Raw genomic sequence first — 56774 nt, forward strand, 5'->3', positions numbered from 1 at the left:
TTCCAAAGAATTTAGTGGCTACAAATGTTGATACAAAAGTGGTCCTTCCCCCGGATTCCAGAAGGAAAACGAGGAAAGGACCAACGTAACTTCAGACTAATGGTGATGTGGGAGGTTATCCCCATCCGGCGGACACGCTGGATAGTCCGCATCAGCGCGGGCCGGGTGTCCTGCGTGAGGCTCCCGCGGACGTCAATCCGGACGGCATCCGAGGCGATGTCGAGTTTGACATGGGCTAGCAGTGTCTGGTCCATAGGTACTCCAAAAGAGGGGTGACTATGGCCGGCGGCTCAACCTCGTTGAGTTTAACTGCAGGAATCGGCGGGGCACAAGTCATCCCGCCGCGACCGGATCTGGAGTCGGGATCGGCAATACCTGATCAGCAGCGCGGGATCCGCATTACCGGATCAGCAGCGCGGGATCAGTGTGGCTCCGGGCGACCCGGCTCTTCGAAGTGCGTCCGCGTCGCCGCGCCGCCCACGGACTGGACCAGCGACTTCGCAATATCGCGCAGTTTCAAGTTGCCGTTACTGGACGCATCGGTGAGGATCCTGACGGCGGTTTCCTGGTCACAGCGGTTCTGCGCCATGATAATCCCGACCGCCATGTCGATGACCGTCCGGGATTCGAGCGTGGCCCGGAGGTTCGTGGCGCTGTCCGTGTGCAGGGAGATGCGGACAGCCAGCCTCAGCGCCTGCGAGATTTCGCGGGTGTATCCCCGGGCGCGGGCGGCCACGTCGCCGTCGAACTTGTGCGGCGCCTCCGAGTACAGGTTCAGGGCGGCCTGGGCTTCGCCCTGAAGGTGGAACGGCACTGACAGCACCGAGCGCAGCCCGTGCGAGGCGACGGCTCCGGCGTACTCGGGACCCCAGCGGTTTTCTGCCACAAGGTCCGGAACATAGACTTCGCGTTCTTCCTTGGCCGCGGTCAGGCACGGGCCCTGGGACAGCGAGTACTGGATCTCATCCACTTCGCGGGCGTGGTTGCTGCTCCAGCCGATCGTTGCAGCCTTGCGGTCCCGCAGCAGGGTGATGCCGCACAGCGCGTCGTCGCGTGAGCCTGCCACCTGGTGGGCGGAAAATCGTGCAAGTTCGTTGAGAAACTCCTCGAAATCCGCGCTGTCCAGGATGAGGTTCTGGATCTGATCCACAGTACTCAACGACGGGTCGGCGCCCGCAGGAGCGCCGGCGGTGAGGATTGGATCGGGCGGGAGCATGGCGAGGGTTCTCCAGATGCGGTAGGAGCGGGTTAGCCAAAGGATAGGTCACACTTCGAAACCAGTCCATATGCCGCGGGCCGGCCCGCCCCGAACCGGCCCTGTGGCGGACCGCGGGGTGGCGCCTAGCTGAGGCCGAGTTCGACCTTGCCGAAGACGAAGAGATAGGGAACACCCGCCGCCGCTTCGATCCTTTCCTTGGCACCGGTGTCACGGTCCACGATCACGGCGACGGCGACGACGTTGCCACCGGCCTTGCGGACGCCCTCGACCGCGGTCAGCGCGGAGCCGCCGGTGGTGGAGGTATCCTCCAGGACGAGGACCTTGCGGTCCAGCACGGAGGGGCCTTCGACCTGGCGGCCCATGCCATAGGACTTTTGCGCTTTGCGGACCACGAACGCATCCACGGGCCGGCCGGCATCGACGGCGGCGTGCATCACGGCGGTGCCCACCGGGTCGGCACCCATGGTGAGCCCGCCCGCGCACTCAAAGTCGATCCCGGCGTCGTCCAGCAGTGAAAGCATGACCTGGCCGACCAGCTTGGAAGCCTCGTGGTGCAGCGTGATCCGGCGCAGGTCGATGTAGTAGTCGGCCTCGGCTCCGCTGGAAAGGATGACCTTGCCGCGGACGATTGCCAGTTCTTTGATCAGTTCGAGCAGGCGGGCACGGGCAGCGGCAGTGTTCGACGCGGAGTCAAGGGTGGCAGTCATGGGACCCAGTTTAGTGGCTGGCCCGTACCGGCATCCGGCCGGGGCCGCAGGAGTCCGGCGGCTCGCCGGGGACTCCGGATCGCCGCCCGCCCTATCCGGCGCCGGGCCGCAGCTGCTGAGGAGTGCGCCGGGCGAACCCGGGCGCATGCTCGGGCCGCGGGCCGAAGGCGATGAAGCGGGGAACCACGCGGCCTGCCGCGGGGAGATGCCGTGCGAGGAACAGCAGGGCCGCCGGAGCGCCGGAGCGCTTTCCGGACATGATCGGCTCGAACAGCAGGCGGTGCATAGCGCGCTGGGCGGTCTGCACGACGACGGTGGGCATCCGCCGCCGTCGTTGCACCCTGGCCAGTTCCGCGCGGGACACCCGGCCGCGGAGAAGTGACGGGGCCAGGCAGTCCGCGGCGGCCACTGCGTCCTGGATGGCGAGGTTAATCCCCACCCCGCCGGCGGGCGACATCGCATGGGCCGCGTCCCCAATGCAGAGCAGCCCGTTGATGTGCCATTCGCGCAGCCGGTCCAGCCGGACGTCCAGCCAGTGCAGGTCCTCCAGTGAGGCGATGGCGTCGACACGGTCGGCGAAGTCCGGGCGGAGGGCCGCGATCCGCCGTCGGTATTCCTTGATGCCCTCGGCGCGGAGCCGGGCGTCGGTGCCTTTCGGGGCGAGGTAGCCCATCTGGAAGTAGTCGGTGCGGAACAGGGCCAGCAGCGCCTCACCGCGGCCGAATGCCGGCACGATTCCCGCCACCGCGCCGCGCTCCGAGGCGTAGCGCGGCAGCCGGAACCACCAGGTGTCGAACGGGACGGGATACGCCTTCGGCGCCAGGCCGGCCTCGCGGCGCAGAGTGGAATGCCGTCCGTCCGTGGCGATGACCAGATCCGCGCGGAGTTCACCCCCGGCGCCGTCCGCTGTCCGGTAGCGCACACCGGTGACGCGTCCGCCGTTCCGGACCAGCGCGGTGGCGGTGTGGCTCATCCGCAGGCTGAAGGAAGGCTCCTGGGCGGCGGCACCGGCGAGGAAGTTCAGGAAGTCCCATTGCGGCATCAGGGCGACGTAGTTGTAGGGTGCGGGCAACGAAGCGAAGTTGCCCATCGTCACAGGCGGGCCGCCGGGTACCGGAAAAGCAATGTTGGTCAGCCGGCTCTGCGGCAGCCGGCGGAACTCCTCGCCCAGGCCCAGCTCGTCGATCAGCCTGATTGTCGAAGCGTGGACGGTGTCGCCGCGGAAGTCCCGGAAGAAATCCGCGTGTTTTTCCAGCACCGTTACTTCCACCCCGGCCCGGGCCAGCAACAAGCCCAGCATCATCCCGGCCGGCCCGCCGCCCACCACCACACATCCCGTCGTCTCCATGCCCATACGCTACGCCCGTGCGGGGTGCCGCGGGAGGAGTCCTCCGCTGCGGGAAATTCCCGGCGCTGCGCGAAATTCCCGGCGCTGCGGGTATCCCGCGTAGCGTCGGGTAATTTGCGCAGCGAGGGGCCGAAAGCGCAGCGTCCGGCGCCGCTGGGCGGCCCCGCCTGCCGTGCAACAGTTGAGTCCGATTGACACGGCTGGCTAGGCTTTGAGTCATGCGTGAACTCCAGGCAAAGATCATCGAAGAAATGGGTGTGCAGCCCCGGATCGACCCCGCAGAGGAGGTGCGCAAACGCGTCACGTTCCTGAAGGACTATCTCAAGGCGACCCGCACCAAGGGGTTCGTCCTGGGAATTTCCGGCGGCCTCGATTCGTCCCTGGCCGGGCGGTTGGCCCAGCTGGCGGTCAATGAGCTCGAAGCGGAAGGGGTGGACGCGAACTTTGTGGCCGTCCGGCTCCCCTATGGTGTGCAGCACGACGAGCCCGACGCGCAGGCCGCCCTGGACTTCGTCGGTGCCGAGACGGAGTGGACGTTCAACATCGCCCCGGCCGTGGACGGATTCGAGCAGGAGTTCGAGAAGACCACCGGCAACCAGGTTACCGACTTCACCAAGGGCAACATGAAGGCCCGCTCCCGCATGATCGCGCAGTACGCGCTGGCCGGGGAGCACAACTACCTTGTGATCGGCACGGACCACGGCGCCGAGTCCGTGACCGGGTTCTTCACCAAGTTCGGCGACGGCGGGGCTGATGTGCTGCCGCTGTTCGGGCTCAACAAGCGCCAGAACCGCGCGCTCCTCGCCGAGCTGGGTGCCCCGGCCCGGGTCTGGGACAAGGTGCCCACCGCCGACCTGCTTGACGGCAAACCCGGGCGCACCGACGAGGACGAGCTCGGCCTCACGTACGACGAGATCGACGACTACCTTGAGGGCCGCGAGGTCCCGGATGAGGTTGCCGAGCTGATCGAGCAGAAATACTTCCGGACCCGCCACAAACGCACGGTCCCGGTCACCCTCCTCGACACCTGGTGGAAGTAACCGGCCCAAGGTCGCGCTCCATCCGGGAGTGTTACGCGTCGCAGTGTTCGGCCGTGTGGCATCTTTGGGCGTGACCAGGGCCGCCGGGGCCGGCGCGTCCGGAAGGACCCCGGGACGGCAGCCTGGGGTGAACCACGACGTCGAAACCCGCCGGGACCGCCCTACCGTCCGGCCTGCAGCAGGGTCGAGATCCGGTGCGCCTCGTCCATCAGCACCCGTCCCAGCTGTGCCCGGCGGTCCTCCCTGAAGCGCGACTCAATGCCGGTCAGCGACAGCGCCCAGGCCGGGCGGCCGCGCTGGTCGAAAACCGCGGCGCCCATCCCCCAACTGCCTTCCAGCACCAGCCCCGGGTTCACCGAATAGCCGGCCTGCCGCGTCGCTTCCAGATGGGCGCGGACCAGCGGCCCGGTGTGGGCCGCCGCGAATCTGCCCGCGTGGGTGGCCCAGCCCGCCAGCAGCTCCTCCTGCTCCGCCCCGGGCAAGAACGCCATGATGGCCGTCCCCGCGGACGCGACTCCCAGCGGAAAGCGGACGCCCTCGTGCAGCACGAACGACCGCACCGGAAAGCTGCCTTCCTCCCGGAGCAGGCACACCGTTTCCGCGCCGCGCCGGATGGAGAAGAAGGCGCTTTCGCCGGTCTCCTCGGCGAGCCGGCGCAGGCTTGGCCGCGCAATATCCTCGAGCGGGAAGCGCGCCGAGGCCACGGAACCCATCAGCAGGATTTCAGGCCCCAGCACCCAGTGGCCGCTGCCCGGATCCTGGTCCAGCAGGCCCTCGGCCGCCAGGGATGACAGCAGCCGGTGCACGGTGGGGCGGGTCAGCCCGGATTCCCGGACCAGCTCCACCAGCGGGGAGCCCTCCGGCTTCCGCCCGACGATGCGCAGCAGGGATGCGACGCGGCTGACCACCTGGGCGCCCTGAACCGGCGAATGGACCGTTGCTGAATTCATCGGCTTCTCCCATATATGCTTCATGAAATATCCAAAATATCCACATTGTGGACATCAACCAGCTTACTGTCCACACTGTATTATCTCGATACTAGAGGCCGAAGTCGCCCGTTGACAGCCCCCTTTTAGGCACCGTAGGCTCCAAGCTCAGAAGGACAGTCCACAAAGTGGATTGCTGCGAGCTCAATGAGGAGATCCAATGTCAAAGCTGAAATCCGGGGCGGCCGCCGCGCTGCAGGACGTGCTGTGGGACGGTATGACGCTCGCCGTCGGCGGCTTTGGCCTCAGCGGCATCCCGGCGGACCTGATCGAGGCCGTCCGCGATTCGGGCGTGAAGGACCTCACGGTGGTGTCCAACAACATGGGCGTCGACGGCAAGGGCCTCGGTGTGCTGATTGAAGCCGGCCAGGTCCGCAAGGTCATTGCCTCCTACGTGGGCGAGAACAAGCTCTTCGCCGAGCAGTACCTCGCGGGCAACCTGGAAGTGGAGTTCACCCCGCAGGGCACTCTGGCAGAGCGCCTCCGCGCCGGCGGCGCCGGCATTCCAGCGTTCTACACGAAGACCGGCGTCGGCACCCTCGTCGCCGAAGGCAAGCCGCTCGCGGAGTTCGACGGCGAGACGTATCTCCTGGAACGGGCCATCAGGGCCGACGTCGCCCTGGTCCACGCGCACACCGCCGACACCGACGGGAACCTGATCTACCGCTACACCGCGCAAAACTTCAACCCGGTGGTCGCCACCGCCGGCGCCGTCACCGTCGCGGAGGCCGAGGTCATCGTCGAACCCGGCGCCCTCGACCCCAATCACATCATCACCCCCGGCGTCTTCGTCCAGCGCCTCGTCCAGGCCAGCGCCCGGGTCAAGGACATCGAACAGCGGACCGTCCGTCCCCGCAGCGGGGCAGCCGACCCAACGTCCGCCGTCGTACCGGCAGCGGCGCCCGCCGCAGTACCGGCCTGACCCGCCACCCCCACAAACCTGAGGAGAAACATCATGGCCTGGACCCGGAATGAAATGGCTGCCATCGCGGCCGAAGAACTCAACGACGGCGACTACGTCAACCTTGGCATCGGCATCCCCACGCTGGTCGCCAACAACCTGCCCGACGGCATCCGCGTGGTCCTGCAGAGCGAAAACGGCCTGCTCGGCATGGGCCCGTTCCCCTACGACGGCGAGGAGGACGCGGACCTCATCAACGCCGGCAAGCAGACCGTCACGGTTCTGCCCGGCGGCAGCATCTTCGACTCCGCCGCTTCCTTCGGCATGATCCGCGGCGGGCACGTCAAGGTCGCCATCCTGGGTGCCATGCAGGTCTCCGGCGACGGCGACCTCGCCAACTGGACCATCCCCGGCAAGATGGTCAAGGGCATGGGCGGCGCCATGGACCTCGTCGCCGGCACCCCGCGCGTCGTGGTCCTCACCGAGCACAACGCCAAGGACGGCACCGCCAAGATCGTGAAGGAATGCACGCTCCCGCTCACCGGCCTGAGCTGCGTGGACCGCATCATCAGCGACCTCGCGGTGTTCGACCTCGACAAGACGGACGACGGCGGGCGGAAGCTCACGCTCACCCGCCTTGCCCCCGGCGTCACCGTCGAGGACATCCGCGAAAAGACAGAGGCGGAGTTCGACGTCGCGCTTGAACTCGAAGAAGCCACGGCATGAGTCTGCGCGAACAGTTCGGCAAAGATGTCCTGCTGACCGGCTGGGGCCACAGCCGTTTCGGCAAGCTCACGGACGAGACCCTCGAGTCCCTGATCGTCCAGGTGTCCACGGAGGCGATCGGCAACGCCGGGATCGAACCGGGCCAGATCGACGAAATCTACCTCGGCCAGTTCAACTCCGGCATGATGCCGCTGGCGTTCCCGTCCTCACTGGCCCTGCAGGTCTCGGAGCAGTTGGCCAACGTCCCGTCCACCCGGGTCGAGAACGCCTGTGCCTCCGGATCGGCCGCGTTCCAGCAAGGCGCCAAGTCGCTGCTGGCCTGCACCGCGAAGACCGTCCTGGTGATCGGCGCCGAAAAGATGACGCACGCCGGCGCCGATGTTGTGGGCGCGGCGCTGCTCGGCGCGGACTACGACATGGCCGGCCGGGCCTCCAGTACCGGCTTCACCGGGCTCTTTGCCGAGGTGGCCAAGCACTACGAGAAGCGCTATGGCGCTGGCGCAGGGAATCTCTCGGACGTCCTGGGCACCATCGCCGCGAAGAACCACCGCAACGGCGTGGACAACCCCTACGCCCAGCTCCGCAAGGACCTCGGCGAAGAGTTCTGCCGGACCGTCTCGGACAAGAACCCGATGGTGGCCGACCCGCTGCGCCGCACCGACTGCTCCCCCGTCTCCGACGGCGCCGCCGCGGTCGTGCTGAGCGTCGCCCCGACCGGCGGGGCCACCGCCCCGGTCCGGCTCGTTGGCTTCGGCCAGGCGAATGATTTCTTCCCGGCCGAACGCCGCGATCCCACCGCGTTCGCCGCGACGCGGGTCTCCTGGCAGCGGGCGCTGGGGATGGCCGGCGTCGGGCTTGAGGACCTGGACTTTGCCGAGGTGCATGACTGCTTCACTATCGCCGAGCTGCTGATGTACGAGGCGATGGGGTTGACCGACCCGGGGCAGGGAGCCCGCGCCGTCGAGGAGGGCTGGGTCTTCAAGGACGGCAAGCTGCCCGTCAACGTCTCCGGCGGGCTCAAAGCCAAGGGCCACCCCGTCGGCGCCACGGGTGTCTCGCAGCACGTCATCGCCGCGATGCAGCTCACCGGCACCGCCGGCGGCATGCAGTTGCCCACGGCCCGCCGCGCCGCCGTGCAGAACATGGGCGGCGTGGGCATCGCCAACTACGTCAGCGTCCTCGAAGCCCTCTAAAAACAACGCGGGGTCAGATACGGCCCATGAATGGTGCGTCGATGGGCCGTATCTGACCCCGCGTTGTTGGGTTTTCGGCGGGACTAGCGGCCCCGGATCAGTCCGGCAATCGCGCCGAAGCCCAGGCGCTCCGCATTCTCCAATGCGGTCCTCCCCTGCGGATCCCGGATATCGGGCGCGGCACCGGCGGCCAGGAGCTGCCGGACCACCTCCTGCTGCCGCGGGCCGCCGTCGTTGAGCAGAATGGCCTCCTGCAGGGCGGTCCAGCCCAGCTTGTTGACGTGGTTCACGGGAACGCCGGCGGCAATAAGGATCCGCACGGTGTCGACGTGGCCGTGCTCGGAGGCAGGGATGAGTGCAGTCCCGCCGAAGCGGTTGGTGCTGGCGACGTCCGCCCCGCTGGCCAGGGTCAACTGCAGGATCTCGTTGAATCCTTCGGCCCCGGCATAGAGGAACGCGGAGTCCTCGAGAGCGTCTTTCGCGTTCACATCGCCGCCGGCCCGGATCAGCCGGGCAACCAGGGCCAGATCGTTGCTTTTGGCGGCCCGGGCCAGACTCTGGTCTAGCTCCGCCTGAGCCTGCGCGGACAGCGGGACACGGCTGCTCGGAGCAGGCACCGGTGCTGCGGAGGACGACGACGGCGGGTCCGAGGTCGCGACGGCCGGCGCAGACTCCGGGCGCGTTGGCGGTCCGGCGTCCGTGCTGCAGCCGCTCAGCAGTGCTGCCGAGCCAACCACGAGGCCCAGGACTCCGGCCACAACTCCCGGCCGGCCGCGCCGGATTGATGCCCCGGGACCGATCCCGAACCTCGTCATGGACCGAGCTTACCGGGCCACTCCGGCGATGGCCTCGGCGCCGGCTGTGGCACAGGCTTCGTCCAGCGCACCGTCCGGAGCCCCGCCCACACCAATTCCGGCCACGGACACACCGTTGACCTTCAACGGGACGCCGCCGCCGAGGAAGAGGGTGCCGGGGAGATCCGCGATGCTTGGCCCGTTTCCGTTGATGCGCTTGGCGAGTTCGCTGGTGGGTGCCCCGAATGCCGCGGCCGTGTAGGCCTTCTGCTGCGCGGCTTCGATGGTGTGCTCAGCGGCATTGTCGCCCCGCAGCAAAGCCTGCACGGTGCCGAACCGGTCCACCAGCGCGACGGTAACGAACGGCAGTTTATCTGCCTGGCACTTCTCGAGGGCCGCCCGGACCGCGTCGGCCGACGCCCCCACGGTAATGCGGCTCTGGGCCACGACGACGGCGGGTGCCGGCGGGAGATCGACGGCGGGCACCGCCGCAGGGGCCGCCACCCCTGGCGCCGCCGGGACGCTGCCGGCGTTGGCCGCAGCTGCCAGCCCTCCGGTCAGGAGCAACACTCCGGCGGCTGCGGACACGATCCTGGTGGACTTCTTCATGGCATTCTCCTTGGTTGACGGTGCAGGGGGCTCGCCCCTCGGCGTCCTTCCATCCTTGCGCCTGGCTCCGGCCGCGGCATCCGGCCTTCGGCTTCGACCGGCTCACCCGTCGGGTCGGCCGGATCAGCCAAAGGGATGAGAGACCGCCAATGGCGGGGCCCCTAGCATGGTGGGTAGCACTTCATCCACCGGAACCGGACCCTTATGCCACCGCCAGCCCCAGCCCACTCCCCGGAAACTCCGGCTGCCGGTCCGCCCCCGCCGAAGGGCCGGTTCCGGCGAATTGATGCCGCGGTCCACCTGGGGTTTGCCGTTCTCCTGGTCGTGTCGGCATTGCGCTACCTGATGCGGCACAGCCCGGCGGACAATATCCCCATCCTCGGGCTCGCCGCGGCAGCGTTCGTCCTCTACTCGGTCATCGCTGTGTTGTCCCGGCGCCGGCGCCGGTGGGCGTTCTGGATGTTCATCCTCGTGGCAGTCTGGGCAATCCTCGTCATAGCGGCGCCCAGTTTTGCCTGGTGTTCTTTTGCGTTGTTCTTCCTCTGCCGCACCGCGTTTACCGGCGCCGTGGCCTACATCGCCGCGGGCGCAATTGCCGCCGCCACGGCGGCCGGGCTGTTCAGGCTCGGCAATGGCACCGATCTGGCGATGCTGCTGGGCCCGCTCGCCGTGGCGGCCATGCTGACGCTGATCTACGACCGCATCGAGAACGACGCCGCCGCGCAGCGCCGCCTGCACGCCGAAGTAGCTCTGGCCCAAAGCCGGCTCGCGGCCAGCGAGCGCCGGGCCGGAGCCATCGCCGAACGTGAGCGCGTGTCCCGCGAAATCCACGACACCGTGACGCAGGGGCTGGCAAGCAGCCTGCTGCTCCTTGAAGCGGCCAACCGCGCCTGGCCCCGCCCTTCCGCGAGGCAGGACGTCCGCCAGGCCAGCACCCTGCTCCGCCAGAACCTGTCGGAAACCCGCAGCCTGGTCCACGAACTCGCGTCCCCCGGGCTCGATGCCTCCCCTCTGCCCGAGGCCCTGCTCCAGGCCGCCACAGCGTATGTGGCCGCGGCCCGGCTGCTGGTCACCGGCGATCCGAGGCCCGTGCCACCGGTGGTCCGGCACACACTTTTACGCGTGGTTCAGAGCGCCGCGGCAAACATCAATCTCCATGCCGGGGCCGCGCACACGACGCTGACGCTCGGCTTCCTCCCGGACACCGTCACCTTGGACATTCACGACGACGGCGCCGGCTTTGATCCCGTGGCGGTGTCACCGCCGTCGGACGCCGGAGGCTACGGCCTGCGCGCCATGCGCCAGCGTGTCGAGCAGCTCGGCGGTGTATTCTCGGTCGAAAGCACCCCCGGCGAAGGGACCATCGTGGCCGCTCAACTTCCTGCCGGCGGGGAAGAATGAGCGCCATCACCGTACTTCTCGTGGACGACCACCTCGTGGTCCGGAGCGGGCTCAAGGCGCTCCTGGGAACGCAACCGGACATCGACGTCGTGGCTGAGGCCGCCACCGGCGAAGATGCCATGGTGAAAGCGGAGCAGCACTCCCCCGCCGTGGTGGTGATGGACCTGGCCATGGGCGAGGGCATGGACGGCATCGAGGCAATCAAACAACTCCGGCGGCGCAACGGCAAACAGGCGGTCCTGGTGTTCACCACCTATGACTCCGACGCCGACATCGTCCGGGCCGTGGATGCAGGGGCCATGGGGTACCTGCTCAAGGATGCCGCCCCGGAGGAGATTTTCGCGGCCGTTCGCGGCGCTGTCCAAGGCAAGAGCGTGATGAGCGCGCCGGTGGCCTCCCGGTTGTTTCAGCAGCTGCGCAATCCGGATGAGGTGCTGACGCCGCGCGAGGCCGAGCTGCTGAGCCTCCTCACAGTCGGGCTCAGTAACCGGGAACTCGGCCGGCGGCTGTTCATCTCGGAGGCAACGGTCAAGACCCATCTCGCCCACATCTACGCGAAGCTTGGTGTGGAGACCCGGGCTGCGGCCATCGCCACCGCCATCCGCCGGGAGGGCATGCGCTGAAGCAGCCCGGCTTCCGGGACCATCAATCCGGGCCGGGTCTTCGACGCTGTGATGCCGCTGGAGGACGCTCCGGAGGCTTACCGGGCGATGGACGAACGGCGCGCCATCAAGGTGCTGCTCACCCCCTGACCGGAGGTCCCCGGGGAACCCGCAGAGGCAGCCCGAGAGCATCCCGGCGTCGTTACGGATGGGGATTATCACCCGAACGGCTATCAATCGGCCCTGGCCACAGCTTCCAGCCGTGACGAAATCCCGCCGTCGGCCTCTTGCACCACAGCCCGCAGACCCGTACGTTGGGGGACAGCGGACGAATGTCTCCGCAGCCGTTGGCCCCAGGGCCGCCGGAGATCAGCAGCATTTCAGAAGGATATGGCATGGCTACAGGCACAGTTAAATGGTTCAACGCTGAAAAGGGTTTTGGCTTCATTGCCCCGGATGACGGGTCAGCCGACGTTTTCGCCCACTATTCGGCAATCGCCAGCAGCGGCTACCGCTCGCTGGATGAGAACCAGAAGGTCGAGTTCGACGTCACCCAGGGTCCGAAGGGCCCGCAGGCCGAGAACATCCGCCCGCTCTAAATACACCGGATAGCAGTTCCGGCCAGCCGGCCGGGACCCTGTCCCCCAAGACCACAAACGCCCCGCTCGAGGATTCCTCGGGAGGGGCGTTTGTTGTTGGCGGGCCAGTGCGCCCGGCCGGCGCCGGCGCGGCACATCACGGGCCACCAGGACGTGGTTCCCGTCCGCGGCGCGAGGCACGGCCGCGGCGTCAAGGATCCGTCAAGATCCGGCCCAACGGCGTTAAGGATCCATCAGTGCGGGCTCTTTCGCGGCTCCCGGGGGATTGACTGGACCCAGCCCCGGAATCGGGGCGCAGATGAAAGGAACGTGCAATGGCCGATGTGGCTGTCATCGGGATCCTCATGGTGTCCATGGGATTCGTGATGTGGGTTGGTCACCTCCTGACCGGTGTGGTCAGCGGGACCGGCGAACCATCGGAGACGGGTCAATGAGCGCCGATGCTGTGATGTGGCTGATCCTGCTGCTGGCGGGTCTAAGCCTCTTCGGCTACCTGCTCACTGCCCTGATCCGTCCCGGGAAGTGGTGAGCAGACGATGACATTCAACACCGCATCATTTGTAGTCCAGCTGGCCGCACTCCTCATTGTCCTGGCTGCCCTGCACAAGCCGCTGGGCACCTACCTGGCCCGCGTCTTCGAGGGCCAGAAGTCCAGCCCGCCGGAGCGGCTCATCTACCGGCTCGCCGGGATCGACGCCGGGGCGGACCAGACCTGGCCGGTCTACCTCCGCAGCGTGCTGGCGTTTTCCGTGGTGTCCATTCTGGTGGTCTTCGGCCTCCAGCGGGCCCAGGATCTCCTGCCCGGCGCCGGCTCCCTGACGGGGGTTGACCCCTGGGTGGCCATGAACACGGCCATTTCCTTTGTCACCAACACCAACTGGCAGACGTACGTCCCGGAGACCACCGTCGGCATCTTCGTGCAGATGACACTGCTGGCGGTCCAGAACTTCCTCTCCGCCGCCGTCGGCATCGTCGTCGCCGTCGCCCTCATCCGCGGAATTGCGCGAACGACGACGGACCGGCTCGGCAACTTCTGGGTCGACATGACCCGCACGTCCTTGCGGGTGCTGCTGCCGCTCGCCTTCGCCGGCGCAATTGTGATGGTCCTCGGCGGAGTTGTCCAGAACTTCTGGTCCGCCGACGTCGTGAACCAGGCCTCCGGTGTCTCCCAGGTCATTCCCGGCGGACCGGTAGCCTCGCAGGAGGCAATCAAGGTGCTCGGAACCAACGGCGGCGGCTACTTCAACGCCAACTCGGCCCACCCCTTGGAGAACCCGAATGCGTTCATCAGCCTCTTCCAGGTGTTCCTGATCCTGCTCATCCCCTCGGCCCTGCCGTACGCCTACGGCCGGATGGTGGGGAACCAGAAGCAGGGCTTTACCGTGGCCGCCGTCATGGGTACTCTCTGGCTCGCCTCGACGGCCCTCATGGGCTGGGCCGTATCCGCCGGACAAGGAACTGCGACCGCCGCGGCAGGCGGACTCGGTGAAGGGTTCGAGCAGCGCTTCGGCGCGGTCCCCAGCGCCATCTTCGCCGCCTCCACCACACTCACGTCCACCGGCGCTGTCAACGTCGCCCACGACTCACTGCCTCCGCTGGCCGGCGGCGTGGCGATGGTGAACATGATGTTCGGCGAAGTAGCACCGGGCGGAACCGGCTCAGGTCTTTACGGCATGCTGATCCTGTCCATCATTTCCGTCTTCATCGCCGGCCTGATGGTGGGCCGCACCCCGGAGTACCTGGGCAAAAAAATCGGGCCCACGGAAATGAAAATAGCGGCCCTCTACATCCTGGTGACCCCCACCCTGGTTCTCGTTCTGGCCGGCATCACCGTCCTGCTGCCGGGCAGCATGTCCAACGCGCCAGCCACCGGCCCCCACCAGTTCAGCGAAGTGCTCTACGCCTTCACCTCCGGAGCCAACAACAACGGCTCCGCGTTCGGCGGCATCACCAGCTCCGGTCCCTACCTGTCCGTCATGCTGGGCCTGGCCATGCTGCTGGGCCGGTTCCTGCCGATCGTCCTAGTGCTCGCCCTGGCCGGCTCCCTGGCCAGGCAGCGCAAGATCCCCGCCTCGGCCGGCACCGTCCCGACCCACGGCCCGCTCTTCGGCTCGCTGCTTCTCGGCGTGACCGTGATCCTGACCGCCCTCAGCTATTTTCCGGCCCTTGCCCTGGGGCCACTCGCAGAAGGACTCCTCAAATGACCCGGTCCAGCACGGCATCCGCCACGGACACCGACACCGACACCGCCGCCACCACCTTTGCCGACGGCAACCCGCTGGGCACCCCCGGCGAGCACAAGCACCACACAAAGGCCCCGGCAAAACTGACAGCCGCCAGCGTCGCGGCCGCTCTGCCGCTGGCCCTGCGGAAGCTCTCCCCGCGCCAGATGATCCATTCCCCGGTTATGTTCACCGTCCTGGTGGGCGCAGTGCTTTGCACCGGAATCTGCCTGTTCCGGCCCTCGGTCTTCAGCGTGGCCATCACCGTCTGGCTGTGGCTCACAACCCTGTTCGGCACCCTGTCGGAGTCCATCGCCGAGGGCCGGGGCAAGGCCCAGGCAGACAGCCTGCGCGCCAGCAGGCAGGGTGTGCAGGCCACGCGGCGGCTGCCCGACGGCACCACCGCCGAGGTGCCGGGCACCGAGCTGCGTCGGGGTGACATAGTCATCTGTGAAGCCGGGGACGTGATCCCTTCAGACGGGGAAATCATCGAGGGCCTGGCGAGTGTGGACGAATCGACCATCACCGGTGAATCGGCGCCGGTCATCCGCGAATCCGGCGGGGACCGGTCCTCCGTCACCGGCGGCACCAGGGTCCTCTCGGACCGGATCGTCGTCCGCATCACCGCCGAACCCGGCGAAACGTTCATCGACCGGATGATCAAACTGGTCGAGGGCGCGGTCCGGCAAAAGACGCCCAATGAAATCGCACTGCACGTGCTGTTGGTGTCCCTGACCATCGTGTTCCTGGTGGTCACCATGACCCTGGCACCGTTTGCCTCCCTCGCGGGGGCCACGCCCTCGCCGATCGTGCTGGTGGCTCTCCTTGTCTGCCTGATCCCCACCACCATCGGGGCCCTCGTGCCGGCGATCGGCATCGCGGGTATGGACCGCCTGGTCCAGCACACCGTCCTGGCCACCTCCGGCCGCGCGGTGGAGACCGCGGGCGACATCACCACCCTGCTGCTGGACAAGACCGGAACCATCACCTACGGCAACCGCCGCGCGGTCAACTTCCTGCCGGCCGACGGTGTGGACCACACGACGCTCGCCGAGGCGGCACGGCTTTCCAGCCTGGCCGACGAAACCCCGGAGGGACGCTCCATCGCCGACCTCGCGGCGGTAAAGGGCGTGGGCGGCCGCGATCTTGCCGAGCTCCGGAAGATCACCGGCGAGTTCGCGGTGGTCGAGTTCAGTGCCAGCACCCGCATGAGCGGGCTGGACCTGGACGGAACGCAGATCCGCAAGGGCGCCGCCTCCTCGATATCAGCATTCGTCGCCGACCACGGCGGCACCACGCCCGCAGAGATGCAGCGCATTGTGGAGGAAATCGCCGCCCAGGGCGGCACCCCGCTGCTCGTGGCCCGGAAAGACAACGACGGCGAAGCCAGGATCCTCGGCGCCGTGCACCTCGCCGATGTGGTCAAACCCGGGATGAGTGCCCGGTTCGCCGAACTGCGGAAGATGGGCATCCGGACTGTCATGGTCACCGGAGACAATCCCATTACCGCCCGTGCGATCGCCGCCGAGGCCGGCGTCGATGACTTCCTGGCCGAAGCCACGCCCGAGGACAAACTCGCCGTGATCAAGAAGGAGCAGGCCGAGGGGCGCCTCGTGGCCATGACCGGCGACGGCACCAACGACGCCCCGGCACTGGCGGCGGCCGATGTCGGGGTCGCAATGAACTCCGGGACACCGGCCGCCAAGGAGGCCGCCAACATGGTGGACCTCGACTCCGACCCGACCAAGCTGATCAACATCGTCGGCATCGGCAAGCAACTGCTGATCACCCGCGGCGCGCTGACCACCTTCTCTGTGGCCAATGACGTCGCCAAGTACTTCGCGATCGTTCCGGCCCTCTTCACCGCCACGTTCCCCGGGCTCGGGCTGCTGAACATCATGGGACTGGCTACACCGGCCTCGGCCATCCTGTCCGCGGTCATCTTCAACGCCCTGATCATCGTGGCCCTGGTGCCGCTGGCCCTGCGCGGCGTGAAGTACCGGGCCGTCTCCGCCAACCAGGCGTTGGCGCGGAACCTGCTGGTCTACGGGCTCGGCGGGCTGATCGCGCCCTTCATCGGCATCAAGATCATCGACCTGATGGTCTCCCTCATTCCCGGAATCGGCTAGGAACGTCCCCATGAACATACTCACCGGCTACCTCCGCCAGGCAGGAACCGCCCTGCGTTTCCTCATCGTCGCCACGCTGATCCTCGGCCTGGCCTACCCACTGGCCGTCTTCGGCGTCGGGCAGCTGATCGCCCCCTATCAGGCGAACGGCTCGATCATCAGGGACGGCACCGGGTCTCCCGCCGCGTCCGCCCTGATCGCCCAGGCTTCCGCCGACGAAGCCGGCGTGCAGGACCCGCGGTGGTTCCACGCCCGGCCCTCGGCGGTGTCGTGGGATCCGGCGTCGTCCTCGGCCAGCAACCTAAGCGCCAATGAGCCGAAGCTGCTCGACGCCGTCACCGCCAACCGGGCTGCCGTCGCGGCGGCCGAAGGCGTCGCCGAGGCTGAGGTGCCGGCCGACGCCGTAACCGCCAGCGGTTCCGGGCTGGACCCGCACATCTCCCCGGAGTACGCCAGGTTGCAGCTTGGCCGGGTGGCAGCAGCCAACGGCTTGGGCACCGATGCCGTGGCCACGCTCGTTGCACGGCACACCAGCAGCGGGCTGATCGCCTTCCTGGGCCAGCCCTCGGTCAACGTCACAGCCCTCAACCTCGCGGTGGCCGCCGCCGCACAGCCGGCGCAGGCCACACCGTCCAAGTGAGAGAATGACGGCATGGAACGTGGAACGCTGCGCATCTTCCTGGGAGCAGCGCCGGGGGTCGGCAAGACCTACGAGATGCTCGAGGAGGCACACCGGCTGCTCAGGCGGGGCGAGGACGTTGTGGTCGCATTTGCCCTGCACCACGGGCGCAGCGAGACGCGGGCACTGCTGGCGGGACTCGACGTCATCCCGCCGAGGCTCCTGCCCTACCGGGGCACGGAGTTTGAGGAAATGGACCTCGACGCCGTCCTGGCCCGGGCGCCGGGGATCGCGCTGGTGGACGAATACGCCCACTCCAACATCCCCGGCAGCCGCCATCCGAAGCGCTGGCAGGACGTCGATGCACTGCTCGACGCCGGCATCGACGTCCTTTCCACCGTCAACATCCAGCACCTCGCTTCCCTGGGCGACGTCGTCAGCGCCATCACCGACGTCCACCAGTCGGAGACGGTGCCGGACGACGTCGTCCGCCGGGCGGACCAGATCCATCTGGTGGACATCTCCCCCGAGCTGCTCCGCCAGCGCCTGGGCGACGGCAAGATTTATGCTGCCGAAAAGATTGACGCCGCCCTCTCGAACTACTTCCGGCTGGGCAACCTCACCGCGCTGCGGGAGCTCGCGCTGCTGTGGCTGGCCGACCGTGTGGACGAGGGCCTGTCCAAGTACCGGGCCGAAAACGGCATTGATGTCAGCTGGCCGGCCCGCGAGCGCATCGTGGTGGGGCTGACCGGCGGCCCGGAGGGGGACGTCCTGATCCGCCGCGGCGCCAGGATCCTGAACCGCGTCAACGGCGGAGACCTGCTGGCGGTGCACGTCCGCGCGGCGGACGGTGTTGCCAGTGAATCCCCCCAGGCGCTCGAATCCCAGCGCCACCTGATCAAGGATCTGGGTGGCAGCTACCATATCGTGACCGGCGAGGACCCTGCCGGAGCCCTCCTGAACTTCGCCCGCAGCGTCAACGCCACCCAGATCGTCGTCGGCATCTCCCGCCAGAAGAGGATCGCCGCGCTGCTGGGAAACCTGCTGGGCGGCGGCGTCGGCACCCGGGTGGTCCGCGATTCCGGCGACATCGACGTCCACATGGTCTCGCACCCGCTCGGCGGACGCGGTACCCGCCCGTCCCGGCAACGCGACCTGGGCCGCGTCAGGGTGGCGGTCGGGTTTGTTCTCGCTATTGTGCTCCCCACCCTCCTGCAGTTCCTGCTGCTGGCGCTGAACCCTGAGCAGAACATCGCCACTGCCATGCTCGTCCAGCTCAGCGGGTCAGTCGCGGTGGCGTTGGTCGGCGGGCTGTGGCCGGCCATCCTCGCGGCGCTCTGGAGCAGCCTGTTAGTGAACTACTTTTCCACCCCGCCGGTGGGAAACCTCACCATCAGCGATCCGCAGAACTTCCTCGCGCTGCTGGTGTTTGTCGGCGTCTCGGCGGCCGTCGCCGTCGTGGTCGACCTTTCTGCCCGGCGGTCCAAGGAGGCCGCCCGGGCCCGAGCGGAGGCGACCACCCTTGGCGATCTGACCCGGGGCGCCGCCCGCTCGGAGGACACGGTCCAGGCGCTCCTGGAACAGGCGCTGGGCGTCTTCCAGGTCCGCGGGGCCGCCCTGTTCAGCCTGGCCGGGAGCCATTCAGACGACAGTGGCGCCGGCTCCGGCGGCGACTGTGGCGCCGGCTCCGGCGTCGGGCAGTGGCGGCTTCAGGCCTCGGCGGGTGAGCTTTCCCCGCCGTCACCGGAGGACCGGGGTGACGCCGCCGAGGGGGACAACGTCGAAGAGATCGATGCCGCTACCCGCCTCGTCCTGTCAGGACGGATACTGCCGGCCAGCGACCGGCGCCTCCTCGGGGCCTTCGGCGTCCATCTGGCCGCACAGCTCGAACGCCAGCAACTGGTGGCCAGCCGCCGGGAAATGCTGCGCCTGGCAGAGGGCAACACGATGCGCACGTCCATCCTGCGTGCGGTGTCCCACGACCTCCGCACTCCACTGGCCGGGATCAAGCTCGCCGTCGGCGGCCTGCGCCTTGACGACGTCGAGTACAGCAAAGACGAGGAGCAGGAACTGCTCGCCACCATTGAAGAGTGCTCGGACCGGCTGGACGCACTGGTGGGCAATCTGCTGGACATGTCCCGGATCACCTCGGATGCCGTCAATCCCCTGCTTCGGCCGGTGCGCTGGTACGAAGTGATCCCGGAAGCCGTGCGTGCCGTTCCCGAGGGCAGGGTCCGGGTGGATCTTCCCGCCAACATGCCCGAGATCGACGCCGACCCCGGCATGCTGGAGCGGGTCATTGCCAACATCGCCGAAAACGCCGCAAAATACGCCCCCGAATCGGATATTGTGCTCGTCGGCGCGGCCGGCGGGCTCAGCCCTGCGACCCTGGACGGTCGTCCTGCGGGCGAGCTGCGGATCATCGACCATGGCCGGGGGGTCCCGGCGGAGAAGGTTGTCGAAATGTTCCGGCCATTCCAGCGGCTCGACGATGCCCCGCAGACCACCGGCATCGGGCTCGGGCTGGCGGTGGCAAAGGGGTTCACGGACGCCATGGGGGGAAGCCTGACCGCCGAGGCGACGCCGGGCGGCGGCCTGACCATGGTCATCCGGCTTCCGCTGTCCACCGGTGTGCCGTTCGAATCGCACCGCGGCCAGACTCCGCTGGCCCAGCATGCGTCGCCGGTACAGCAGGCGGCGCTGGGACAGCAGGCGGCGCTGGCCCGACGGCGCCACGCCATGCCACGCACCTCCGGACCGGACGCAGGATGACGGCCGTCCTCGTGGTCGACGACGACCAGCACCTGTTGAGGGCACTCCGGATCACGTTGAAGGCCCACGGCTACGCCGTCACCACCGCGGCGGACGGGAACTCTGCGCTGCTGGCCGCTTCCCAGACTCCGCTGGCACTGATCATCCTGGACCTCGGCCTGCCGGACATGGACGGGACCAGCGTCATCCGGGAACTCCGTGCCTGGAGCCGGGTGCCCGTGCTGGTGCTGTCCGCCAGGCACGGATCCGAGGACAAGGTGGAGGCCCTCGACGCCGGCGCCGACGACTACATCACCAAGCCCTTCGGGCTGGATGAACTCCTGGCACGGCTGCGCGCCCTGCTGCGGCGCAGCGTTGACCCGGAAGAGTCACCGGTTATCACGACGGATGCCTTCACCGTGGACCTCGGCAAACACCGGGTCACGCGGGACGGCCAGGACGTCCGGCTGACCCCCACAGAGTGGAACATTCTGGAGGTGCTGGTCCGGAATCCCGAAAAGCTGGTTACCCAGCAGCAGCTGCTGTCCGAGGTATGGGGGCCCGCCTACGCCAAGGAGACCAATTACCTCCGCGTCTACATGGCCCAGCTCCGGCGGAAACTGGAACCGGAGGCCGCCAACCCGCGCCATCTTCTCACCGAGGCAGGCATCGGCTACCGGTTCCTGCCCTGACAGTTCCTGTGCAGGCGCGGACCGGCGGGAATTTTCCGCCCGGGCCGATGTTAGGTCTGGATATGAAAGCAATCGTGTACCGCGCCACCGGCGATCCGTCCGTCCTCCGGCTCGTTGACCGGGAGGTCCGCGAGCCAGGACCCGGGGAGGTCCGGGTCCGGATCATGGTCTCCGGCGTGAACCCCACGGACTGGAAGTCGCGGCGCGGATCCGCGCCCGGTGAGCCGCTGCCTTTCGCGGAGGTGGTACCGAACCAGGACGGCTCGGGCGTGATCGACGCCGTCGGCGCCGGCGTCGAGCAGCTCCACCCCGGCGACCGGGTCTGGCTGGCCCTTGCCGCTTATGAGCGCGCGGACGGCGGAACCGCCCAGGAACTCGCGGTCCTGCCGGCCGAGCGCGTCTTCGCGCTTCCCCACAATGCCGGGTTCGACGTCGGCGCGAGCCTGGGCGTTCCCGCCATCACCGCCCACCGGGCCCTGACCATCGCCGAGGACGGCCCCCGGCGGCTGCGTCCCGGCGCCTTGACGGGTAAAACGGTGCTCGTCGCCGGCGGTGCCGGCGCCGTGGGCCACGCCGCTATCCAGCTCGCCCGGTGGGCCGGCGCCGTCGTGATCACCACGGTCAGCGGTCCGGTGAAAGCCGCGCTGGTCCAGGCCGCCGGCGCCCATCACGTCATCAACTACCGTCAGACCGATGCGGCAGCGGAGATCCGCCAAATCGCTCCCGCCGGGGTTGATCTGATCGTCGAGGTGGCACCGGCCCAGAATGCGGAACTCGATCTGGCCGTGATCCGCAACCGCGGTTCAGTCGCCGTGTACGCCAACAATGGCGGGGATGAAATGCGCCTGGACGTGCGCAGGCACTTCAGCCTCAACGTCCGGTACCAGTTCGTGCTGCTCTACACCGTTGGGATGGAGGCGGTGCGCGCCGCCGCCGAGGACATCAACCTGGCCATCGCCGACGGCGCCCTTCCGGTCGGAGAGGCCGCCGGACTCCCGCTGCACCGTTTTGATCTGCCCCACACCCCCGACGCCCACGCGGCGGTCGAAGGAGACATTGTGGGCAAGGTCCTGATTGACGTGACCCCGGGCTAGCGGGCATTTTCGTTGGTTCGCCGGGGGTCCGGGGGTCTGAGTCCAGGGCGGGATGGCCCCTGCTCTGGGACATGTCCCGCGCCCGGGCCAGCGGGTGGACATAGTGGCATTATGCCCAGTCCAAGGTGCGAAGAATGGGCATGTCCCCCCGGACTGGATACCGGCCCGAGGGGACATGTCCCGCGCCGGGGCCAGCGGATGGACATAGTGGCATTATGCCCAGTCCCGGGTGCGAAGAATGGGCATGTCCCCCGAAAAAAGGCCCAGGCTCCGTCCAGCTGCCGGCGAACCAGCGAGAATGATCACCAGCCATGTATCTCAGGCGTCAGCAGGCGTCCGCCTCGGCGTTCAGGTCCCGGCCCCGGGTTTCGGGCGCCAAGAACCCGGCCACCCAGCCGATGGCTGCGTAGCTCATCAGGATCACTGCCACCGGGACCCATCCCGGGCCCGTCGCGGCCACCACCGCGGCCGCCAGGATGGGGCCCAGGCCGCCGGAGAGGACGGCGCCCACCTCCTTGACCGTGGTCATGAAGGAGAACCGGCGCTTGGAACCGAACATTTCCACGAGCCAGGTGGACTCCACCCCATACATATTGGGAATCGGGCCACCGATGTAAATGACGAACACCAGAGCCACCAGCACGGGGTTCCGCGTCTCAATCAGGAGCATCGCCGGAATGGTGAAGGCGAACTGGAAGGCGGAGAGCCACAGCCACACTATTCTGCGGCCGTACCTGTCGGTGAGCTTGCCGGTGAACAGGACGGTGGCGATCCCCAGGATGGAGCCCAGCGTCACGCCGGTGGTGACGAGGTTGGCGTCCATCTTGACGACGGACACGGTCCATCCGATGAGGAAGCCCTTGACGAGGTAGACCGAGCCGTTCTCCCCCAGCTTGATTCCCAGCGACACCAGGAACGGCTTCCTGGCATCCGCAGCATCGCGCCACACACTTTGCTGCTTCGCTCCGGCGCCGGCCGCGGCCCGGCGCTGCTTGATGACCTCGAAGACCGGCGACTCGCTGACGCTGCGCCGCAGGTACAACGCTACGAGGGTGGTGCCAATGCTCAGCAGGAACGGGACGCGCCAGCCCCAGCTCAGGAACTGCTCTTTCGGCAGTTGCGACATCAGCAGCCACAGGGCGCTGGCCAGGAGCACCCCCGTCGCGGTGCCCAGGGCCACCACTGCGCCATAGAAGCCGCGGCGTCCGCTGGGCGCCGACTCCACCAGCAGGAGCGAGGCGCCTGACAGTTCGGCGCCGGCGCCGAAGCCCTGGATGAGCCGCAGCAGGACAAGCAGTACCGGCGCGGCGACGCCTATCTGGGCATACGTGGGCAACAGGCCCATCCCGAGGGTGGCGACGCCCATCATGCCCACCGTGATGACGAGGACCAGCTTGCGGCCGTACTTGTCCCCCAGATATCCGAAGTAGACGCCGCCGAGGGGCCTGACGAGGAAACCGGAACCATAGGCGGCGAAACTGGCCAGCAGGGCCATCGCCGGGTCAGCGTTGGGGAAGAACAGCGGCCCGAAGACCAGGGCGGCTGCCAGCGTGTATAGCGTAAAGTCCATGTATTCCAGCGCCGAGCCGAGCCAGGAGGAGATCGAGGTTCGGCGCAGTTCCGCCGGCGACACCTCCGGATCGGCGGCAACGTTCTCCGGCCCTGCCTCGGCGTATTTCACATTCATGTTTTCAGTAACCACGGAGTATCTCCCTAGTGAGGAGCCAGCAAGCCGGCTCAGCCGCAACGTCATTGTTCGGATGGTGTTGGTGCAGGTAGTGCAGGTGTGGAGCGCGGATCCTGCTGCCGTTCCTCAGATCCTCACGAGGGACACGGTCTCGGCGATGCAGGCCGGCTTCTCGGAGCCCTCCAACTCGATCCGGTGCAGGACCCTCAGCTGGCGACCATTGACCGTCCCGGTCACCGAGGTCAGCGTCAGCCGGTCCCGGATGCGGGAACCAACCCTGGCCGGCGCCGGGAACCTGACCTTGTCCAGCCCATAGTTGATGATCACTGCCGCACCCCGGACCCGGTAAACCTGTCCGGCCAGGTACGGCAGCATCGCCAGGCTCAGGTAGCCGTGGGCCACGGTGGTGCCGTAAGGACCGTCGGCGGCCCGCTCCGGATCGGTGTGGATCCACTGCTGGTCCAGGGTGGCGTCAGCGAACGCCTGGATCTGGGATTGCTCCAGCCGGTGCCAGCCGCTCACCCCAATTTCCTGCCCCGTCAGGCACTCTAGCTCGGCAACATTTTCGAACAGCCTCATCAGACCCTCTCCAGCAGCATCGCGACGCCCTGGCCCAGGCCCACACACATCGTGGCCAGGCCGCGGGCGGCGTTTTCGCGTTCCATCCGTCCCAGCAACGTCACAACGATCCGGGATCCGGAGGATCCCAGCGGATGCCCCAGGGCGATCGCACCGCCGTCGTTGTTGACGATTCCCGGGTCCAGCCCCAGCAGCCGCATACAGGCCAGCGACTGCGCGGCGAACGCTTCGTTGAGTTCAACAGCGCCCAGGCCGTCCATGCTCCAGCCGGCCTTCGCCAGCGCCTTGCGCGTCGCCGGCACCGGGCCGATGCCCATAACCTCCGGGGCAACCCCGGCCGCCTGGCTGGTGACGATGCGCGCCCGCGGCGTCAGGCCCCAGCGGGCAACAGCCTCGCCGCTGGCCACCACCACGGCAGAAGCACCGTCGTTGAGGGAACTGGAGTTGCCCGCGGTGATGACGCCGCCGGGACGTACGATCGGCCGCAGGGCCTCAAGCGCCTCCGGGGTGGAGCCGCGCCGGGGCCCCTCGTCGGTGTCCACCAGCGACACTGCGCCGTGACGGCCGGCCACGGGAACGGGGACGATCTCGCCCCGGAACCGGCCCGCGTCGATCGCCGCCAGCGCCCGGCTGTGCGAGCGCAAAGCGAAGCTGTCCGCATCGGCTCGGGAGATGCCCTCGCGCCCGGCCACTTCCTCGGCCGTCTCCGGCATCGAGAACCGGGCGTTGGCATGCATCCGCGAATTAACGAACCGCGCACCGATCGAGGTGTCCGCCGGTTCACCCGGCCGGGCAAACGGCTTCTCCGGCCTGGCCATCACCCAGGGTGCCCGCGACATGGACTCGACGCCGCCGGCCACCACCAGGTCGGCGTCGCCGTTGCGGATGGACTGCGCCGCCATGCTGATGGCGGTCAGGCCGGAGGCGCAGAGCCGGTTGACCGTGACGGCGGGGACGGCGTCGGGCAGTCCGGCCAGCAGCACCGCCATCCGCGCAACATTGCGGTTGTCCTCCCCGGCCTGGTTGACGCAGCCCAGGATGACCTCGTCGATGCCGTCAGGGTCGATGCCCGCCCGGGCCACCACGGCCTGCAGCACCAGCGCGGCCAGGTCGTCGGGCCGGACCGTGGCGAGCGCCCCGCCGTACCGGCCCACGGGCGTGCGGACACCGCCGACGAGGAATGCCTCCGTCATCAGCGCGCCCCGCCGTTGAGGTAGAGCGTCTGGCCGGAAACATAGGAAGCATCGTCGCTGGCGAAGAACGCCACGGCGGCGGCCACTTCCTCGGGCTGGCCAACCCGGCCCAGCGGTGTCCGGGCGGCGACCGCCGACTGGTGTTCGGCGGCGCTGCTGCCGACCCGCTCGGCTGTCGCGGCAGTCATGGCCGTGGCGATGTAGCCGGGGGCCACCGCGTTGACGGTGATGTTGAACGGGCCCAGCTCAATAGCGAGGGTAGCCGTCAGGCCCTGGATGCCGGCCTTCGCAGCGGCGTAGTTCGCCTGGCCGCGGTTGCCGAGGGCGCTGCGGCTGCTGAGCGAGACAATTCTTCCGTACCCGGCCGGGACCATGTACCGCTGCGCCGCCCGGGAACAGAGGTAGGCGCTGGTCAGGTTTGTGGTGAGAACCGATTCCCAGTCCGGGCGCTCCATTTTGAAGAACAGGTTGTCGCGGGTGATGCCGGCGTTGTTGACGAGGATGTCGAGCCGGCCGAACTCCCGGTGGACCTCCGCGAAGACCCTGTCCACGGTGGCTTCGTCGGTGACATCGCAGACGGCCGCGACGGCCCGGCCGCCGGCCGTGAGCACCTGCGGATCAGCGGAGATCTGTTGCGCCGTGTCCTTCGCGCGGTCCTCGTTGAGGTCCAGGACGACGACGGCGGCGCCCCCGGCGGCCAGCTTCAGCGCGGTGGCCGCGCCGATGCCCTGCGCGCCGCCGGTGACTGCTGCCACCCGGTTCGTGAAATTGCTCATGGTGTTTCCTTTGCTTGCGTGGGGTTGCGGATTTAGCTGAAGGCGGAGAGACCGGTGATCTCCCGTCCGACGAGCAGGGACTGGATGGAGTCGGTGCCCTCGTAGGTGGAGACCACCTCCATGTCGGTCATGTGCCGGGCGACGTGATGCTCCAGCAGCACGCCGTTGCCGCCGAGCATGTCCCGCGCCTCGGAACAGATCCACCGGGCTTTCTGGGCTGTATGCATCTTGGCCAGCGAGGCCATGGGCCCGCTCATGCGCCCGTCCTCGGCCAGGACCGCAAGCCGGAAGCAGATCAGCTGCATGGCCGTCAGCTCCGAGAGCATGTTGGCTAGCTTGTTCTGCACGAGCTGGAAACTACCGATCGGTTTGCCGAACTGCTGCCGGGTCTTCGCGTAGTCCACCGCGATCTCATAGGCTGCCATGGCGTGGCCGAGGGATTCCCATGCCGCACCGCTGCGGGTGGCGGTCAGGACGCGGGTGACGTCCTTGAAGGAGTGGCAGCCGGTGAGCCTGTTGTCCGCCGGCACCCGGAGGTCTTCCAGGGTGATGTCCGGCTGGAGGATTGCCCGTTTGCCGATCTTGCCGGTGATGACGTCGGTGGAGTAACCGTCCGGGTAGCTGCCGTCAGCATTGCGCTCCATAACAAAGGCCTTGACTTTGGCGTCCTGTTCGTCGCGGGCGAACATGATGACGACGTCGGCCATGCTGGCGTTGCCGATCCACCGCTTGCGGCCGTTAATGATGTAGCTGTCGCCCTCCCGGCGGGCGCTGGTCTCCAGCGCCACCGAGTCGGAGCCGTGCTCCGGCTCGGTCAGGGCAAAGGCACCGATTTTGTCGAGGGTGGCCATCGAGGGAAGCCAGCGTTCTTTTTGCTCATCGCTGCCCAGCATGTTGATGGTGCCCATGGCCAGGCCGGACTGGACGCCGAGGAAGGTGTTGACGGAGCCGTCGCCGCGGGAAACTTCGGCCGCGACGATCCCGGCAGCGAGCCGGCTCAGCCCGGGGCAGCCGTAGCCTTTGATGGTGCTGCCCACGATGCCGAGGCCCGCGAGCTTGGGGATCAGCTCGAACGGGAACTCTGCCCGTTCCCAATAGCCGTTGATGACCGGAAGCAGGTCCTTGTCCACGAAACTTCGGACCTTCAGCCGCAGGGCGCGGTCCTCGGCGGTGAGGAAATCGTCCATCAGGTAGAAGTCGGTGCCGTGTTCGGCCGGTTCGGTTCTCATCGGGTCGGTTGTCATCGGGTCAGCTCCATGGGGGTGGGGTCGGAAATCTGCGGTTCGGGTGCTTCGGTGCGGTCTTGCCTGGGCTGGAACTGGGCGAGCCAGCGGCGCTCCTGCTCCGCTAGCGGCCTCGCTATGCCGGTCTCCGGCCAGACCGAAACCAGCACGGTCCGGCCGTCCACGGCAACAGCGCCGCCCTGGGTAGCCATGCACTCCAAGGTGTAGGAACTTGTGCCGATCCGGCTGACCGTCAGTTCCACCGTCAGGTCCTGGCCGTGGACCACGGGGCGCCGGTAGTTCAGTTCAAGGGCGGCCACCACGGTTGGAGTCACCGCTGCAGTCCCGCGGCCCGGCATGGTAGCCCGCCATTGGATCCGGGACTCCTCAAGCAGCGTTACGACGGCGGCGTGGTTCACGTGGCCGTTGAGGTCCTGGTCCGACCAGCGCGGGGAGATCCGCGCCCGGTACGGCTCAGGCATGGGCCAGGGTTTTCTGCCGGAGCAGCCAGTCGCGGACCAGCTCCGAGCTTTCGTTCAATTCCGGCGGCGCGAGCCGGTAGTCGACGGGGGTGCGGGAGTACTCCACGGGGTGCCGGACCGTGGGAATCGTCCGCGTCCCGCTGCCAGCCAGCACCACGGGCTGCAGTCCCAGCCGCTCGGCAAAGTCGACACCGCCGCGCACATCCTGGATCGGGGCGCACGGCAGGCCGGCGTCGGAGAGCTGCGAGAACCACTGCGCGGCGGACTGCGTGGCCAGCCTGGCGTGGAGGATCTCCCGTAGTTCGTCCCGATGCGCGTTCCGCTGCAGGGTCTTGGCGAACTTCGGGTCCGCGGCGACTTCGGGGATGGCCAGTGCCACGCAGAGCCGGACAAACTGGGCATCATTGCCCGTCGCGATGATGATCATGCCATCACCCGTCTGCATCGGCGCATAGGGGTACATGCTGGGATGTTCGTTGCCCATCCGGGCAGGCACCACGCCGCCGGTGACATATGCCGCGGACTGGTTGACCATGCCGGAAAGGGCCGAGGTCAGCAGATTGAGTTCCACCAGCTGTCCCTCGCCGGTGCGGGTCTTATGGTGAAGCGCCCCCAGGATGCCGATGGCAGCGTGCAGTCCCGTGATGACGTCGAACAACGCGATGCCGGCCCGGTAGGGTTCCGTGTCCGGGCCCCCGGTCAGGCTCATCATGCCGGAGGCTGCCTGGACCAGCAGGTCATAGCCCGGGATGTGCGCGCCGGCGCCGGTGCCGAACCCGGTGATGGAGGCATAGATGATGTCCGGCTTCAACTCCGCGGCGGCGGCGTAGTCCAAGCCCAGGCGTTCCATGTTTCCCGGCTTGAAATTTTCGATCATGACGTCCGCAGCGCGCACGAGGGACCGGGCCACGTCAAGGCCCTCCGGGTCCTTGAGGTCCAGTGCGATCGAGTGCTTGTTCCGGTTCACTGCCAGGAAGAACGTGGCCTCCCCGTCGCGGACCGGTGGCATGTAGCTGCGGGTGTCGTCTCCGTCGGGGCCCTCGACTTTGATCACTGTGGCCCCCATGTCAGCCAGCAGCATGGTGGCATAGGGGCCGGCGAGCACCCGGCTGAAATCCGCAATCACGACGCCGGCCAGCGGCCCGGACGCTGAGCGGCCGAGGGCCTCGGCGGCCGGTTTGACAGCGTCCGGGGTAGGACCGCGGCCCGCTCCGGCGGCAGTGTCAGAGTTCGGTTGTTTCATGTAGTTCCTCCGGTGTGTGGTCTGCATCACCCACCTTTGCAAGCGGATTGATCCGCGTCCAATACGCATTTGGTGCCGTATTCATACCGCAGGGGCATCAATACGGTGGCGGATTGTTCGGTATCTTGGGCAGATGAACATCGTCGTTTACCTGGGCCGGGACTGAACCCGGCATGGAAATCCAACAGATCCGGGCCTTTCTTGCGGTCGCCGATGAGCTGCATTTCGGCCGGGCAGCAGAAAAACTCCACATGGCCCAGCCGCCGCTGAGCCGGGCCATCCAACGGCTGGAGCACGAGCTCAAGGCACCCCTCTTTGTCCGGAGCACCCGATCGGTCCAGCTGACGGCTGAGGGCGAGGCACTGCTGATACCGGCGCGGGAGATCCTGGCGGCCTGCCGCCGATCGACCCTCGCCGTGGCCTCAGTGGGCAAGGGCGAGACCGGGCGGGTGCGGGTGGCTTTCGCCGGGGTTTCCTCCCACGTCATGGTCGGTAAGCTGGCCAAACGGGTCCGGGAGACACATCCGGGCATCGAGTTCCAGCTCTCCAGCTCGAACTTTGCCCTGCCGGCCATGGACCGGGTCATGCGGGGCGCCATGGAAGTGGGACTGGGCCGCTGGAACTTCATCCCGGCGGCCCTGGACTCCCGAACTGTGGCGAATGAGCGGCTTGTGGTGGCCCTGCACGAGGCCCACCCCCTGAGCGGGCGCGAGTCGCTGATGATGGCCGATCTGGCCGGGCAGCCTTTTGTCACGCTGCCCGAGCATCCGGGCGCCATTCTGCACGACTACCTTCGCCGGCTTTCCAACGCCGCCGGCTACGCCCCGGATATCGTGCAGGTGGCGCCGGATTCCCAGACGCTGATGGCTCTGGTTGCCGCCGACATCGGGGTTGCATTGACGGTGTCTTCGGTGCCGGCGAACTTCAGCCATCCGGGAGTCGTTTTCCTGCCGCTGGATGATCCCGCCGACGCCATCCAGCTGCGCCTGGTCTGGCGCAAGGACAACACCAGCCCGGCGCTGCGCCGGGTTCTGCTCCTCTCCGAAGCCGTCCTCCCGTCGCCGGACTCCCCACCGGATTGATGCGTCGGAGGTATCGACGGGTGCAGCATTTGGTATTGGCTCCGGCTCAATCCGGCTGGCACAGTGGTCAGTACCCGCCGGCCCGTGCCGGATTCACGGGGGATTGCCGCTCATTTACCTGCCTGGAGTTGAACCTGTGACCGTAACCGAAGCCACCCGTGTGAACGATGACGTTCTCAGCCTGGACAGCCTGCTGACCGCAGAGGAACTTGAGTTGCGCGCCAACGTCCGCGCTTTCGTGTCGGAGCGGATCCGGCCCAACATCAGCGCCTGGTACGAGCAGGCACATTTCCCGCTTGAGCTGGTGCCCGAGCTGGGCAGGCTCGGGGTGCTCGGGATGCATCTGGCGGGCTACGGCTGCCCCGGCAGGAGCGCCGTCGAGTACGGCCTCGCCGCCATGGAGCTGGAGGCAGGGGATTCCGGAATCCGGACGTTCGTCAGTGTGCAGGGCTCCCTGGCCATGACCGCGATCCACAGGTGGGGATCCGAGGAGCAGAAAGTCGAGCACCTGCCCGCGATGGCACGGGGTGAAACGATTGGCTGCTTCGGGCTGACCGAGCCCACTGCCGGTTCGGACCCGGCCAGCATGGCGACCTTTGCGGCGCCGGACGGCGGCGGCGGCTGGATAATCAATGGCGCAAAGCGCTGGATCGGTTTGGCGTCCGTGGCCCAGATTGCGATTATCTGGGCCAACACCAGCGACGGTATCCGCGGGTTCATCGTGCCGACGGACGCGCCGGGGTTCACCGCGACGCCCATCGGGTCCAAGCTGTCCATGCGGGCTTCCATCCAGTGCGACATCGCCCTTGAGGACGTCCGCCTGCCGGGCACGGCGCTGCTCCCCGGAGCGCGGGGGCTCAGCGGCCCGTTTTCCTGCCTCAACGAGGCCCGCTACGGGATCATCTGGGGCGCGATGGGCGCCGCCCGGGACTCCTACGAGGCCGCCCTGGCGTACGCCAAAGAGCGCCTGCAGTTCGGCAACCCCCTGGCCGGTTACCAGCTGACCCAGGAGAAGCTGGTCAACATGCTCCTGGAGATCCAGAAAGGAACCCTGCTGGCCATCCATACCGGGCGGCTGAAGGATGCCGGGGCCTTGGAGCCGGTCCAGGTCTCGGTGGGGAAGCTGAACAACGTCCGCGAGGCCATAGCGATCTGCCGCGAAGCCCGCACAATCCTGGGCGGCAACGGCATCACCCTCGACTATTCGCCGCTGAGGCACGCCAACAACCTCGAATCCGTACGGACCTACGAGGGCACGGACGAGGTCCACACCCTCATCCTCGGTCAGCACATCACGGGCATCTCCGCGTTCCGCTAGGAGCAACTCGCCAGGCCATCGGCCTCGACGGTTTCCGAGCGGTACAGCGGGCGTGGATACTAGGGAAATGACGTCTCACGGTTCCTCCACCAGCGAGAATGCAGCTTCGGACCTAATGCCACAGTTCCCCGCCCAGATGCGGGCTGTACTCAACGGCATCCCTGCCATGGTGGGCTACTGGGACAAGGATTTGCGCAACTGCCTCGCCAACGACGCCTACGGAGCATGGTTCAACGTCGATCCGGACCAGATGCACGGCGTCCATATCCGCGAGCTGCTCGGCGAGGAGCTTTTCGCGGCAAACCAGGGGTCCATCGCCAAGGTGCTTGAAGGAGAGCCTCAGCTCTTCGACCGTACCCTCGTGGATGGCGCCGGAAAGACGCGGTATACCCAGGCCTCCTACGTGCCGGACCGTCAGGACGGCGAAATCCGGGGGTTCTTCGCGCTTGTCACGGACATCACCGAGCGGGTTGTCGCCGAACGGCGCCAGCAACGCGACATGGACCGGTACCGGGCGCTCGCGCGCAGCGTCCCCGGCGTCTTTGTCCTGCTCTTCGACTCGGACCTCCGGTACCTCATCGCGGAGGGACAGGAGCTGGTGAAGTTCGGGTACCGCAGCGACGAGATGGAAGGCCGGCTGATCCACGACGCCCTGAAGGGCGGACTGGCGGACGAGCTTGAACCACGTTACCGCGCCGCACTGGCGGGCCAGGAGGTCTCGTGGCAGCGCCGGATCGGCGATCGAACGTTCCTGCTGACGGCCCGCCCGGTCCAGTCCGACGGTGAAACCGTAGGGATGGTGGTGGCGGTCGACGTGACAGAGCGCCGTCGACAGGAAAAGACATGGGCCGGCCTGCACGAGATCTCCACGGCAGTGGCCCGCAACGCGGCGCCGGAGGACATAGCCGATCAGGTTGCCGCCGTCGTGCGCTCCATCTTCGACGTCGATTCGGCGGCGGTTACCCGCTTCACCGGGCCGTGGTCGGCTGACATCGTGGCCATGGCGCCCGCGCTCCCTTCGGCCCTGAGTCGCCGTCATGTGTTTTCAGCAGCGGATGCCCCGGCGACTGTGCGGGTGGCCATGACGGGCAAGCCTGCCCTGGCGGTCTACGTCGCGGGCGGCGGACTGGCGGCCGAGCAAATGCTGGCGTCCGGTTTCCGGTCCTCGGCGGCCGCCCCCATCCGGGTGTCCGGCTCGCTCTGGGGCGCCCTGGCCCTGACCTCGAAGTCGGAGACCAACCTCACACAGGCGGTCCTCGATCAGCTCGCCCAGTTCGCTGAACTCGTGGAAATCGCAATCGGCAACGCCGAAGCCCGTGCCAGTCTTGAACTCCTGGCCAGCACCGACGTCCTGAGCGGTCTGCCCAACCGCCGGGTCCTGGAGCAACGGCTCGCCTACGAGACCGAGCTGGCGACCGCGCGCGGCAGCCAGCTTAGCGCCGTCGTCCTCGACATTGACAATTTCAAGATGGTTAACGACTCCTTCGGCCATCTGACCGGGGACAAGGTGCTGGCGGAGGTCGCGGGCCGGCTCGGTGAAGTCACACGGCAGGGCGAGATCGTTGCCCGCTTCGGTGGCGAGGAATTCGTCTGGCTCCTGCCCGGCAGCAGCAGCGAAGAGGCGCTCCAGGCAGCCGAGCGGGCCCGTCTGGCGGTAGCCTCCAGGCCGTTCGACGGCGTCGGGACCATCACCTTGTCCGCCGGGGTGTGCGAGCTGCAGGAGGCCGGAAGCCATGCGTTGCTGGCCTGCGCCGACCACGCCCTCTATGCCTCCAAACACGCCGGACGCAACCGCAGCATGCGCTACGGGGCCGCGGCCACCCAAGCCCGCGGGGACCGCAGAGCTTAGCCGAGGGCGGGCTTCCCGGTCACGGCCCGGGCCGCGGGTACCGCAGCGCCCGTGCGGCGGAGGACGTCACGAGAGGAACCCGCGCAGCAGGGCAGCCGTTCCTTCCAGATGCTCAAGTGTGGCCCGCTCGGCGGCCGTGGAATCGCCGCGCAGGATTGCGTCCGCGATCCGCGCGTGCTGCTCGTTGGAGTGCTCCAGGTTGGTGCCAAGGAACGGGATCCTGTCGAGCAAGGCGTTGAGCCTGGACCGGGTCTCTGCCACCGCCCCCACGAGGCTCGGCGAACCCGCCAGTTCGGCGATCGCGATATGGAACCGGGCATCCCGCGGCCGGTAGCTGGCTTCGGTGGCGACTGCCACATCGGTCAGGCAGTTGCGCAGGTGACCCCGGGCGGCGGCCGATAAGTTTGATCCGGCCGCCAGGGCGCTCGCCGCCGGCTCGATCACTCCACGGAATATCAGCACGTCGTGGACCTCGGCACGATCCAGTGGCCGGGTCCCCCGACGCTCTGGGCGCACCTGGGTTTCGGACACGTACGTGCCCCCATACCGGCCTCGCCTCACCACCAGGTATCCCGCAGCCTGCAATTCCCCCAGTGCTTCCCGGAGGGTCGCCCGGGACACGCCCAGATGCTCGGCCAGCTCGCGCTCCGGCGGCAGTTTGTCGGCCGGAGCAAAGATGCCGAGCTTGATCGTCTGCAGAATGTGCTCGATTGTTTCCTCGAAGGCGTTTCCACTGCGGACGGGCCGCAGCATCGAGTAGGGCTGTTGTAACGCGAAATCAGTCAAGGCCAACTCCCAGAGTCTGCGAGCTTATACGTTCAGTAAGCATACGTTTAGGCCGCAAAAAAGCGGGCGTCTCGAACCAATGATTCTCCGGCCAAACGCAATTTCCGTTGGATTTACCAGGAATCCTTGACGGATGTGATCCATAACACCACACTGGGAGATGTGTTCTTGGACTGATAACAGTCCTTTAAATCTGGATGACAGTCCTATACCAAGGGAACCGCATGAAATCAGCAGATGATGGCGCCGGCGTGACAAGTCCGGCCGCCGGGACCGAATCAGAGTACCTTCAACGGCGCAAACTTAAGCGCGGCGCCGCCGGTTGGATACTACTCGCCGGACTGGGAGTCGCGTACGTCATATCCGGTGATTTCGCCGGCTGGAATCTCGGTCTCGCCCAAGGCGGATGGGGCGGACTTCTGATCGCGTTTATCCTCATGGGCGTCATGTACACCTGCATGGTGTTCGGCCTCGCGGAACTCTCCTCCACCCTGCCCACCGCCGGGGCCGGATACGCCTTTGCCCGACGGGCTCTGGGGCCCCTGGGCGGGTTCGCCACCGGCATTGCCGTACTGATCGAATACGCCGTCGCTCCGGCCGCCATCGCCACCTTTATCGGCGGCTACATAGAGGCACTGGGGCTCTTTGGCCTGACCAATTCGTGGCCGGTCTATCTGGCCACCTACGTCCTCTTCATCGCCATCCACCTTCGTGGGGTCGGTGAAGCGCTTAAGATCATGTTCGCGATTACAGCGGTTGCCGTTGTTGCCTTGATCGCCGCTGTCATCGGACTGCTGCCGAAGTTCGACCCGGCCAAGCTTTTCGACATCGTGCCTGACGGCTCCGCCGGTTCCAGCGCGTTCCTGCCCATGGGCGTCGGTGGAATCCTGGCCGCCCTCGTCTACGGCATCTGGTTTTTCCTCGCCGTTGAAGGCGTCCCGCTGGCCGCAGAAGAATCGGCGGACCCGAAACGGGACATGCCGCGGGGCATTATCGTCGCCGTCGTGATCCTGGTGGTCTTCGGCGCCCTGATGCTTGTCCTGGTTCCCGGCGCGGCAGGGTCCCAGGCCATGAGCACCTCAGACAACCCGCTGCCCGAAGCAATCAGGATCGCCTACGGCGGAAATACCTTTCTGGCCGACTTCATTAACTACGCGGGACTGGCGGGGCTTGTAGCCAGCTTCTTCTCCATCATCTACGCCTACTCGCGGCAGCTTTTCGCCCTCTCCCGCGCCGGCTACCTGCCCAAATGGCTTTCGCTCACCGGCACCCGCCGCACCCCCTACTGGGCCCTGATCGTTCCCGGCACCATCGGGTTCCTGCTCGCGGCCATCACCCAGGACGGCGCCCTGCTGATCAACATCGCCGTTTTCGGCGCCACGGTGTCCTACGTCCTGCTGAACCTGTCCCACATCGTGCTGCGGATTAAGGAACCTGAGCTGGAGCGCGGCTACCGCACACCGGGCGGCATCGCCACCACCTCGGTGGCCCTCGCCCTGTCCGCCGTCGCCGTCGTCGCCACGTTCGTAGTGGACGTCTACGCAGCCTCCATCACAGCGGCCATCTTCGCCGCCGCAATCGCCTACTACTGGTTCTACAGCCGCCACCGGATCGTCGCCGGTTCCCCGGATGAGGAATTCGCCCGGCTGGCGCTGGCAGAAGCCGAGCTGAATAAGTAGCTGTCCCCGACCACCATCACCCCATTTGCAAACGACGTTGCGGAGCAACCATGACTGAACAATCACAAGAGAACGACCGGAACGCCCAGCTCACCCTTGCTGAGCTGCAGGCGGATGTCGCCTCCGGCGCCATCGACACCGTCGTCGTGGCCATTACTGACTCCCTGGGCCGCCTCCAGGGCAAGCGCTGCGGCGCGCGTTCGTTCCTCGAAGACGTCCTCGAGCACGGCGCCGAAGGCTGCAACTATCTCCTGGCCGTCGACGTCGAGATGAACACCATCGACGGTTACGCCATGTCCTCCTGGGAGACCGGCTACGGAGACATGATGATGCTGCCGGATGTCTCGACCCTGCGCCGGGTGCCGTGGCAGGCGGGAACCGCCCTGGTCCTCTGCGACGTGATGTGGGCGGACAAATCCCCGGTCGTTGCCTCACCGCGGCAGATCCTGCGCGCCCAGGTGGAACGGCTCGAAAAACTCGGTTACCGCGCCTTCATGGGAACCGAGCTTGAATTCCTGATGTTCGACGACTCCTACCGTCAGGCATGGCAGAAGAACTACCACGGACTCGAGGCTTCCACCCAGTACAACGTTGACTATTCGCTGCTCGCAACCGCCCGGCTGGAACCGGTGATCCGATCCATCCGCACCAACATGGAAGCGGCCGGCCTGGTGGTCGAATCGTCAAAAGGCGAATGCAACCTGGGCCAGCAGGAGATCACCTTCCGCTTCGATGAGGCCCTCAAAGCCTGCGACAAGCACACCTTTTACAAGAACGGTGCCAAGGAAATCGCGGACCAGCACGGCAAGAGCATCAGCTTTATGGCCAAGTACGATGCCCGCGAAGGAAACTCCTGCCACATCCATTTCAGCCTGACGGACCTCGACGGCAATCCTGTGCTGCCCGGCGACGGTGAGCACGGATTCAGCCCGGCGATGGAGCACTTCATGGCCGGCCAGCTGGATGCCCTGAAGGAACTCACCTATTTCCTCGCCCCGAACGTCAACTCGTACAAACGGTTTGTCGATGGCAGCTTCGCCCCGACCGCCATTGCCTGGGGCATGGACAACCGCAGCTGCGCCCTGCGGGTGGTGGGCCACGGACGGGGCCTGCGCACCGAAATGCGCGTCGGCGGCGGAGACCTCAACCCGTATCTGGCCGCGGCTGCGCTGATCGCCGCAGCGATCCATGGGCTGGAAAACCGCCTTCCGTTGGGCCCCGTTATGCAGGGCAGCGCGTACGCCTCCGACGCCGACCGCCTGCCGACGAACCTGCGCGACTCCCGCGACCTGCTGGCTGAGAGCGTCATCGCCCGGAAGGCGTTCGGCGATGCCGTGGTGGACCACTACGTCCACTCCGCCGGCATCGAGATCAAGGCCTATGAGAGCGCCATCACCGACTGGGAGCGCGTTCGTGGCTTTGAACGCCTCTGAGCGCTACAGGCCTCGAATAGCACTGACCAGCTACTACCAGGACGCCGTGTGGGGAGTCTGGAACGCCCCGGCCGCCATCCTCCCCGGCACCTACGTCGAGGCTGTGGTGGCAGCAGGCGGCACACCGATCCTGCTGCCGCCGCTGGGCACGGACGAAACCGTCCTGGACATCATGGACGGACTGATCGTCGTTGGCGGGCCCGACGTGGATCCCACGCGCTACGGGGCCGCCGCGCACCCCAGGACCGTGCCGCAACCGTTGCGGGATGAACACGACACGATTCTGACGCGCGCGGCGATCGAGCGCGGGCTCCCGCTGTTTGCGATCTGCCGCGGGGCCCAGATCCTGAATGTTGCCCTCAACGGCAGCCTGAACCAGCACATCCCGGACATCAACCCGGCCGCGAACTATCAGCCCGCGCCGGGGGTGTTTGGTGAGGCCGCCTTCACCACCGCGCCCGGCAGCCTGATCCAGTCGCTGCTGGGGGATGCGGCGGTGGCACCCTGCTACCACCACCAAGGCATGGACACCGTCCCGCCGGCGTTGCGCGTCACCGCGTCCTCCGCCGATGGGACCGTCCAGGCCCTGGAAGCTGCCGGCGGCTCCGGCTGGGTCCTGGGCGTGCAATTCCATCCGGAACAAAACCCGGCAGACCTGCGGCTGTTCCGCGGCTTCGTAGAGGCCGCCGGCAGTTACCGCGCCAACCGAAAAGAGATGTCCACGACATGACAGCAACCACCTTTGACGTCATCAACCCCTCCACAGAGGAAGTCATCGAGACGGTCACACTGGCCGGGCTGGCCGAAGTCGACGATGCGATCGCCCGCGCGGCCGGCGCTTTCGAGTCCTGGCGGGCCGTCGCACCCGCAGACCGCTCACTGCTGCTGCGGCGCTTTGCCGCGGCGGTTGACACCGACCTTGAGAACCTGGCCCGGCTCGAAGTCATCAACGCCGGCCACACCATCGGCAACGCCCGCTGGGAAGCGGGCAACGTCCGCGATGTGCTCACCTACTACTCCGCTGCGCCGGAGCGTCACTTCGGCAAGCAGATCCCGGTGGCGGGAGGCGTCAACATCACCTTCCACGAGCCCCTCGGCGTCGTGGGGGTCATTGTTCCCTGGAATTTCCCCATGCCGATCGCCGCGTGGGGCTTCGCCCCGGCCCTGGCCGCCGGCAACACGGTGGTGCTCAAACCCGCCGAGCTGACGCCCTTGACAGCGATCCGCCTGGCTGAGCTGTCCCGTGAGGCCGGCATCCCGGAGGGTGTCTTCCAGGTGGTACCCGGCAAGGGCTCGGTAGTGGGCGAACGCTTCGTGACCCACCCCGCCGTCCGGAAGGTGGTCTTCACCGGGTCCACCGGCGTCGGCAAGAAAATCATGGCCGGCTGCGCGGAGCAGGTTAAGCGGGTGACGCTGGAACTCGGCGGCAAGAGCGCGAATATCGTGTTCGACGACGCCGATCTGGAACTCGCCGCCGCCGCCGCGCCCGGCGGCGCGTTCGACAATGCCGGGCAGGACTGTTGCTCGCGCTCGCGCATCCTGGTCCAGCGCAACGTCTACGACCGTTTCATGGAGCTGCTCGAGCCCGCCGTCAAAGCACTCACGGTCGGGGACCCGTCGGATGAAGCCACGTCTATGGGACCGCTGATCTCGGCCCAGCAGCGCCGGACAGTCGCCGGTTTTGTCCCGGACAACGCCCCCATCGCCTTCCAGGGGCAGGCTCCGGCGGGGGCCGGGTTCTGGTTCCCGCCCACGGTACTGACCCCGGATCTGGACTCGCCGTCGTTCACGGAAGAAATCTTCGGCCCGGTGGTGGCCGTGGTGCCGTTCACCGACGAGGCCGATGCGATCCGGATTGCGAACAACACCGAGTACGGGCTCTCCGGGTCCATCTGGACCTCCGGCGTGGACCGGGCGCTGCGCGTAGCCAGGGGCGTTGAGGCCGGAAACCTTTCCGTCAACTCGCACTCGTCCGTCCGGTACTCCACGCCCTTCGGCGGCTTCAAGCAGTCCGGACTGGGGCGTGAACTCGGGCCAGATGCCCTGGATTCCTTCACCGAAACCAAGAACGTCTTTATTTCCACGCCGTCCCTGGCCTAGACAATCCCCCGGCTTTTACCGCCGTACCTTAAGGAGTTTCCATGCAGTCAGTAGTATCCAACCGCCTCGCCGGCCGCAGCGCAGTCATCACCGGTGGCGCCAGCGGCATCGGGCTGGCCACCGCCCGCCGGATGGCCGCGGAAGGCGCCAACGTCGTCATCGCCGACATCGAGCCCACGTCGGGACTCGCCGCGGCCACCGAGGTGGGCGGCCTCTTCGTCAAGGTCGATGTCACGAGGGAAGAGGACGTCCGGAACCTCTACGCCCAGACCAAGGAAACCTACGGCCGTGTTGACATCGCCTTCAACAACGCCGGGATCTCCCCCGCCAACGACGGCTCCATCCTGGACACCGGCATCGATGCCTGGCGCAGGGTCCAGGACGTGAACCTGACCTCGGTGTACTACTGCTGCAAGTACGCCATCCCCTACATGCAGGAACAAGGGAAGGGCTCCATCATCAACACCGCCTCGTTCGTGGCAGTCATGGGCGCAGCGACGTCGCAGATTTCCTACAGCGCATCCAAGGGCGGAGTGCTTTCCATGAGCCGGGAACTCGGCGTCGAATTCGCCCGGCAGGGCATCCGGGTCAATGCCCTGTGCCCCGGCCCGGTGAACACCCCGTTACTCAAGGAACTGTTTGCCAAGGATCCGGAAAAGGCGGCCCGCCGGCTGGTCCATGTGCCGCTGGGCCGCTTCGCGGAACCCGAGGAACTGGCTGCGGCCGTGACGTTCCTGGCCAGCGACGACGCCTCGTTCATCACCGCCTCTACCTTCCTGGTTGACGGCGGGATTTCCGGCGCGTACGTCACGCCGATCGATTGAACCCTGAGTACACGCCCGGAGTACAAGCATGGCGCTGAGGTGCCGGCCCGGATAGAACCCCGGCCGGCGCCTCCGTGCGCCTAGACGAACGCGGACTTCCCGGTCACGGCCCGGGCCACGATCAGCGAGTTGATCTCGTAGCTTCCCTCATAGGTGTAAAGGATTTCGGCGTCGCCGAAGAGTTTGCCCATCTCGTAGTCGCTGCTGATGCCGTTGCCGCCCAGAAGCGAGCGCCCCATCGCCACGGATGCCCGGGCCAGCCGGGTGGTGGTGGACTTGGCCATCGCGGCCTGGACCATCTCCAGCTTGCCGTCTTCCTGGACCCTGGCCAGCTGCGCCATCAGCGACAGCGAGGCAGAGGCGTTGCCCAGGATCTCGGCCAGCTGCTGCTGGATCAGCTGGAAGCGCGCCAGTTCCCTGCCGAACTGCTTGCGCTCCAGCGAGTAGGCACGCGCGACGTCGAACGCCGCCAGCTGGATGCCGGCGGCCTGCCAGCCCACCCAGGCGCGCGAATCACGGAGCAGCTCGTTGGCCTTGGAAAAGTCGGTGGCACCGGGGAGCAGGTTGGATTCCGGGATGCGGACCTCGTCGAGCACGATATCCGCATTCTGCATGATGCGCAGCCCGATCTTGTTCGCGATCTTCGTGGCCCGGTAGCCGGGCCGGTCCGTCTCCACGATGAAGCCCTTGATCTGCTGGTCCGCGACGTCCCGCGCCCAGACCAGGGCGAAGTCCGCGATGGTGCCGGCACCGATCCAGCGCTTGGCGCCGTTGATGACCCATTCGCCGTCGTCCAGCCGGGCAGTGGTGGCCAGGCCGCCGGCGATGTCCGAGCCGTGGTCCGGCTCCGTGAGGGCGAAAGCGCCGATCTGGGTGAAGGCGGTGAGCCCCGGCAGCCACCGCGCCTTCTGTTCCTCGGAGCCGAGCTGGTCGATCATGCCCACGATCAGCTCGTTGTGGATCCCCACGAGGGCCGAGAGCGACACATCGGCCCGGGCCACCTCGACGTACATGAGGCCTTTGAAGAGCTTGGAGGTGCCGTCGGTCTGCAGTCCTCCAAGGCCGTACTTTCCCAGCTCGGCGAGCAGACCGAAGGGGAACTCCTCGCGGTTCCAGTAGTCGATCGAGGCCGCACGGATGCGGGACTGGAGGAAGTCTCTGATTTCCTGGTAGCGGATCTGTTCATCCGGGGGCAGCAGGTCCACGATGTACATCAGGTCTGCTTCCGGGAAGGGCGGCTCCGCCGCACGCTTAACCGCTGTTCCATCCTCAGTGACCCTTTGTCCGCTGGCACGTCCTTGTGGCTGCACGGGCATGTATCCCTTCGTCATGGTCCGCTCAGGAACCTGGTCGGCTCTTCCAAACCCTTGGATGTCCTAGTATATTGCACAGTGATGGGGATCACTAGCGAATTGATGATTCCCGGGCAACGGCGCCGGGCCTGGAACGGCTGCGCCACCAGACGTCGAAAGGTGCACCATGACTGTTACTGAGGAATTCCGCGCCGCACGGGACCGCCTGCTTGACCTTCGCAAGGACTACGGCGCCGCCCGCAGCGAATTCGAATGGCCGCGCTTTGACGAGTTCAATTTCGCCCTGGACTGGTTCGACCAGATCGCGGCGGACCCGGCCAAGGCCGACAGGCCGGCCCTTGTGATCGTCGAACAGGACGGGACCGCCACACGGCGCAGCTACTCGGACCTCTCCCGCCGCTCCGCCCGGGTGGCCAACTGGCTGCGCGGCCAGGGCGTCCGCCGGGGCGACCGCATGATCATCATGCTGGGCAACCAGGTGGAACTCTGGGAACTTATGCTCGCCGGCATCAAACTGGGCATCGTCATGATCCCCACCACCACACTGATGGGTCCGGCGGACCTCAAGGACCGGGTGGAGCGCGGCGGAGCGAACTGGGCCGCCGTCGGAAGCGCGAATATCGCCAAGTTTGCCGAGGTCCCGGGCGACTACACTCTGATCGAAGTCGGCGACGGCGAGGCCGTTGGCACCGCGGCAGGTCAGACCACTGCCCTGCAGTACACCGGGTCCGCCGGCTCCGCCGAAGACTTCACCCCGGACGCCCCGACCCTGGCCGACGAAACCCTGCTGCTCTACTTCACCTCGGGGACCACCTCAAAAGCCAAGCTCGTGGAGCACACGCACACCTCCTACCCGGTGGGACACCTGTCCACCATGTTCTGGATCGGCATGGAACCGGGCGATGTGCACCTCAATGTGGCCTCGCCGGGCTGGGCCAAGCACGCCTGGTCCAACGTCTTCACCCCGTGGATCGCCGAGGCCTGCGTCTTCATCTACAACTACGAGCGTTTCGACGCCAAGGCCCTGATGGAACAGATGGACCGCGAATCGGTCACGAGCTTCTGCGCCCCGCCCACGGTCTGGCGGATGCTGATCCAAGCCGATCTGACCCTCTTGAAGAGCCCGCCCACCAAGGTGGTGTCCGCCGGCGAGCCGCTCAACGCCGAGGTCATTGACCAGGTCCAGCGCGCCTGGGGCCAGACCATCCGCGACGGCTTCGGCCAGACCGAGTCCACCGTGCAGATTGCCAACACCCCCGGCCAGGCGGTCAAGATCGGCGCGATGGGCATGCCTCTGCCGGGCTACGACGTGGTCCTGGTGGACCCGGCCACCGGTGCGGAGGGCGACGACGGCGAGCTCTGCCTGCGCCTCGATCCCCGCCCCGTCGGGCTGATGAAGGCATACTACGGCGACCCCGAAAAAACCGCGGACGCCTTCCGCGACGGCTACTACCACACCGGCGACATGGCGAGCCGGGACGAGCGCGGCATCATCACCTACGTGGGCCGCGGCGACGACGTCTTCAAGTCCTCCGACTACCGGCTGTCCCCGTTCGAGCTGGAAAGTGTGCTGATCGAGCACCCGGCAGTGGCGGAAGCCGCCGTCGTCCCCTCCCCCGACCCGCTCAAGCTTTCAGTGCCCAAGGCCTTTGTGGTCCTGGCCGCCGGGCACCAGGCCGGCCCGGAACTGGCCGAGGACATCCTGCGGTACTGCCGCGACCATCTGGCCCCGTTCAAACGGATCCGCCGGCTGGAATTCGCCGAACTGCCCAAAACCATCTCGGGCAAGATCCGGCGGGTGGAACTGCGCCACAGCGAGGAACTGCGCCACGGCGGCGGGGCCGTTCCGGCAGGCCTCGGCACGGAATACTCCGAAGCGGACTTCCCGGCGCTGAAGAGCCCGTCGGTTCCGCAGCCGGAAAAGCTGGGCTGATCCTCATGAAGCCTGAAACAAGCAGGGGGTGCCGTGCCTACGCCGCTGCCGCGTGATCCGATTGCCGACGCGAGGCTGAACTGGGAGCGGCACGGCTGGTCCGACGTCGCCGCGCCGATGGCTGCCATCACCGCCATCATGCGGACGCAGCAGATTCTGCTGGCCCGGATTGAAGGCGTCCTGAAACCGTTCGGGTTGACGTTTGCCCGCTACGAGCTGCTGGCTCTGCTGAGCTTCGCCCGCGGCGGTGCGCTGCCCATGAATAAGGCGAGTGCGCTCTTGCAGGTCCATCCCACCTCGGTGACCAACGCCGTCGACCGGCTTGAAGGGGCGGGGCTGGTGCTCCGCTCCCCGCATCCTACGGACGGGCGCACCACGCTGATTGAGCTCACCCCCGAGGGGCGTACGCTGGCTAAAAGGGCGACGGCGGTGCTGAACTCGGAGGTCTTTGGCCAGTCCGGCTTCGCGGCGCAGGACGTCGACCAGCTGATCGGAATCCTGGGGACCTTCCGGCGCAACGCCGGGGACTTCAGCGGCTGAGCTTCGGCGTCCGGACGCCAGCGCCCGGCTCGCCCGGCTCGCCCGGCCGAAGCGACCGAGCTTCAGCGCCGGACGCCAGCAGCTCAACGAGACTGACGGCCTGCCACACTGCGGTGGCGGGCTTCCGCGGCACCAGGAGAGGACTCATGGAGCCAAACGCCTATTCCCGCCCCGACGACCGGGAACTGCTCCGCGCCTCGCTGCGCCTGCTGTCCGGCAGGTTCCGGCCCGCCGTGCTGTTCGCCGGCCTGGCCAGCGGCAACTCGCTTCAGCTGACCGATTTCCTCGGCACCGCAACATCCAGCCTGCACCAGATGGTGGTGGTACCGGGGACGGGACTCGGCGGCCGGGTGTTCACCCAGCGCCGGCCGTTCCTTGTGCCGGACTACATCGCCTCCGAGGGCATCACGCATGAATACGATCTGGCGGTCAGCCGGGAGCGGCTTACCTCGATGGTGGCCGTCCCGGTGGTTGTCCGGGGCGAGGCACGCGCGGTGCTGTACATCGCTAGCCGGGACCGTGCGCCGCTGGGCGAAAACGCCCTGCGGGAGGCCATGGACTCGGCCGCGGAGATCGCGGCGGAACTGCTCGTCCGGGACGAGGTGGACCGCCGCGTGTCAATCATCGACGGGGTCCGGGCCGAACCCGCCCTGGTCCGAGACCGGAGCTGGCTGGAACACGTCAGGGAAGCCCACGCCCAGCTGCGGTCGCTGGCCGGAACAGTCGCCGATCCCGAGCTGGCCCGGCAGCTGGACCTGATCGGCAACCATCTGGCTCCGCCCCCCGCAGACGGTATCCATCCGGCCGCCAGGCTGGCCCGCCGCGAACTCGATGTGCTGGCGCAGCTTGCCCTGGGCTGTTCGTACCAGGAAACGGCGGACCGCCTGGGCCTGAAGGCGGTGACGGTGAAGAGCTACCTGCAGAACGCCATGGCCAAGCTGTCCGCCCACAACCGGCTCGAGGCCGTGTCCGCGGCCCGGCGCCTGGGACTCATTCCGTGAACTGGGGCTGCCGGGACAGCCCGGCAGCTGCGCCGGCTATCCGGCCAGAGACCGTCCAACGGTTCCATTTTCCATGACCTCTGGCGGGTGCTGCGGGCGGCCCGTTCCAGGTCCAGCACGCGCCTCTTGCGGTTGTCGATGACCGTCCTGCCGGCCCTGAAGTTCAGGTCAACGTAGCGTCCGGACGCGAAGCGCCCCTGACAAACTGGCGAAGAAACCGGGATTCAGGACGAGGGGTCCAGATATACCAGCCACCACACGTTAGCGGACCAGCCGCCGGCTATGCCCTCGGTCCTTGGTGGGCTGTTCGTGGTGTGCATCTTTGTCGAGTTGCTTTACGCTGTCCGTGTGACGTCTGAAGGAGCGGCGGGTCTTAGTTAAGCTGTTTCTGATCGCGGGCGACCTCGCCTCCGTCAAGGAGGCAATCGGGATGTCGGTGAAAGCGGCGAACACTTTCACCGGCCAGGGCCGAAGTTTCGCGAGGGCAATGGTTGAGGTTCTCGGCGCCGTCGTCCCGGCTTTGGCCATCGCCGCGGTTTTGCTCCGCCGCGGATTGTCGGGCCCTTTTCGATACATCGCTGCCGCCAGCCACGCCGTACCCAACGCAACCCAACCCGCGAGCCTTGACCTTTGCCTGAACGGAAACGCGACATGACGAAACCAGGATCCCGGAAGTCAATGCGTGATGGCCCCTCAGGAGCCGATGCTTCGATGATCGATGCTTCCCGGGCCGGCGCGCCAGAGCGCGTGCACGAATCTTTTGCCCGGCCGGCCGCCGAGGTGCTCGCGGAGCTGGGCTCAACCCATCAGGGCCTCAGCGCCAGTGCCGCAGAGCAGCGTCTGGCCGATTACGGCCCGAACCGGCTGGCTGTGGCGCCCGTGAGGAACCCGGTGCTGCGGTTTTTGGGCCACTTCAATGACGTGCTCATCTATGTGCTGCTGGCCTCGGCCGTGCTGAAACTGATTTTCAGAGACTGGATCGATGCCGCGGTGATCATTGCTGTTGCCGTGATCAACGCCGTGATCGGGTTCTTGCAGGAGGGCCGGGCGGAGAAAGCCCTCGACGCTATTCGCAAGATGCTCTCCCTTCATGCCCAGGTCCGACGCGACGGGGTGTGGGTTGACCTGAACGCGGAAGCGATTGTTCCCGGCGACATTGTGCGGGTCAAGTCCGGTGACAAAGTGCCCGCCGACATTCGGCTCGTAGAGGCAACCAACCTGCGCGTGGAAGAGTCCGCCCTTACCGGTGAGTCAGTTCCCGCCGATAAGAAGACCAGCCCGGTGCCGGCGGACGCTGGCATTGGCGACCGGCACAGCATGATCTTCTCGGGTACCATCGTCGCTGCCGGCCGCGGGACCGGGGTTGTTACGGCCACTGCCGCCGACACCGAGATCGGGCGCATCCAGACCTTAATCTCCGGGGTGCAGAGCCTGGACACACCGCTCACCAGGCAGCTTGACTCCTTCGGGAAGAAGCTGTCGCTCCTTATCGTCGGCGTCGCCGCGATTATGCTCGCGATTGGTCGTCTCCTGCACGATCAAGACGGAAATGATCTCCTGTCGGCGGCTATTGGGTTCGCGGTCGCGGCCATCCCCGAGGGACTTCCGGCACTGGTCACCATCACACTCGCCCTGGGCGTGCACCAGATGGCTAACCGGCGGGGCATCGTCCGCAACCTGACCGCGGTCGAGACGCTCGGCTCGGTCACCACCGTCTGCTCCGACAAAACCGGCACGCTCACCCGCAACGAAATGACAGTCCGCATCGCCGTCACCCGGCAGGCGCCGTACCCGGTCTCCGGCGTCGGTTACGAGCCCGCCGGCTCGATCACCTTCAACGGCGAAACCGCCACACTCGGCGGCCACCCCGATCTGGACGGACTCGTCACGGTTATGGCGGTGTGCAATGACGCCCGCGTCATGGAGGAGGGCGGCCACTGGCGGGTCGTCGGCGAACCGACCGAGGGCGCACTGCGAACGCTCGCGCTGAAGGCCGGATTTGATTCCGCCGCACACGAGCGGGTCGCCGTCGTGCCGTTCGAGTCCGACAGTAAGTTCATGGCCACGCTGAACCGAACCCGCGACGGGCAGTTGGGAATTTTCCTCAAGGGCGCCCCGGACGTGTTGCTCGGCCGCAGCAGCCACCAGCTCTGCGCCGACGGGCAGCGGGAGCCGCTCGATACAGATTTCTGGAATACGTGTGTCGATGATCTCAGCGCGCAGGGCCTGCGCGTGCTGGCCGCCGCCAGCGCTGCCGCTCCCGACGGTAAAGCCGCTCTGAACGCCGGGGACGTTGACGACGGGATGCTGTTCCTTGGTGTGGTCGGTATCGTTGATCCTCCCCGGCCGGAGGCGATCGAGGCGATCGCCTCCATGCACGCCGCCGGCATCCGCGTGAAAATGATTACCGGCGACCATGCCGGCACTGCACGGGCAATCAGCCGGGAAATGGGAATCACCGATACCGCGCACTCACGGGTGATAACCGGCGCCGAGCTGGAGGCCATGAGCCAGGACCGACTCATCCGGGTGGTGCGCGACGTCGACGTCTATGCGCGGACCAGTCCCGAACACAAACTCCGTATCGTCAAGGCGCTGCAAGCCCACAAGGAGATCGTCGCGATGACCGGCGACGGTGTCAACGACGCACCCGCCCTCACCCGCGCAGACGTCGGCGTGGCCATGGGGATCAAGGGCACGGAGGCGACTAAGGAGGCGGCCGATATCGTCCTCGCTGACGATAACTTCGCAACCATTGAGCGTGCCGTCAAAGAGGGGCGGCGCATCCGCGACAACCTGCAGAAGTCCATTGTCTTTCTCCTGCCCACCACGGCAGCCCAGTCGATGGTCATCCTTGTCGCCGTGTTATTCGGATTCACTTTGCCGCTCCAACCGACGCAGATCCTCTGGATCAACTTGATCACCGCGATCACCCTCTCGCTTGCCCTCGCCTATGAGCCTGCCGAGCCCGGACTGATGCTGCGCCGGCCGCTCAAACCGGGCGGATCCCTCCTGGGCCGGGCATACCTGGGACGAATCGTCTGGGTAGCGGTGCTCATCAGCGGCGCCACCACGGCAGTGTTCTTTATCGAGCGCGCTGCCGGCGCTTCCTTGGCAGCGGCACAAACAACCGCGGTGACCATGCTCGCTCTCAGTCAACTCGCCTACCTATTCAACTCACGCTTCGTACATGCCTCCAGCCTCAACGTGGCGGTGCTGCGCGGAAACCCGGTGATTTGGATCTGCGCCGGTGCGCTCCTGGCATTGCAGCTGGCCTTTGTCTATGCTCCGTTCATGAACCTCTGGTTCCACTCAGCCCCGATCGGGCTGCGTGAGTGGGGTTACACGCTCGGCCTGTCGGTCGCGATATTCCTGCTCATTGAGACGGGCAAGGCAATCGAACGGGTGAATGAGCGCCGGCACCTGTGACCACTCCGAAACACTCCGACACTTCCGCCCCCGAGCTACTCCGGTGCAGATTTGACCGAAAGAAATCCATTCATGAACTCGCCGCATAATCTCGTGTCCACAAGAGCGGGGATACTCCAAAGAGACAAGGGACCATCATGATTGAATCAAGCCCACTCCAGGCCCGACGCGCCTCCGCACGCCTCGGCGCGGAGAAGATGACCATGAGGGGCAGGAAGCCCGGGACGCGGGGCGAACTGACGAGCGGGCAGCAGGCTGCGGTCCTGGCCTTGGCCTCGGTGCAGTTGTCGCTGGCCACCACCGCTTGGGCGGATCTGGCTACCCGCCCCGCCCCGCAGGTCAACGGCCGCAAAAGGGTATGGGCAGCGGTCATCGCCGTGAACTTCGTGGGCCCCGTGCTTTACTTCACGCAGGGAATCCGCCGCTGAGAGGATGCACGAGATGGCGATGACCTTTTTGCGGCCGAAGCGGCCCGGGAGGATGCCAGAGGCCTGGGTGGCGGCGACGACAAACAGCGAGGCAACGATGCCGGCGCCGGGGCCCGTGCCCGTGCCCGGAGGCTAGCGGGTGGAAGGACGTGCGCCTGCTGCGTTTTTAGCTGCCCGGATGTGTTGTCGCATGATCACTTCTGCCCACTCACCGTCCCGTGCCTCTGCTGCCGCAACCAGCTCGGCATGGTGCAGCATGCTTCTTTTCAGGGCCTCCGGACTGTAAATTCGGAAAGTATGCGCGACCAATGCTGGCCTCATGACCGCCTGCAGCGCCATGGCGAAATGCCGGTTACCGCACTGTTCGACGAATATTCCGTGAAAGGGGCTATTTAGTGCGTTTAGTTCACTGAGTTTTCCTGCGGCTACAGCTTCTTCCATCCGGGCCGAAAGCGCTGCCAGGTGGGCGACATCGTCGTTGTCCAGACGCGGTACGGCCAGCCGGGCCGCGTGGGGTTCGAATCCGGCGCGGACATCGTAGAGTTCCGTCACGTCCTCCGGCGAAAAGGAAAAAATTTGTGCACCCTTGTTCCGACTTATTTCGACCAGACCCTCCGCGGCCAGCCGGTTCAAGGCCTCGCGTACAGGGGTGCGGCTGACGCCCATACGCTCCGCGAGGGACGTTTCCCGAAGCCAGGTTCCGGCGGGTAGCTCACCCGCGACGATGATTGAGCGCAGTTGTGCGTAGGCTGTCTCGTCTGCTTTGTGTGTCTCTTCCCCGGGCCCGGACATTGCGGCTTTGTCCATTTCCGGTACCGGTTCCCCGGTCAGCGGTTCAGCCATTTGCGGCCAGTGGGCTGCCGCAAGATCGGCGCGGGTCCCGCCGCGGGATACGAAAGATGCCGACGGACGGCCTGTGAGCTCTGTTATCTTGTCGGAGACCCTCATGTATTTCACCAGGTCGATGCCGCGTTCTATCCCGAGACCATCGCACAGATGGATCAGGTCCTCTAACGCCACATTGCCGAGGACGGACGGGTCGCCCGGGAACCACATGTCCCCGCCGAGTCCCCCAAAGGACTCCTCCAGCCACGTGGCTCCGGCCATCATGGATGCCAGCGCGTTGGCCGGAGCGAATCCGTTGCGGTTGTGGAGGTGCACTCCTAGGTCCAGTTGCGGATAAAGCTGCCGCACCTCGGCAACGCCTTCGTACATTTCTGCGGGTTGCTCCTCCCCGGAAGTTGCTGCGAGGTACACACCGCCGGCGCCTGCATCGGCCACGGCCTCGACCACGCGCGGTCGTTCCTCCCGCGTGACCGTGCCCCGTGCAGGTGCAAAGTATGCGCACGCAACGGCTACAAGGAGTCTGGTGCCAACCGACTGCGCCAAGTCCCCGATCTTTGCGAGGTCAGCCAGAACTTCGTTCACTGTGAGGCCTTGGTTTCGCATGCTCACCTCGTCGTCTGCGGAAACGACGACGACGAGCTCGTCCAGCCCGCAATCTGCCGCTCGTTGCGCACCGCGCAGATTCGGGACCAGACCTCTGTAGACAACGCCGGGCTGGCGCGGCACGGCGGCCATTACCTCGGCCGCGTCGGCCAGTTGCGGCAATACCCTGGGGTGGGCGAAAGACACAGCCTCGTTCCCTGACGCCTGCATCTATCAGCATGTGAATCAGTTCGATCTTGTCCTCGGTGGGAACGGTTTCATTGACCGACTGAAGGCCATCGCGCAGTCCCACCTCGACATGCCGTATGGAGGAGGGCAGGTTTAGAATACTCATGCCAGCCCCTTTTCACGCAGGATCGTCAACTCGGCGTCCGTGATTCCGATCTCGGCGAGAACTTCCCCGCTGCGCTGGCCGAGTTTTGGGCCTGGCCAGCGGACCGAGGACGGCAAGGCCGTGTCAGCGACGCGGCGTCTCGGACTCATTCCGCGAAAAGGGGCTGCCGGATCACCGGCAGCCCCACCCCCAATCACGGTTCGCTCACTCTCGAATCCCCTACTCTTGAATCCCCCGGTGCCGAATCCCTCAGCGCCGGGAGACGGACTCGGACGCTCCCTTTCCGCCTTCGGCCTGCTCCGGAACGACCTGGTGGCTGCCGTCCTCCAGCGCATGCTTTTCTCGGTTGGGCAGTGCCAGGGTGCACAGCACGCTGAACACGCCGATCCCGGCGAGCAGGTACCCGACGGACCAGGCCCCGGACGTGCCGGCCAGCTGGGCCGCCACGAGCGGGACAATGCCACCGCCGATGACGCCGGCAAGGTTGTATCCCATGCCCGCACCGGTGTAGCGGTAACGGGTTTCGAAGAGCTCGGGAAGCAGTGCGCCGGCCGGACCATAGGCGATGGCGAAGATCACCAGAGTGACGGTCAGCCCGATGCCGAAGGCGAAGACAGTGTTCGCGCTGAGGATCGGGAAGAGCGCCAGGGACCACGGCACGGCGAGGATACAGGAGGTGGCGATGACCTTCTTGCGGCCGAAGCGGTCCGAGAGGATGCCCGAGGCCAGGGTGGCGGCGGCGACAAACAGCGAGGCAACGATGCCGGTGCTCAGCACTTCCACGCGGCTCAGCTGCATGCCGGTGGGGCTGGTGGCATAGCTGGTCAGGTAGGCGGTGCCAATGTAGAAGAAAGCGAAAAGAAGGGTCAAGGAGCCGCCGGCGAGCAGGATTTCGCGGGGCTGGCGCTTGATCGACTCGAGGATGGGTAGCCTGGTGGCCGTCCCGGTACTCTTCGCGGCATTCGCCGCCGCGTTCTTGAACACGGGGGTCTCCTCTATGCTCAGCCGGACCCACAGGCCCACGAGCACCAGCACGGCGCTGAGGATAAACGGAACCCGCCAGCCGATCGTGATGAAAGCCTCGGACTTGTCGCCGAGCGTGAGGTTGGTGATCAGGAACGTTCCACTGGCCAGGGCGAAGGCCATCGACGGGCCAAGCTGCGGGAAGGCTCCGAAGAGTCCGCGCTTGCCCTTGGGCGCGTATTCGGCCACGAGGAGCGTGGCCCCGGCCCACTCGCCGCCCACGGCCAGGCCCTGGACGAAGCGGAGCACCACCAGGAGGATAGGGGCTGCAACGCCGATCGTGCTGGCATCCGGGATGAACCCGATCATCACGGTGGCGATGCCCATCATCAGCAGCGTGGTGATGAGGGTCTTTTTCCGGCCGATCCGGTCACCGTAGTGGCCGAAGATGATGGCGCCGATGGGACGGGCGAAGAAGGCGACGGCGAACGTGCCGAACGACGCGATGGTTCCGGCCGCGGCGCCGAGTGCCGGGAAGAAAACCACCGGAAAGACCAGGGCGGCGGCGGTGCCGTAGATGAAGAAGTCGTAGAACTCGATGGTGGTTCCGGCGGCACTCGCGAAGGCAACCTTTCGCAGGGTCCTGCGGCTCGGCGGCGCTTGCAGTCCGGCCGGCGAAGTCGGTGAAACTGAGGTCATGGCAATCTCCCTTGATGTCGACCCTGGTACACGGTTGTGTGACTCAGCTCACCGTAACGAAAAGCGTGGACATCCAACTACCTCCAAAAAGAGGTAGTCCCCAAAAAAGCGGGAGACCGTCGGTGCCGTAGCAATCGTCGGGCAGGCCTCAGCGCGGCGGTTCCGGCCTGGCGACGCGCAAAAGTCCTGGCGCTGCTGGTATTCCAGTAGCGCCAGGACTTTCGCGCGTCGCAGGATCTTTTGCGCGTCGCAGGAACGATTGCGCGTCGTTGCGCCTAGCGGTGGGTGAACTCCGGCTGGCGCTTCTCGCTGAAGGCCGCCATGCCTTCCTTCTGGTCCTCCGTGGCGAACAAAGAATGGAACACGCGCCGTTCGAAGAGCACGCCCTGGGCCAGGCCGGTCTCGAAGGCCGCGTTGACCGCCTCCTTGGCCACCATCGCCACCGGCTTGGACTTGGCGGCGATGACCCCGGCGGCCTTCAGCGCTTCCTCGACCACGTCCGCGGCCGGCACCACCCGGGATACCAGGCCCGAGCGCTCGGCTTCCTCCGCGCCCATGAACCGTCCGGTCAGGATCATGTCCATGGCCTTGGCCTTGCCCACCGCACGGGTGAGGCGCTGCGAGCCGCCCATCCCGGGCAGCACGCCCAGGTTGATTTCCGGCTGGCCGAACTTCGCGTTGTCCCCGGCGATGATGAAGTCGCACATCATGGCGAGTTCGCAGCCGCCGCCGAGGGCGAAGCCGGACACGGCCGCAACCACGGGGATGCGCAGCCGGGTGAAGTCCTCCCAGCCACGGAACCAGTCGGCCGCGTACATGTCCATGTAGCCCTTGGACTGCATTTCCTTGATATCGGCGCCGGCCGCGAAGGCCTTGGCGGAACCGGTGACCACCACCGCGCCCACCTCAGGATCCGTATCCATGGCGGTGACGGCAGCCACGAGTTCGTCCATGGTGGCCTTGTTCAGGGCGTTCAGCGCCTCGGGCCGGTTAAGCGTCACGAGGCCTACCCGGCCGCGTCGCTCCACCAGAATGTTTGCGTAGTCGGTCATGCGTGTCCCCTCAGCTGATGCTCGGATGTGCCTGATATTCGGATGTGCCTGATGGCATCGATGCCCGGATGCGCCTGAGATCTCGGACGCACCTGGTGTGCAGACTGCCCTAGTGTTCGGACTTGTCCCGGATGTCGGTGATGATGCCGGAAAAGTCCCGGCCGGCACCGCCTTCCGCCGCAAAGCTACCGTAAATTTCGGCGGCCAGCGGCCCCAGCCGGGCCGCCACTCCGGTGCTTTCGAGGGCGTTTAGCGCCAACTTAAGGTCCTTGGCCATCAGGGCGCCCGCGAAGCCGGGCTGGTAGTCCCGGTTGGCGGGGCTCGTGGGGACCGGTCCCGGCACGGGGCAGTTGGTGGTCAGCGCCCAGCACTGTCCGGAGGCCGCGGAGGCGACGTCGAACAGGGCCTGATGCGTCAGCCCCAGCTTCTCGCCGAGCACAAAAGCCTCGCTCACGGCGATCATCGACACGCCGAGGATCATGTTGTTGCAGATCTTCGCGGCCTGCCCGGCGCCGTGCTCGCCGCAGTGGACCACACGCCTGCCCATGACCCCGAGCATCGGTTTGACCGCCTCGAAGTCTTCCGGATGCGCCCCCACCATAAACGTCAGGGTGCCCGCCTCGGCACCGACGACGCCGCCGGAGACCGGCGCATCGACGGCCCGGTGGCCCGCCGCGACGGCAAGGCCGGCTGCCTCGCGGGCCTCGTCCACGTTGATCGTGGAGCAGTCGAGGAAAAGCGTTCCCGGCGACGCAATGTCCAGCAGGCCTGGCTGGGCGGGCTGTCCCGGCTGGCCGGGGGTGCCGCGGTAGGCGTCCAGCAGGTGCTTGCCGCTGGGCAGCATGGTCAGGACAACGGCTGCCCCCGCTACAGCCCCGGCGGCTGTGCCGGCGGTGGCAATGCCGTGCGCACGGGCGGTCTCCAGTGCCGCCGGCACCACGTCAAAGCCGGTGACGGTGTAGCCGGCGTTAACGAGGTTGACCGCCATGGGACCGCCCATGTGGCCGAGGCCCAGGAACGCGATGGTGCCCGCCGTGGCCCCGGGCCCAGACAGCCCAGTGGGTGATTCGGACGGTGACTCAGACATTGTCGCGCTCCTTCGAAAGCTTCAGTTCACGGGCGCCCAGCGGCGCAAAGTAGGACTCGACGTCGTCCCGGCTGACCTCCGCCAGGCTGGCCGGCTGCCAGCGCGGGTTGCGGTCTTTGTCCACCACCTGGGCGCGGATGCCCTCGCGGAAATCGGGGCCGGCGAGGAAGCGCAGGCCCACCCGGTACTCCTGTTCGAGGGCTTCCTCAAGGCTCAGCCCGCGGACGCGGCGCAGGGATTCCAGCGCCACCTTCACGGCGGTCGGCGACTTGGCAACGATCGTGTCGGCCGCTTCGGCTGCCTCCCCTCCGCTCTCCCCGCCAAAGGCCCGCAGCCGGCGCAGGATCTCCTCGGCGTCGTCGGCCGAGTAGCACGCGTCAATCCACCCGCTCTGTGCCGCCAGAACGGACGGCGGGGCAGTTTCGGTGAAGCGCGCGACGGCGGCGTCCGCCGGCTCGCTCTCGAGCGCCCCGGCGAGCTCCGCGAGCCGCCCGGACGGCACAAAGCGGTCCGCGAAGCCCAGGAACAGCGCGTCGGCGCCGCTCAAGTGCGCGCCGGTCAGGGCGGCGTGGGTGCCGGACTCCCCGGGCGAGCGTGCGAGCAGCAGGGTGCCGCCGACGTCGGGCACCAAACCGATGGTTGTTTCCGGCATCCCCATCCGGGTGCGTTCGGTGACAATCCGGACCGAACCGTGCGCCGAGATCCCCACGCCGCCGCCGAGGACCAGTCCGTCCATGAACGCCACATACGGCTTGGGATAGCCAGCGATGAGGGAGTTCAGCCGGTATTCCTCCGCCCAGAAGCCAGCCGTCGCATCACCGCCGTCGAGCATGTCCCGGTAGATGGCCACAATGTCACCGCCGGCGCACAGCCCCCGCTCGCCGGCGCCGCGGACCAGAACCGCCGCCACGGCGTCGTCGTCGGCCCAGAGCGTGAGCTGCTCCAGCATGGCCGAAGCCATGCCCGCGGTGAGCGCGTTGACGGCCTTGGGCCGGTTGAGCGTGACGACGCCGAGCCGGCCGCGCTTTTCAAACAGCACTTCAGCGGCCAGCACTTCAGCGGCGGGGGCTTCCCCGGAGTGCGTCCCGGTCATCAGCTGCCTTCCGGCATCACGAAGCTGGTGCCGCTGCGGATGCCCGATGGCCAGCGGGTGGTGACCGTCTTGGTCTTGGTGTAGAAGCGGAATGCGTCGGCGCCGTGCTGGTTGAGGTCGCCGAAGCCGGACGCCTTCCAGCCGCCGAAGGTGTAGTACGCGATCGGCACCGGGATGGGCACGTTGATGCCCACCATGCCCACCTGGACCCGGCTGGCGAAGTCCCGGGCGGAGTCGCCGTCGCGCGTAAAGATGGCCACGCCGTTGCCGAACTCATGCTCGCTGCACAGGCGCAGCGCCTCGTCGTAGTCTTCGGCGCGGAGCACGCTCAGCACCGGGCCGAAGATCTCTTCCTTGTAGATCGTCATGTCCTTGGTGACGTTGTCGAAGAGCGTGGGGCCCACCCAGAAGCCGCCCTCATAGCCCTCGACCTTGAGGCCGCGGCCGTCGGTCAGCAGGCTGGCGCCCTGGTCGACGCCGGCCTGGATGTAGCCTTCGATCCGTTCCTTGGCGGACGCCGCGACGACCGGCCCGAAGTCCGAATCCTTGGCCAGGCTGTGGCCCACCTTGAGGTCCGCGATCCGTTCCAGCAGCTTGGCAACGAGGGCGTCGGCGGTGGCCTTGCCGACAGGGACTGCCACCGAGATGGCCATGCAGCGTTCCCCGGCGGAGCCGAAGCCGGCGCCCATCAGGGCATCCGCGGCCATGTCCAGGTCCGCGTCCGGCATGATCACCATGTGATTCTTGGCGCCGCCGAAGCACTGGGCACGTTTGCCGTTGGCGGCGGCCGTGGCGTAGATGTACTGGGCGATGGGCGTGGAGCCGACAAATCCGATGGCCTGGACCCGGGAGTCCTCCAGCAGCGCGTCGACTGCTTCCTTGTCGCCGTTGACCACGTTGAATACGCCATCCGGCAGTCCCGCCTCGGTGAAGAGTTCGGCGAGGCGGAGCGGCACGGAGGGGTCCCGCTCGGAGGGCTTGAGGATGAAGGAGTTGCCCGCGGCGAGCGCCGGGCCGGACTTCCAGAGCGGGATCATGGCCGGGAAATTGAAGGGCGTGATACCGGCAACGACGCCGAGGGGCTGGCGCAGCGAGTGGACGTCGACGCCGGTTCCGGCGCTGTCCGAGAACTCGCCCTTGAGCAGGTGCGGGGCTCCTGCGGCGAATTCCACCACCTCGATACCGCGCTGGATGTCACCCTTGGCATCCAGGAAGGTCTTGCCATGCTCCGAGGACAGCAGCGTGGCGAGTTCGTCGAGGTTCTGGTTGACCAGGTCCACGAACTTGAGCAGCACACGGCCACGGCGCTGCGGGTTCATGGCAGCCCAGGCCAGCTGGCCCTTCTCCGCGCTGGCGATCACGTTGCGGACCTCCTCGACGCTGGCCAGCGGGACCCTGGCCTGGACCTCGCCGGTGCAGGGATCGTAGACATCGCTGAAGCGCCCCGAGGTGCCGTCAACATGCTGTCCGTCGATGTAGTGGCTGAGCTCACGAACCATGGTGGAATGCTCCTTTGCATTGTGATTGCCTGCAGTGTGATTGCCGCGGTGACGGCCGGACCGTC

General features: G+C 66.9%; 51 protein-coding genes and 1 pseudogene. 29 read left to right on the forward strand and 23 right to left on the reverse strand.

Features of this window, described 5'->3' with window-relative positions; all coding sequences use genetic code 11:
- Window positions 1-421: 421 nt before the first annotated feature.
- The 3 genes from RCH07_RS02005 to RCH07_RS02015 all read right to left on the reverse strand — a co-directional run bounded on the left by RCH07_RS02005 (window position 422) and on the right by RCH07_RS02015 (window position 3274).
- Window positions 422-1216: a GAF and ANTAR domain-containing protein gene (locus RCH07_RS02005; RefSeq protein WP_326965795.1), complete on the reverse strand. Its 795-nt coding sequence runs from the start codon at window positions 1214-1216 to the stop codon at window positions 422-424.
- Between the two features lie 125 nt (window positions 1217-1341).
- Window positions 1342-1926 (reverse strand): orotate phosphoribosyltransferase, encoded by a 585-nt coding sequence (gene pyrE, locus RCH07_RS02010; RefSeq protein ID WP_326965796.1) that lies wholly within the window; start codon window positions 1924-1926, stop codon window positions 1342-1344.
- A 91-nt stretch (window positions 1927-2017) separates the two neighbouring features.
- A complete protein-coding gene (locus RCH07_RS02015; RefSeq protein WP_326965797.1) occupies window positions 2018-3274 on the reverse strand; it encodes an FAD-dependent oxidoreductase in 1257 nt (418 codons plus the stop codon).
- 218 nt (window positions 3275-3492) lie between these two features.
- Between RCH07_RS02015 and nadE the strand changes: the two genes are divergently transcribed.
- Entirely contained in the window at window positions 3493-4314 is an 822-nt protein-coding gene (gene nadE / locus RCH07_RS02020; protein WP_326965798.1) for an ammonia-dependent NAD(+) synthetase, read from the forward strand.
- Window positions 4315-4475: 161 nt separating this feature from the next.
- Here the strand turns inward: nadE and RCH07_RS02025 are convergent, their stop codons facing one another.
- Complete coding sequence (locus RCH07_RS02025) at window positions 4476-5264, reverse strand: IclR family transcriptional regulator (RefSeq protein ID WP_326965799.1); 789 nt, start codon at window positions 5262-5264, stop codon at window positions 4476-4478.
- A gap of 199 nt (window positions 5265-5463) precedes the next feature.
- On the opposite strand from RCH07_RS02025, the gene RCH07_RS02030 reads away from it, so the two are divergent.
- Genes RCH07_RS02030 through RCH07_RS02040 form a run of 3 tightly spaced genes read left to right on the forward strand, consistent with a single transcriptional unit; the run spans window position 5464 to window position 8123 of the window.
- The gene (locus RCH07_RS02030; RefSeq protein ID WP_326965800.1) at window positions 5464-6225 is read left to right on the forward strand and encodes a CoA transferase subunit A; all 762 of its coding nucleotides are present in this window, start codon (window positions 5464-5466) and stop codon (window positions 6223-6225) included.
- Window positions 6226-6258: 33 nt separating this feature from the next.
- The gene (locus RCH07_RS02035) at window positions 6259-6930 is read left to right on the forward strand and encodes a CoA transferase subunit B (RefSeq protein WP_326965801.1); all 672 of its coding nucleotides are present in this window, start codon (window positions 6259-6261) and stop codon (window positions 6928-6930) included.
- Entirely contained in the window at window positions 6927-8123 is a 1197-nt protein-coding gene (locus tag RCH07_RS02040; protein WP_326965802.1) for an acetyl-CoA acetyltransferase, read from the forward strand. The genes RCH07_RS02035 and RCH07_RS02040 overlap by 4 nt, the downstream gene beginning before the upstream one ends.
- Window positions 8124-8206: 83 nt before the next feature.
- Here the strand turns inward: RCH07_RS02040 and RCH07_RS02045 are convergent, their stop codons facing one another.
- Both RCH07_RS02045 and RCH07_RS02050 read right to left on the reverse strand, forming a co-directional pair.
- Window positions 8207-8938, reverse strand: coding sequence for an ankyrin repeat domain-containing protein (locus tag RCH07_RS02045; protein ID WP_326965803.1), 732 nt, complete (start codon window positions 8936-8938; stop codon window positions 8207-8209).
- A 9-nt stretch (window positions 8939-8947) separates the two neighbouring features.
- Entirely contained in the window at window positions 8948-9526 is a 579-nt protein-coding gene (locus tag RCH07_RS02050; RefSeq protein WP_326965804.1) for a GlcG/HbpS family heme-binding protein, read from the reverse strand.
- Between the two features lie 204 nt (window positions 9527-9730).
- Between RCH07_RS02050 and RCH07_RS02055 the strand changes: the two genes are divergently transcribed.
- From RCH07_RS02055 to RCH07_RS02105, 11 genes and pseudogenes are all read left to right on the forward strand, one after another.
- The gene (locus RCH07_RS02055; RefSeq protein ID WP_326965805.1) at window positions 9731-10927 is read left to right on the forward strand and encodes a histidine kinase; all 1197 of its coding nucleotides are present in this window, start codon (window positions 9731-9733) and stop codon (window positions 10925-10927) included.
- Entirely contained in the window at window positions 10924-11550 is a 627-nt protein-coding gene (locus RCH07_RS02060) for a response regulator transcription factor (protein ID WP_326965806.1), read from the forward strand. The genes RCH07_RS02055 and RCH07_RS02060 overlap by 4 nt, the downstream gene beginning before the upstream one ends.
- Before the next feature lie 15 nt (window positions 11551-11565).
- A pseudogene (locus RCH07_RS02065) lies at window positions 11566-11679 on the forward strand (IMP dehydrogenase); the annotation flags it as partial.
- A 245-nt stretch (window positions 11680-11924) separates the two neighbouring features.
- Window positions 11925-12128 carry a cold-shock protein gene (locus tag RCH07_RS02070; RefSeq protein WP_013599688.1) on the forward strand — a complete coding sequence of 68 codons (204 nt, stop codon included), beginning with the start codon at window positions 11925-11927 and terminating at the stop codon, window positions 12126-12128.
- Between the two features lie 430 nt (window positions 12129-12558).
- On the forward strand, window positions 12559-12657 hold the full coding sequence (locus RCH07_RS02075; RefSeq protein WP_326965807.1) for a potassium-transporting ATPase subunit F: 99 nt from the start codon (window positions 12559-12561) through the stop codon (window positions 12655-12657).
- A gap of 7 nt (window positions 12658-12664) precedes the next feature.
- Window positions 12665-14332 (forward strand): potassium-transporting ATPase subunit KdpA, encoded by a 1668-nt coding sequence (gene kdpA, locus RCH07_RS02080; RefSeq protein ID WP_326965808.1) that lies wholly within the window; start codon window positions 12665-12667, stop codon window positions 14330-14332.
- Window positions 14329-16479 carry a potassium-transporting ATPase subunit KdpB gene (gene kdpB / locus RCH07_RS02085; RefSeq protein WP_326965809.1) on the forward strand — a complete coding sequence of 717 codons (2151 nt, stop codon included), beginning with the start codon at window positions 14329-14331 and terminating at the stop codon, window positions 16477-16479. Before kdpA ends, kdpB begins: the two co-directional genes overlap by 4 nt.
- A gap of 10 nt (window positions 16480-16489) precedes the next feature.
- Window positions 16490-17119, forward strand: a complete 630-nt coding sequence (gene kdpC / locus RCH07_RS02090; protein WP_326965810.1) for a potassium-transporting ATPase subunit KdpC — start codon at window positions 16490-16492, stop codon at window positions 17117-17119.
- A gap of 12 nt (window positions 17120-17131) precedes the next feature.
- Window positions 17132-19870, forward strand: coding sequence for a DUF4118 domain-containing protein (locus RCH07_RS02095; protein WP_326965811.1), 2739 nt, complete (start codon window positions 17132-17134; stop codon window positions 19868-19870).
- Window positions 19867-20541, forward strand: coding sequence for a response regulator (locus RCH07_RS02100; RefSeq protein ID WP_326965812.1), 675 nt, complete (start codon window positions 19867-19869; stop codon window positions 20539-20541). The genes RCH07_RS02095 and RCH07_RS02100 overlap by 4 nt, the downstream gene beginning before the upstream one ends.
- Before the next feature lie 62 nt (window positions 20542-20603).
- The gene (locus tag RCH07_RS02105; RefSeq protein ID WP_326965813.1) at window positions 20604-21635 is read left to right on the forward strand and encodes an NADPH:quinone reductase; all 1032 of its coding nucleotides are present in this window, start codon (window positions 20604-20606) and stop codon (window positions 21633-21635) included.
- Window positions 21636-21960: 325 nt separating this feature from the next.
- Here RCH07_RS02105 and RCH07_RS02110 read toward each other — a convergent pair whose 3' ends face one another.
- From RCH07_RS02110 to RCH07_RS02140, 7 genes are all read right to left on the reverse strand, one after another.
- The gene (locus RCH07_RS02110; RefSeq protein ID WP_326965814.1) at window positions 21961-23337 is read right to left on the reverse strand and encodes an MFS transporter; all 1377 of its coding nucleotides are present in this window, start codon (window positions 23335-23337) and stop codon (window positions 21961-21963) included.
- Between the two features lie 111 nt (window positions 23338-23448).
- Complete coding sequence (locus tag RCH07_RS02115; RefSeq protein WP_326965815.1) at window positions 23449-23901, reverse strand: MaoC family dehydratase; 453 nt, start codon at window positions 23899-23901, stop codon at window positions 23449-23451.
- Window positions 23901-25094, reverse strand: coding sequence for a thiolase family protein (locus RCH07_RS02120; protein ID WP_326965816.1), 1194 nt, complete (start codon window positions 25092-25094; stop codon window positions 23901-23903). The genes RCH07_RS02115 and RCH07_RS02120 overlap by 1 nt, the downstream gene beginning before the upstream one ends.
- The gene (fabG, locus tag RCH07_RS02125; RefSeq protein WP_326965817.1) at window positions 25094-25870 is read right to left on the reverse strand and encodes a 3-oxoacyl-ACP reductase FabG; all 777 of its coding nucleotides are present in this window, start codon (window positions 25868-25870) and stop codon (window positions 25094-25096) included. The genes RCH07_RS02120 and fabG overlap by 1 nt, the downstream gene beginning before the upstream one ends.
- A 32-nt stretch (window positions 25871-25902) precedes the next feature.
- Window positions 25903-27114, reverse strand: coding sequence for an acyl-CoA dehydrogenase family protein (locus RCH07_RS02130; protein WP_326965818.1), 1212 nt, complete (start codon window positions 27112-27114; stop codon window positions 25903-25905).
- On the reverse strand, window positions 27111-27575 hold the full coding sequence (locus tag RCH07_RS02135) for an acyl-CoA thioesterase (RefSeq protein WP_326965819.1): 465 nt from the start codon (window positions 27573-27575) through the stop codon (window positions 27111-27113). Before RCH07_RS02135 ends, RCH07_RS02130 begins: the two co-directional genes overlap by 4 nt.
- Complete coding sequence (locus tag RCH07_RS02140; RefSeq protein WP_326965820.1) at window positions 27568-28818, reverse strand: CaiB/BaiF CoA transferase family protein; 1251 nt, start codon at window positions 28816-28818, stop codon at window positions 27568-27570. The genes RCH07_RS02135 and RCH07_RS02140 overlap by 8 nt, the downstream gene beginning before the upstream one ends.
- A 173-nt stretch (window positions 28819-28991) precedes the next feature.
- Here RCH07_RS02140 and RCH07_RS02145 point away from each other — a divergent pair, with 173 nt between their 5' ends.
- The 3 genes from RCH07_RS02145 to RCH07_RS02155 all read left to right on the forward strand — a co-directional run bounded on the left by RCH07_RS02145 (window position 28992) and on the right by RCH07_RS02155 (window position 33067).
- The gene (locus RCH07_RS02145; RefSeq protein ID WP_326965821.1) at window positions 28992-29900 is read left to right on the forward strand and encodes a LysR substrate-binding domain-containing protein; all 909 of its coding nucleotides are present in this window, start codon (window positions 28992-28994) and stop codon (window positions 29898-29900) included.
- Between the two features lie 136 nt (window positions 29901-30036).
- Entirely contained in the window at window positions 30037-31218 is a 1182-nt protein-coding gene (locus tag RCH07_RS02150) for an acyl-CoA dehydrogenase family protein (RefSeq protein WP_326965822.1), read from the forward strand.
- Between the two features lie 67 nt (window positions 31219-31285).
- Window positions 31286-33067, forward strand: a complete 1782-nt coding sequence (locus tag RCH07_RS02155) for a sensor domain-containing diguanylate cyclase (protein ID WP_326965823.1) — start codon at window positions 31286-31288, stop codon at window positions 33065-33067.
- Between the two features lie 66 nt (window positions 33068-33133).
- On the opposite strand, the gene RCH07_RS02160 is transcribed toward RCH07_RS02155, so the two are convergent.
- A complete protein-coding gene (locus RCH07_RS02160) occupies window positions 33134-33853 on the reverse strand; it encodes a FadR/GntR family transcriptional regulator (protein WP_326965824.1) in 720 nt (239 codons plus the stop codon).
- Window positions 33854-34077: 224 nt separating this feature from the next.
- On the opposite strand from RCH07_RS02160, the gene eat reads away from it, so the two are divergent.
- Genes eat through RCH07_RS02185 form a run of 5 tightly spaced genes read left to right on the forward strand, consistent with a single transcriptional unit; the run spans window position 34078 to window position 39889 of the window.
- A complete protein-coding gene (gene eat, locus RCH07_RS02165) occupies window positions 34078-35532 on the forward strand; it encodes an ethanolamine permease (protein WP_326965825.1) in 1455 nt (484 codons plus the stop codon).
- A gap of 50 nt (window positions 35533-35582) precedes the next feature.
- Window positions 35583-36965: a glutamine synthetase family protein gene (locus RCH07_RS02170; protein WP_326965826.1), complete on the forward strand. Its 1383-nt coding sequence runs from the start codon at window positions 35583-35585 to the stop codon at window positions 36963-36965.
- Window positions 36946-37695, forward strand: coding sequence for a gamma-glutamyl-gamma-aminobutyrate hydrolase family protein (locus RCH07_RS02175; RefSeq protein WP_326965827.1), 750 nt, complete (start codon window positions 36946-36948; stop codon window positions 37693-37695). The genes RCH07_RS02170 and RCH07_RS02175 overlap by 20 nt, the downstream gene beginning before the upstream one ends.
- Window positions 37692-39065, forward strand: a complete 1374-nt coding sequence (locus RCH07_RS02180) for an aldehyde dehydrogenase family protein (protein ID WP_326965828.1) — start codon at window positions 37692-37694, stop codon at window positions 39063-39065. The genes RCH07_RS02175 and RCH07_RS02180 overlap by 4 nt, the downstream gene beginning before the upstream one ends.
- 41 nt (window positions 39066-39106) lie before the next feature.
- Window positions 39107-39889: a 3-oxoacyl-ACP reductase gene (locus tag RCH07_RS02185; RefSeq protein ID WP_326965829.1), complete on the forward strand. Its 783-nt coding sequence runs from the start codon at window positions 39107-39109 to the stop codon at window positions 39887-39889.
- Window positions 39890-39969: 80 nt separating this feature from the next.
- On the opposite strand, the gene RCH07_RS02190 is transcribed toward RCH07_RS02185, so the two are convergent.
- The gene (locus RCH07_RS02190; RefSeq protein ID WP_326965932.1) at window positions 39970-41103 is read right to left on the reverse strand and encodes an acyl-CoA dehydrogenase family protein; all 1134 of its coding nucleotides are present in this window, start codon (window positions 41101-41103) and stop codon (window positions 39970-39972) included.
- A gap of 265 nt (window positions 41104-41368) precedes the next feature.
- On the opposite strand from RCH07_RS02190, the gene RCH07_RS02195 reads away from it, so the two are divergent.
- Window positions 41369-43135 (forward strand): AMP-binding protein, encoded by a 1767-nt coding sequence (locus RCH07_RS02195; protein ID WP_326965830.1) that lies wholly within the window; start codon window positions 41369-41371, stop codon window positions 43133-43135.
- 33 nt (window positions 43136-43168) lie between these two features.
- Window positions 43169-43675 carry a MarR family winged helix-turn-helix transcriptional regulator gene (locus tag RCH07_RS02200; protein WP_326965831.1) on the forward strand — a complete coding sequence of 169 codons (507 nt, stop codon included), beginning with the start codon at window positions 43169-43171 and terminating at the stop codon, window positions 43673-43675.
- On the opposite strand, the gene RCH07_RS02205 is transcribed toward RCH07_RS02200, so the two are convergent.
- Window positions 43665-43823, reverse strand: a complete 159-nt coding sequence (locus RCH07_RS02205) for a hypothetical protein (protein ID WP_326965832.1) — start codon at window positions 43821-43823, stop codon at window positions 43665-43667. The genes RCH07_RS02200 and RCH07_RS02205 overlap by 11 nt on opposite strands.
- Here RCH07_RS02205 and RCH07_RS02210 point away from each other — a divergent pair.
- From RCH07_RS02210 to RCH07_RS02220, 3 genes are all read left to right on the forward strand, one after another.
- On the forward strand, window positions 43822-44676 hold the full coding sequence (locus RCH07_RS02210) for a LuxR C-terminal-related transcriptional regulator (RefSeq protein ID WP_326965833.1): 855 nt from the start codon (window positions 43822-43824) through the stop codon (window positions 44674-44676). The genes RCH07_RS02205 and RCH07_RS02210 overlap by 2 nt on opposite strands.
- A 678-nt stretch (window positions 44677-45354) precedes the next feature.
- Window positions 45355-48105, forward strand: a complete 2751-nt coding sequence (locus RCH07_RS02215; RefSeq protein ID WP_326965834.1) for an HAD-IC family P-type ATPase — start codon at window positions 45355-45357, stop codon at window positions 48103-48105.
- Window positions 48106-48242: 137 nt separating this feature from the next.
- Window positions 48243-48533 (forward strand): hypothetical protein, encoded by a 291-nt coding sequence (locus RCH07_RS02220; RefSeq protein WP_326965835.1) that lies wholly within the window; start codon window positions 48243-48245, stop codon window positions 48531-48533.
- Window positions 48534-48665: 132 nt separating this feature from the next.
- On the opposite strand, the gene RCH07_RS02225 is transcribed toward RCH07_RS02220, so the two are convergent.
- The gene (locus tag RCH07_RS02225; RefSeq protein ID WP_326965933.1) at window positions 48666-50072 is read right to left on the reverse strand and encodes an FCD domain-containing protein; all 1407 of its coding nucleotides are present in this window, start codon (window positions 50070-50072) and stop codon (window positions 48666-48668) included.
- Between RCH07_RS02225 and RCH07_RS02230 the strand changes: the two genes are divergently transcribed.
- Entirely contained in the window at window positions 49971-50183 is a 213-nt protein-coding gene (locus RCH07_RS02230; RefSeq protein WP_326965940.1) for a hypothetical protein, read from the forward strand. The two genes, RCH07_RS02225 and RCH07_RS02230, sit on opposite strands and share 102 nt — an antisense overlap.
- 129 nt (window positions 50184-50312) lie before the next feature.
- Here the strand turns inward: RCH07_RS02230 and RCH07_RS02235 are convergent, their stop codons facing one another.
- The 6 genes from RCH07_RS02235 to RCH07_RS02260 form a co-directional block, all read right to left on the reverse strand.
- Window positions 50313-50465, reverse strand: coding sequence for a hypothetical protein (locus tag RCH07_RS02235; RefSeq protein ID WP_326965836.1), 153 nt, complete (start codon window positions 50463-50465; stop codon window positions 50313-50315).
- A 100-nt stretch (window positions 50466-50565) separates the two neighbouring features.
- Window positions 50566-51978, reverse strand: coding sequence for an MFS transporter (locus RCH07_RS02240; RefSeq protein WP_326965837.1), 1413 nt, complete (start codon window positions 51976-51978; stop codon window positions 50566-50568).
- Window positions 51979-52253: 275 nt separating this feature from the next.
- Window positions 52254-53030 carry an enoyl-CoA hydratase gene (locus RCH07_RS02245; protein ID WP_326965838.1) on the reverse strand — a complete coding sequence of 259 codons (777 nt, stop codon included), beginning with the start codon at window positions 53028-53030 and terminating at the stop codon, window positions 52254-52256.
- Window positions 53031-53139: 109 nt separating this feature from the next.
- Window positions 53140-54117 (reverse strand): 3-hydroxyisobutyrate dehydrogenase, encoded by a 978-nt coding sequence (gene mmsB, locus RCH07_RS02250; RefSeq protein ID WP_326965839.1) that lies wholly within the window; start codon window positions 54115-54117, stop codon window positions 53140-53142.
- Window positions 54110-55210: an enoyl-CoA hydratase/isomerase family protein gene (locus tag RCH07_RS02255; protein ID WP_326965840.1), complete on the reverse strand. Its 1101-nt coding sequence runs from the start codon at window positions 55208-55210 to the stop codon at window positions 54110-54112. The genes mmsB and RCH07_RS02255 overlap by 8 nt, the downstream gene beginning before the upstream one ends.
- A complete protein-coding gene (locus tag RCH07_RS02260; protein WP_326965841.1) occupies window positions 55210-56709 on the reverse strand; it encodes a CoA-acylating methylmalonate-semialdehyde dehydrogenase in 1500 nt (499 codons plus the stop codon). The genes RCH07_RS02255 and RCH07_RS02260 overlap by 1 nt, the downstream gene beginning before the upstream one ends.
- Window positions 56710-56774: the final 65 nt, after the last annotated feature.

The sequence above is a fragment of the Arthrobacter sp. CG_A4 genome, from assembly GCF_035985125.1.
Taxonomy (GTDB): Bacteria; Actinomycetota; Actinomycetes; order Actinomycetales; family Micrococcaceae; genus Arthrobacter.

Bases quoted from the DNA above. Each gene is read 5' to 3' on its own strand.
- RCH07_RS02035 (WP_326965801.1), top strand. From the start codon at position 6,259: ATGGCCTGGACCCGGAATGAAATGGCTGCCATCGCGGCCGAAGAACTC.
- RCH07_RS02105 (WP_326965813.1), top strand. From the start codon at position 20,604: ATGAAAGCAATCGTGTACCGCGCCACCGGCGATCCGTCCGTCCTCCGG.
- RCH07_RS02070 (WP_013599688.1), top strand. From the start codon at position 11,925: ATGGCTACAGGCACAGTTAAATGGTTCAACGCTGAAAAGGGTTTTGGC.
- fabG (WP_326965817.1), bottom strand. From the start codon at position 25,870: ATGAGCAATTTCACGAACCGGGTGGCAGCAGTCACCGGCGGCGCGCAG.
- RCH07_RS02005 (WP_326965795.1), bottom strand. From the start codon at position 1,216: ATGCTCCCGCCCGATCCAATCCTCACCGCCGGCGCTCCTGCGGGCGCC.
- RCH07_RS02015 (WP_326965797.1), bottom strand. From the start codon at position 3,274: ATGGAGACGACGGGATGTGTGGTGGTGGGCGGCGGGCCGGCCGGGATG.
- RCH07_RS02255 (WP_326965840.1), bottom strand. From the start codon at position 55,210: ATGACCGGGACGCACTCCGGGGAAGCCCCCGCCGCTGAAGTGCTGGCC.
- kdpC (WP_326965810.1), top strand. From the start codon at position 16,490: ATGAACATACTCACCGGCTACCTCCGCCAGGCAGGAACCGCCCTGCGT.
- RCH07_RS02240 (WP_326965837.1), bottom strand. From the start codon at position 51,978: ATGACCTCAGTTTCACCGACTTCGCCGGCCGGACTGCAAGCGCCGCCG.
- RCH07_RS02050 (WP_326965804.1), bottom strand. From the start codon at position 9,526: ATGAAGAAGTCCACCAGGATCGTGTCCGCAGCCGCCGGAGTGTTGCTC.
- RCH07_RS02130 (WP_326965818.1), bottom strand. From the start codon at position 27,114: ATGACAACCGACCCGATGAGAACCGAACCGGCCGAACACGGCACCGAC.
- RCH07_RS02025 (WP_326965799.1), bottom strand. From the start codon at position 5,264: ATGAATTCAGCAACGGTCCATTCGCCGGTTCAGGGCGCCCAGGTGGTC.
- RCH07_RS02115 (WP_326965815.1), bottom strand. From the start codon at position 23,901: ATGAGGCTGTTCGAAAATGTTGCCGAGCTAGAGTGCCTGACGGGGCAG.
- kdpB (WP_326965809.1), top strand. From the start codon at position 14,329: ATGACCCGGTCCAGCACGGCATCCGCCACGGACACCGACACCGACACC.
- kdpA (WP_326965808.1), top strand. From the start codon at position 12,665: ATGACATTCAACACCGCATCATTTGTAGTCCAGCTGGCCGCACTCCTC.
- RCH07_RS02055 (WP_326965805.1), top strand. From the start codon at position 9,731: ATGCCACCGCCAGCCCCAGCCCACTCCCCGGAAACTCCGGCTGCCGGT.
- RCH07_RS02190 (WP_326965932.1), bottom strand. From the start codon at position 41,103: ATGTACATCGTGGACCTGCTGCCCCCGGATGAACAGATCCGCTACCAG.
- RCH07_RS02215 (WP_326965834.1), top strand. From the start codon at position 45,355: ATGCGTGATGGCCCCTCAGGAGCCGATGCTTCGATGATCGATGCTTCC.
- RCH07_RS02195 (WP_326965830.1), top strand. From the start codon at position 41,369: ATGACTGTTACTGAGGAATTCCGCGCCGCACGGGACCGCCTGCTTGAC.
- RCH07_RS02205 (WP_326965832.1), bottom strand. From the start codon at position 43,823: ATGAGTCCTCTCCTGGTGCCGCGGAAGCCCGCCACCGCAGTGTGGCAG.
- RCH07_RS02220 (WP_326965835.1), top strand. From the start codon at position 48,243: ATGATTGAATCAAGCCCACTCCAGGCCCGACGCGCCTCCGCACGCCTC.
- RCH07_RS02140 (WP_326965820.1), bottom strand. From the start codon at position 28,818: ATGAAACAACCGAACTCTGACACTGCCGCCGGAGCGGGCCGCGGTCCT.
- RCH07_RS02235 (WP_326965836.1), bottom strand. From the start codon at position 50,465: ATGAGTCCGAGACGCCGCGTCGCTGACACGGCCTTGCCGTCCTCGGTC.
- eat (WP_326965825.1), top strand. From the start codon at position 34,078: ATGAAATCAGCAGATGATGGCGCCGGCGTGACAAGTCCGGCCGCCGGG.
- RCH07_RS02100 (WP_326965812.1), top strand. From the start codon at position 19,867: ATGACGGCCGTCCTCGTGGTCGACGACGACCAGCACCTGTTGAGGGCA.
- RCH07_RS02245 (WP_326965838.1), bottom strand. From the start codon at position 53,030: ATGACCGACTACGCAAACATTCTGGTGGAGCGACGCGGCCGGGTAGGC.
- RCH07_RS02040 (WP_326965802.1), top strand. From the start codon at position 6,927: ATGAGTCTGCGCGAACAGTTCGGCAAAGATGTCCTGCTGACCGGCTGG.
- pyrE (WP_326965796.1), bottom strand. From the start codon at position 1,926: ATGACTGCCACCCTTGACTCCGCGTCGAACACTGCCGCTGCCCGTGCC.
- RCH07_RS02180 (WP_326965828.1), top strand. From the start codon at position 37,692: ATGACAGCAACCACCTTTGACGTCATCAACCCCTCCACAGAGGAAGTC.
- RCH07_RS02185 (WP_326965829.1), top strand. From the start codon at position 39,107: ATGCAGTCAGTAGTATCCAACCGCCTCGCCGGCCGCAGCGCAGTCATC.
- RCH07_RS02260 (WP_326965841.1), bottom strand. From the start codon at position 56,709: ATGGTTCGTGAGCTCAGCCACTACATCGACGGACAGCATGTTGACGGC.
- RCH07_RS02155 (WP_326965823.1), top strand. From the start codon at position 31,286: ATGACGTCTCACGGTTCCTCCACCAGCGAGAATGCAGCTTCGGACCTA.
- RCH07_RS02030 (WP_326965800.1), top strand. From the start codon at position 5,464: ATGTCAAAGCTGAAATCCGGGGCGGCCGCCGCGCTGCAGGACGTGCTG.
- nadE (WP_326965798.1), top strand. From the start codon at position 3,493: ATGCGTGAACTCCAGGCAAAGATCATCGAAGAAATGGGTGTGCAGCCC.
- mmsB (WP_326965839.1), bottom strand. From the start codon at position 54,117: ATGTCTGAGTCACCGTCCGAATCACCCACTGGGCTGTCTGGGCCCGGG.
- RCH07_RS02060 (WP_326965806.1), top strand. From the start codon at position 10,924: ATGAGCGCCATCACCGTACTTCTCGTGGACGACCACCTCGTGGTCCGG.
- RCH07_RS02095 (WP_326965811.1), top strand. From the start codon at position 17,132: ATGGAACGTGGAACGCTGCGCATCTTCCTGGGAGCAGCGCCGGGGGTC.
- RCH07_RS02075 (WP_326965807.1), top strand. From the start codon at position 12,559: ATGAGCGCCGATGCTGTGATGTGGCTGATCCTGCTGCTGGCGGGTCTA.
- RCH07_RS02045 (WP_326965803.1), bottom strand. From the start codon at position 8,938: ATGACGAGGTTCGGGATCGGTCCCGGGGCATCAATCCGGCGCGGCCGG.
- RCH07_RS02170 (WP_326965826.1), top strand. From the start codon at position 35,583: ATGACTGAACAATCACAAGAGAACGACCGGAACGCCCAGCTCACCCTT.
- RCH07_RS02135 (WP_326965819.1), bottom strand. From the start codon at position 27,575: ATGCCTGAGCCGTACCGGGCGCGGATCTCCCCGCGCTGGTCGGACCAG.
- RCH07_RS02210 (WP_326965833.1), top strand. From the start codon at position 43,822: ATGGAGCCAAACGCCTATTCCCGCCCCGACGACCGGGAACTGCTCCGC.
- RCH07_RS02145 (WP_326965821.1), top strand. From the start codon at position 28,992: ATGGAAATCCAACAGATCCGGGCCTTTCTTGCGGTCGCCGATGAGCTG.
- RCH07_RS02120 (WP_326965816.1), bottom strand. From the start codon at position 25,094: ATGACGGAGGCATTCCTCGTCGGCGGTGTCCGCACGCCCGTGGGCCGG.